Raw genomic sequence first — 57,671 nt, 5'->3', positions numbered from 1 at the left:
GACATCCGTCCTCCGCGCGCCCCGGCGCCCCTCGCCGACGCGGACGACGTCGACTTCCTCGATCACGACACTCGGGCATGGGGCGGTCCGCGATATGCGGAGCTCGAGGCGTACGTCGCAGGTCTCGGTGCGGACTTCGATCTCGCCGAAACGTTCCGTGCGGTGCCCGTCTCGGCTCGACGCCCCGTCGACCTGCTCGGTCTGCTCGAGATCGCGCACCGGAACGGTCTCACCGACGCAGACGGCATCTCGACGGTCGAAGCGCTGCGACCCGACGGGACGACTCGTCGATTCGCCTTCGGCACCGTGACCGCCCGCAGCACGAAAGAGGATGCAGATGAGTGACGACGACCTCACCACAGCCGTCGTGGACGAGGGGTTCATCGCCCCCACAGCGATGGAGGACGACCTCGAGGCGCATTTCCCGGGCGATCGCGGCACGCTCGACCCCGAGATCAGGCGAGTGCTCGTGCACCTGCTTCAGCGCCGCTTCCTCTCGATGGAGCGCAACCGTCGCGAGTGGACGCTTCTGCTCGAGCATCAGCAGGTGATCGAATCGCGTCTCAACGACATCTACCTGCGGCTGATCATCGATCACGCCCGTGGGTTCGCGTACAAGCAGCAGTTGCGCTCCGATGAGGTCGAGATGCCTGTGCTGCTGAAGGATTCTCCATATTCGCGAGCCGAGACGCTCGTACTCGTGCATCTGCGAACCGTCTATCAGCGCGAGTCCGCATCCGGCGAGGGCTCCGTGCGGATCGACATCGAGGACGTCGAGCAGACGGTCCTCAGCTACTTCGCCGATGTCGACGGCGGAACCGCGAAGCAGCAGCGGGCGATCCGCAGCGCGCTGGACCGGTTGGATCGAGAGGGCATCGTGCAGGAGGAGACCAGCGGACGGTATCGGATCACCGCCCTCGTCGAGGTGGTGCTCAGCGCCGAAACCCTCAAAGAGCTGCGGGAGTGGCTGCGAGCCCAGGCGGTGGTGGCGCGATGACGATGATGGACACGCTCTTCGGGATGATCCCCGCGAGCTCCCGTGGCCAGCAGTGGGTCGCCGAAGAGCTGCAGCTCATCAACTGGGGCGGCTACGACGGCGGGCCGCACAGGGTGCGGTTCTCGCCGGATGCGACCCTGCTGTGTGGCGGTTCGGGGTCAGGCAAGTCCACGCTCATGGACGGCTACATCGCCCTCATGATGCCGCACACGACACCGTTCAACGGTGCCTCCAACGGCGGGGTGACGGGGCGCCCGCGAGGCGAGGAGCAGCGGAACATCCTGTCGTACGGCCGGGGCAAGATCGACGAGTCCCGCACCGACGAGGGCACCAAGCTCCGCGTGCTGCGGGGTGACGGCGAGGACACATGGAGCGCCGTCTCGATGACCTGGCTGGATCACGACGGGTCGCGCTTCACGGCGGTGCGCGGCTGGTACATCCCCGCGGATGCCCGAACGCTCGAGGACACCACGAGGTTGCGCGCCACGATCGACGGAGCCTTCGATCTCACGCACCTCGAGCGGGCCGTGGCTCAGCGGCTCAATGACGCATCGGTGCGCGCCGTCGGGCTCGATCCTGTCGCGACCGATCGCGAGTTCTCGGCGCGCCTGCACGCGGTGCTCGGAATCGGTGCCGCAGGATCCGGCGCCAAGGCGATCAGCCTCCTCGCCCGGATCCAGGCCGGCCAGCAGATCACCACGGTCGACGACCTGTACAAGAAGCTCGTGCTCGAGGAACCCGAGACGATGGCGACCGCGGACGCGGTGGTCGCTCACTTCGACGAGCTCGAGAGCACGCGCACGAGGATGCTGGTCGCGAAGCAGCAGGTGGCGGCTCTCGAGCCGATCCGGGGGATCTCCGAGCGCATCGAGGCGGCTTCGGAGCGGATGCGGGTCGTGGACGAGGTGGGGGTCTTCTCCGAACCGACCTCGCTCGCGGCACTGTGGAGCGCAGAACGACGTCTCGACCTCCTGCGCGAAGTGGAGACCGACCTGCGCGACCGGACTCAGGCACTCCAGCTGGCGGTGAGAGAGAAGACCGCCCTCATCGCCGCTGCCGAGGTCGAGCGTGAAGGGCTTCTGGACGTGCTGCGGCAGTCAGGAGGCGATCGCCTGGAGACTGCTCAGCGTGAGCTGCGCGGCGTAGAGCGCCGGCTCGAGGACATCCAGCGCGAGCGGGCCCGTTTCGACGCCGTCGCAGCGGAGCTCGACGCCGAGGTGCATGACGCGGCCGGATTCGAGGACCTGCTCGCCCGTCTCGGTCGAGACCTCCCGCAGGCCGGTCTCCGTGCCGCGCGCGCCGCATTCGCCGATGCCGAGTCTGCGCGCAGGACGGCTGCGAGCGAGCTGGCCCGCGTGCAGGCCGAGCGGGAGCACGCCCGAGAACTCCGCGGGAGCATTCCTGCGCATCTGGACGAGTCGAGAGCCCTCCTCGCTCGGGCCGCCGGGCTCGCTCCGACGGATCTGCCGTTCGTCGGCGAGCTGATCGAGGTGCGCACCGAGTTCGAGCCCTGGCGGGAGGCGTTCAACCTCGCGCTCGGCGGATTCGCACGGACGCTGCTGATCGACGTCGCGAACCTCGGACGCTTCCGCGCCGCCATCGACTCCGTCCGCACCGCGGAGCGGATCAGCTACGAAGGTGTGCACACCGGTCTCGTCGAATCGCGGACGGCTGACCCGCGAACGCTTCCCGGTCGTCTCGACCATCGGTCCACCCCGTTCACCGGGTGGCTCCAGCAGCGACTCCGTGAGCGGTTCGAGTACGTGTGCGTCGACTCCTCGGCCGAGCTCGCCGAGCACCCTCGTGCGCTCACGCTCGCGGGGCAGGTGTCTCAGGGCGACCGCGGGTCGCATGGCGGTCACGGACGCGCGAACCTGCTCGGATTCTCGAACGCGCGCCGTCTGCGCGAGCTCGACGAACAGATCAGCGAGCTGGAGAGCCGACGGGATGCTGCGGCTTCCGCGGCTGCCGAGGCGGAGGCCGGTCTCGACCGGATCGAGGCCACAGCCAAGGCGCACGCGAAGATCGAGGACCTCACCTGGGATCAGCTCGATGTCGAGGCCGTGTCGGCGGAACGCGCGCGCTGGCTCGCGGTCGAGGCGGAAGTCACCGACGAGAACCCGAAGATCGCCGAGCTGCGTTCTCAGGCCGACGAGCTCCGCACGCGAGCGGGCCGTCTGCGGGATGAGAACTCCCGCCTGGGCGGCGAACTCACGGTCGCTCAGGATCGATGGGTCGAGGTGACCGACCAGGTCGACGCGTGTCAGCGGATCGTCGACGCGGCGGAGGCAGCCGAGATCGCTCTCGAGGAGAGGCACCGTTCCTTCCTCGATGCACGCTTCCTCGGTGCGGACTCGGCCGTCAGCGTCACCGCGTCGGAGCGACTCGCCCACCTCGACTCCGCGTTGCGCACCGCGGCGACCAGGCTGCTCGAGGATCGCACGTCGGCTGCTGCGGCGCACGCCGACCAGCGCGAGCAGATGCGACGCCTGATGACAGGGTTCCTCGAGCGTTGGGACACCCTGACGATCCTGGCCGACCCCGACGAGTCTGTCGCCGAGTTCGAGGGCATCCTCGAGGCGCTCGAGACCAAGGGGCTGCACGAGCTGGAGTCCGAGTGGCGAGACAGCCTGCTCAAGCTCTCCGGCAACGATCTGACGAGTCTCGATTCGACGCTCGGCCGCTCGCTGCGCGAGATCAAGAACCGCATCGACCCGATCAACAGGATCATGGAGGAACTGCCGTTCTACGACGACGAGCATCGCCTGCAGATCACGCCGCGCGAAAATCAGTCCGAGGCGCGCAGGCGATTCCGTCGCGAGCTGCGCGAGGTGCGGGGCCTCATCGAGGCAGCCGCGACGGATGCGGATCGCGAGAGCGTCTACCGGAGGATGAGTCGCCTGATCGGTCGGATGCGGCGGACCGCGCCGGACTTCGCGGAGCTCATCGATGTGCGCAACCACGTCAGGGTTAGTGCCGAACGGATCCACGCCACGACACGGGAGCACGTCGCGCTCTACGACCACATCGGCGAGAAATCGGGCGGAGAGTCGCAGGAGCTCGTCGCGTTCATCGTCGGGGCCGCGCTGCGATATCAGCTCGGCGACGCGGGGGCTGAGCGTCCGCGATATGCGCCGGTGTTCATGGACGAGGCACTCATCAAGGCGGACGCGCATTTCACGAAGCGTGCGATCGGTGCGTGGCGGGGTCTCGGCTTCCAGCTCGTGATCGGCGCGCCGAACGACAAGTACAGCGCGATCGAACCGCACGTCGACGTCGAGTACGACATCCTGAAGGACACCCGCGGTCGCTCGTGGGCCCGGCCCAAGGTCGGTCTGCCCGCCGGGGCCGAGTGATCCGACTCGACGCGGCTCACCCGGCCACGAGGTCCCGGATCGCGTCGACCGTGCGGTCGATGTCGTCTCGGGTCGTCGCCCAGGACGACATCGAGCAGCGTAGCGCTGCTCGGCCCCGCCATTCGGCGCCGGTCAGAGCGGCCGTTCCCTCGACGAGAACGGCCTCACCGAGGGCGCGGGTCGCATCGTCGTCGTCGAGCCGGAACATGACCTGGGTGTAACCGACCTCGTTGAGGATGCGGATCCCGTCGATCGTGGCGAGCCCCGCGGCCATCGCGACCGCGTTCTCATGAAGCCTGTCGATCAGGTGCGCGATGCCACCCTTCCCCAGACTGCGCATCGCCGCCCAGGCGGGTACGCCGCGCGCGCGACGCGAGAGCTCGGGTGTGACGTCCCACGGATCCAGGCTCGTGTAGACCAGATAGTCGCCGCCGGTGCGGAACGCGGCGATCGAGTCGGCCGGGTCCCGGACGATGGCCATCCCGCAGTCATAGGGCACGTTGAGAGTCTTGTGCGCATCGGTGGCCCAGGAGTCGGCGTCTGACATGCCCGCCGTGAGCGACCGTAGCGACTCGGATGCCGCGGCCCACAGGCCGAACGCACCGTCGACGTGCACCCAGGCGCCGCGCTCGTGGGCGATCGGCACGAGGGCTGCGAAGTCGTCGAACGCTCCGGTGTGCACCTCGCCGGCTTGAAGACAGACGATGGCCGGTCCTGAGCCGGCGTCGAGCACGCGGCTCAGTGCGTTGGGGCGCATGCGGCCTTCGTCGTCGGAGTCGACGACGGTGATCTCGGAGCGGCCGATGCCGAGGAAGCGGGCTGCTCGGTCGATCGATCCGTGACGATCGGCGCCCACGACGAAGCGGATCGGCGGAGACTCCCGCAGCCCCTGTTCGCTGAGGTTCCATCCGACTCGGGCGAGCACGGCGTTGCGGGCCGTCGAGAGGCAGGTGAAGTTCGCCATCTGGCCTCCCGTGGCGAATCCGACGCTCGCGGATTCGGGCAGACCGAGGATGTCGAGCATCCATCGCCCAGCCACGCGCTCCAACGCCACGGTCGTCGGCGTGAGCAGCGCCGACCCCGAATTCTGGTCCCAGGCCGAGACGAGCCAGTCGGCGGCGAGAGCGGCAGGATGCGTACCGCCGATCACGAATCCGAAGAAGCGTCCGCCGGGGATGGCGACGAGGCCGGGGTCTGCCCGTGACACGATCTGCTCGATGACGTCCTCCGCATCCAGTCCCTCAGCGGGCAGCGGTCCGCCGAAAGCGTCGAGCATCTCGGCGAGAGTCGCACGCGGCCACACCGGTCTGTCGTCGAGCGAACTGAGGAACTCGAGTGCCGCGCGGTGGGCGGCGTCCAGCCCGCGGATCCTGTCATCGTCGACGCTGTGGTCCATGAGTCAGGACTACACCCGTGATCCGTGTCACACCAGGGGGATGCTGTCCGTCAGCCCTTCGGTCACGCTCGCCAGCCATCGGAGGGCGGGTACGGCCTGCTGTCGCTGGAACGCGCGCAGCCCCGGCAGCTGGGGGATCTCCGGCTGAGCCTGGTTGAACCAGAGGAACGACGCGAAGCCCGAGATGACGGGGAGCAACGCGTGCTGCGTCGGTGCGCCGTGGGCCTCGAAGATCCGCCACGCATCCTCACATCGGGGGCCGCCCGATGCTTCGACGCTGGGGAGGAAGCAGGGGAGATCTACCCAGGCCGCGCCACGGCGCGCGTGCGGCCAGTCGAGAAGACGCGCCTCACCGTCGCTGATCAGGATGTTGTCGGCTCGCAGATCGTCGTGGACGATGGCATCGCCCTGCAGAGCGTCGCGGAACTCCTTCTCGACCTCCCTCAACTCCGGAATCCGTGCGCGCAGAGAAATCGGCAGGCCCGCGAGCAGGAGCGGATCCTCTGCGATCTGCGCCCATCGTGTGAAGCCCGGGATCATCCTGTCTTCCGCCCTCTCCATCCCCTCAGGCGCAGCAGTGGCCGACAGTCGGGCCATGCTCGCAGCGATGGTGTCGAGATCGCTCGGGGTCCAGGGCGCACCGGGATGCCGGCCGTCGATCGCTTCCAGCACGAGCGCGACACCGGCATCCGTATCGATCGTCGCGCGCACCGACGGCCCGAGATGCGGTGGGAGCATCGAGACGGCGCGGATCTCCTCGCGAAGGAAATGAAGGGAGTCCGCGTGCCAGTCGGCACCGCATGCCTTGACGAAGGCGCGCCCGACCGTCGTCACGACGACGCCGGCGTACGAGGCGCTGAAGCCGCCGTGTGCGGGGGAGTCGGAGACGAACCGACCGCCGATCGCTCCGATGACCCCCGATCGGATGGCAGGCGGCAGAGACGCCCACTCCGGGCGGAGGCGGTCGGCTCCTGGGATCATGATCGGGTGCGTCCTCTGCGGTCGGCTGATCGGATCGACGCTATCAGCGGTCGACCGCAGTCCTTCGACACGTGTGCAGCCGCATGGCGGGGGCATGGTTCGATAGAATGGACGATGCCCTGGGCCGAGCCCACGGGCGGATACGACGAGCGGAGACTTATGTCCGGGCATTCCAAGTGGGCCACCACGAAGCACAAGAAGGCCATCATCGACTCCAGGCGCGCCAAGTCCTGGGCCAAGCTCATCAAGAACATCGAGGTCGCCGCCAAGCTCGGCGGAGCCGACCTGCAGGGAAACCCGACACTGTTCGACGCCGTGCAGAAGGCGAAGAAGACGTCTGTCCCGAAGGACAACATCGACCGCGCGGTGAAGCGCGGAGCGGGCATCGGCGGCGAAGCCGTCGAGTACACCTCGATCATGTACGAAGGCTACGGACCCAACGGCGTCGCGATGATGATCGAGTGTCTGACCGACAACAAGAACCGCGCAGCGGCCGAGGTGCGCACGGCGCTCAGCCGCAACGGCGGCACTCTCGCCGATCCCGGCAGCGTCGCCTACAACTTCAGCCGCAAGGGTGTGATCGTCGTCGGCTCCGAGGGCACGACCGAGGATGACGTCATGATGGCCGCTCTCGAAGCGGGCGCCGAAGAGATCGAGCCCCACGCAGAGGGCTTCGAGATCATCACCGAGGCGACCGATCTCGTGGCCGTCCGCAGCGCTCTGCAGGAGGCCGGCATCGACTACGAGTCGGCCGACGTGGAGTTCGTGCCGAATCTCAAGGTCGAGATCGATGCCGACACCGCGCGCAAGATCTTCCGCCTCATCGACGCACTCGAGGACAGCGAGGACGTGCAGAACGTCTTCACCAACTTCGATCTTACGGCCGAGGTTCAGGCAGAGCTCGAGAACGACGACGCGTAGGCGCGGCGAGCGTGCGCAGGCGATGACGACGAATAGCCTGGGGGAGTGACCTCCTCGCTTCGCGTGCTCGGCATCGACCCAGGCCTCACCCGCTGCGGTGTCGGGGTCGTCGACGTCGACGGATCGCGACGCGGAACACTCGTGCACGTCGGCGTCATCCGGTCGGCGCCCGAGCTGCCGATCGGAGAGAGGCTCGCCCTCGTCGCCGCCGGCATCCGCGAGGTCATCGCGGCGCACAACCCGGATGCCGTGGCTGTGGAGCGTGTGTTCGCTCAGCAGAACACCCATACCGTGATGGGCACGGCGCAGGCGAGCGGTGTGGCACTGCTGCTCGCGGCCGAGGCGGGTCTTCCCGCTGCCACGCACACTCCGAGCGAGGTGAAGGCGGCCGTCACCGGGTACGGCTCGGCCGACAAGCGGCAGGTGCAATCGATGATCGCGCGCATCCTGCGTCTGGATGCTCCTCCTCAGCCGGCCGACGCCGCGGACGCCCTCGCCATCGCGCTGTGCCATGCCTGGCGTCGAGGGGCATCCGGTGCGCCGGGGCAGGGGGCCCTCACGCCCGCCCAGCGCGCCTGGGCCGACGCGGAGCGTGTCGCTCGAACATATATACGACCGGGTGCGTAGGCTGAGGGAATGATCTCCTCGCTGCACGGCGCCGTCCTCCATTCGACAGCCGATCAGGTCATCATCGATGTCGGCGGTGTCGGGTTCTCGGTCGCCGTTCCCGCAGACGTGGCCCACACGGCGACCGTCGGCGAGAAGCTGCTGCTGCACACGAGCCTGATCGTGCGCGAGGACTCCCTGTCGCTGTTCGGCTTCGCCGACCGCAGCGAACTCGAGATCTTCGGTCTGCTGATCAGCGTGACGGGGGTCGGGCCGAAGTCGGCACTCGGTGTGCTCTCGCATCTCACCGTCGATCAGATCGCCGACGCGGTCACGACCGAGGACGATGCCCCGTTCCGGCGCGTCTCCGGCATCGGACCCAAGACGGCAAAGCTCATCGTCCTCCAGCTCGCGGGCAAGGTGCACCCGGTGGGCCCGCCGGCGAAGCAGTCGGCGAGCGCGCCCGTCGACGTGGTCGATCAGGTGACTGCCGCTCTCGTCGGCCTCGGGTGGTCCGAGAAGGTCGCCGCCGAGGCCGCGACCCAGACCGCCGCGGAGGCCACCGACGCCGAGCGTGCGGCCGTCGCGCCGCTGCTGCGTCGCACCCTGGCGCTTCTGGGGCCTGCGCGTGTCTGACGCCCTCGACGCCACGGAGCCCTCCGACGACACCGAGCTCGCGATCGAGGGCGCACTGCGTCCGACGAGCCTCGGCGAGTTCGTCGGGCAGCAGAAGGTGCGCGGTCAGCTCCAGCTGCTTCTCGACGCGGCGCGCATCCAGAACCGCCCTCCCGACCACATCCTGCTCGCGGGTCCTCCCGGACTCGGCAAGACCACGCTCGCGATGATCGTCGCTCACGAGAGCGAGCGCCCTCTCCGACTCTCGAGCGGTCCCGCGATCCAGCACGCCGGCGATCTTGCGGCGCTGCTGTCGAGCCTCGTGCCCGGCGAGGTGCTGTTCATCGACGAGATCCACCGCATGGCGCGCTCTGCCGAAGAGATGCTGTACCTCGCGATGGAGGACTTCCGCATCGACATCATGGTGGGCAAGGGTGCGGGAGCGACGAGCATCCCGCTCGACCTCGCGCCGTTCACGCTGGTCGGCGCGACGACCCGTTCCGGCCTGCTGCCCAATCCGTTGCGTGACCGCTTCGGTTTCACGGGTCACCTGGAGTTCTACGATGAGTCCGAGCTCGAGCGGGTGATCGCCCGTTCGGCACAGATGCTGGGAGTCGACGTCCCCCGTGACTCGCTCTCCGAGATCGCCCGTCGATCGCGGGGAACGCCCCGCATCGCGAACCGCCTGCTGCGGCGCGTGCGCGACTACGCCCTCGTGCACGGGGGAGGAGCGGCCTCTCTCGATGGCGTTCAGGCGGCCCTGGAACTCTACGACGTCGATCCCATCGGGCTCGACAGGCTCGACAGAGCCGTTCTCGAAGCTCTCGTACGACGATTCCGCGGAGGCCCCGTGGGCCTGAGCACGCTCGCGGTCGCGGTCGGTGAAGAGGCCGAGACCGTCGAGAGCGTCGTCGAGCCGTATCTCGTGCGAATCGGTTTCCTCGGGCGCACGCCCCGTGGCCGCGTCGCCATGCCAGAGGCCTATGCGCACCTCGGCGTGGTGCATCCGGACGGGGCGCTTCGCCTTGATGACCTATAATCACTGAAGACTTCCCCCGATAGAACTGCGCGCCCTTTCTCTGGTGCGCGCACCTGAGAAAGGCCCCCTGTCACCATGCCCATGGAAATCCTCCTCTTCGGCCTTCTCGCCGTGCTCGTCGTCTTCATGTTCGTCAACGGACGCAAGCGCCAGAAGCAGATGAAGGCGGAACAGGAAGAGAAGGCCACCAAGACGGTCCCCGGTGTCAAGGTCCTGATGCAGGGCGGCATCTACGGCACGATCGTCGCCTACGACCACGATGACCTCGACTCGCCCGCACTCGTGGAGATCGCTCCCGGCACGGTCATCGAGGTGCACAGCCAGGCCATCCTCCGCATCGTGGAGCCCAAGGACGCGATCGTCGCCGAGGCCGACGACTCGGTCGTCGTGGTCGACGACGCACCGCTCGACGACGCTCCGGCGATCGAGACCACCGAGGAGACCCGTCGTCGTCTCGAGCGCGACGCCGACGACAAGTAGTCTTCACCGCTGCACCACCTCGGCACTCCGGCATCTAAGAAAGCTGATCACACGTGGCCACTTCTTCCCCGGTCCGTCACGCCTGGCGAGTCCTTCTCGGTCTCGTCCTGGTGACGGGCCTCCTCTTCGGCATCAACGCACTGGGTGTCTACGTCTTCAAGCAGAGCTCATGGGCTCCCGAGCTCGCGCTCGACCTGCAGGGCGGAACGCAGATCGTACTCAGCGCCGAGACCGAGGACGGAGCAGCGCCCTCGTCGGAGCAGCTCGACCAGGCGGCGGCGATCATCCGGCAGCGCGTCGACGCCTCGGGTGTGGCCGAGGCCGACATCACCACCGAGGGCGGCCGCAACATCGTCGTCCAGATCCCGGGTGTCGCAGACCAGCAGACCCGTGAGCGGATCCAGTCCAGCGCCCAGCTGCAGTTCCGCCCGGTGCTCGCGACCACCGCCGGCACCAACACGTTCGTGGGCGAGGACGGCAACGAGACGGCGTTCCCGGCGCCGGATGATTCGGTCAGCGACACTCCGACCGCTGAGCCGACCGATGCGAGCGACCTGTCATGGGTCACCGACAGGCTCGCTGCCGAGTTCCAGGCCTACGACTGCGCGAATCCCGAGAACGACCCGTCCCGCGCTCCGCAGGATGAGCCGCTCATCGCCTGCGACCCGACGGGGCAGGCGAAGTACCTCCTGGGTCCGACCGAGCTCACCGGTACTGCGATCACGGACGCCACGGCAGGCCGCGACCCGCAGTCCGGCGCTTGGCTCGTGCAGCTGACGATGAACGCCGACGGCACAGAGGCATTCGGCGAGGTGAGCACGCGTCTCAATCAGAACCGCCTCGAGAACCTGACCCCCCGTGATCAGTTCGCATTCGTCCTCGATGGCTCCGTGATCAGCGCGCCGCGGATGAACGGGCAGATCCTCGACGGTCGCCCCAGCATCTCCGGCGACTTCGATCAGGACTCGGCGACCGCCCTGGCAGACCAGCTCAAGTTCGGTGCTCTTCCGCTGAGCTTCACCGTGCAGAGCTCCGACACCATCTCAGCGACCCTCGGCACCCAGCAGCTGCAGATCGGCCTGATCGCCGGACTCATCGGTCTCGCACTCGTCGCGATCTACTCGCTCATCGTCTATCGAGCACTCGGGTCGGTGATCATCGCATCGATCGCGGTGATGGCCGTGCTCACGTACGTCATCATCTGCATCCTGGCGTGGCGACTCGGCTTCCGCCTCTCGCTGGCGGGGGTCGCGGGTCTGATCGTGTCGATCGGATTCACGGCCGACTCGTTCATCGTGTACTTCGAGCGAATCCGAGACGAGCTCCGAGACGGCAAATCGATCACCTCGGCGGTCGAAGACGGCTGGGGCAGAGCCAAACGAACGATCTACATCTCGAAGTCGATCAACATCCTCGCGGCCGTCGTGCTGTACATCCTCGCGGACGCCACAGTGAAGGGTTTCGCGTTCACCCTGGGTCTCACCACTCTCATCGACGTGTTCATCTTCGTGATCTTCACGCACCCGGTCATGCAGCTGCTCGCGAGGACGAAGTTCTTCGGCGGTGGCCACAAGCTCTCGGGCCTCGATCCTGAGTCGCTCGGTGCCGTGTACCGCAGCCGTTCGCAGTTCCGCGCGGTCTCGACGGCCACAGCCGGTCGGGGAGCGAAGAACGCCCGTTCGCGCGGCGAGGCAGATCGCCGCCAGACCATCGCAGAGCGCAAGCGCGCCGAAGCACTCGCCGGTGACAGATCCACCAGCACCGGAAGTGAGGGGGACGCGTGATGGCTTCCATGAACGAATTCGGAAACAACCTCTACACGGGCAAGACGTCCTTCCCGTTCGTCGCGAAGCGTCGACTGTGGTTCATCATCGCGATCATCCTCGTGGTGGGCTCTGCTCTCGTTCCGCTGATCCGGCCGATCCAGTTCTCGATCGAGTTCACCGGCGGATCGCAGTTCACGGTCCAGGCACCTGACTCCACAGAGCAGCAGACCGCGACGGATGCCGTGCAGTCCGTGGTGCCGGGTGCAGCGACCAAGGTGGTCGTCATCAGCGGCAGCGACATTCGCGTGCAGACCGACCAGATGAGCGCGGACGAGACCCAGCAGGTCTCCGAAGCGCTGGCCGAGGCCTATGGCGTCGAGCCCGAGAGCGTCACGTCGTCGTTCATCGGCCCGGCCTGGGGTGAGAACGTCACGAAGCAGTCGCTGTGGGGGCTCGCGATCTTCCTCGCGTTGACCTTCCTGATCCTCGCGATCTACTTCCGCACCTGGAAGATGTCGGCCGCCGCGATCATCGGCCTGCTCGACGTGCTCGTCATCACGGTGGGCGTCTATGCGCTGGCCGGCTTCGAGATCTCGCCCGCCGCCGTGATCGGCTTCCTGACGATCCTCGCGTACTCGCTGTACGACACCACGGTCGTGTTCGACAAGATCCGCGAGAACACCACGGAAGACGGTGAGAACTCGTCCAGGACGTTCGGCGAATCGGTCAACCTCGCGGTGAACCAGACGCTCATCCGATCGATCAACACCTCGGTCGTGGCCGCGCTGCCCGTCGGCGCGGTGCTCTTCATCGGTGCCTTCTGGCTCGGTGCCGAGTCGCTGACCGACATCTCGCTGTCGATCTTCGTCGGCATCCTGGTGGCCACCTATTCGACCCTGTTCGTCGCCGCGCCGCTGTACTCGCTCTTCCGCGAGAACGAGCCGCAGATCAAGGCCCGTGACGAGAAGGTGCGCGAGTCCCGCGAGAAGGCCGCCGTAGAGGTCTGATCGTCCCCGCTTCGCGGGGCCGCACCCCGCAGAGCACGCGTAAGCTGTTGTGATTCGGAGGTGAGCGGATGGCGGAACCGCAGACGGCGTCGCAGGGATCGAGCCTGAGACGACTGGTTCCCCGCATCTTCTCGCGCGCGCCCAGGGTCAACGACCTCGACAACCTCATCCGCACGGTGCGGGCGAACCATCCGAAGGGCGACCTCGCGGTCATCGAGCGCGCCTACACCGTGGCGAAAGACAAGCACACGGGTCAGCAGCGCCAGAGCGGTGAGCCGTACATCACGCACCCGCTCGCCGTCGCCCAGATCCTCGCCGAGATGGGACTCGGCCCTCGCGCGATCGCCGCGGCACTCCTGCACGACACGGTGGAGGACACCGGCTACGCGCTGACCGACCTCACGGCCGAGTTCGGCGACGAGGTCGCGATGCTCGTCGACGGTGTGACCAAGCTCGACAAGGTCAAGTACGGCGAGAGCGCTCAGGCCGAGACGGTTCGCAAGATGATCGTCGCGATGTCGAAGGATATCCGCGTCCTGCTCATCAAGCTCGCCGACCGACTGCACAACGCGCGGACCTGGGGTTTCGTGCCGCCTGAGAAGGCTGCCAAGAAGGCCAAGGAGACGCTCGAGATCTACGCGCCGCTGGCCAACCGCCTCGGCATCCAGGCGATCAAGTCGGAGCTCGAAGATCTCTCGTTCGCGGTGCTGCACCCGAAGATCTACAACGAGATCCACAACCTGATCGCGCAGCGCACCCCGCAACGCGAGAAGTATCTCGCCCAGGTCGTCGAGGAGATCGACGAAGACCTTCGCGACCTGCGCATACGCGGCAAGGTCGTCGGCCGTCCGAAGCAGCTCTACTCGGTCTATCAGAAGATGGTGGTGCGAGGTCGCGAGTTCGACGACATCTACGACCTCATCGGCATCCGTGTTCTCGTCGCATCGGTGCGCGACTGCTACGCCGTTCTCGGCGCGATCCACGCGCGGTGGACGCCGCTTCCCGGTCGCTTCAAGGACTACATCGCGACCCCGAAGTTCAACCTCTACCAGTCCCTGCACACCACGGTGATCGGTCCGTCGGGACGCACGGTCGAGATCCAGATCCGCACGCACGAGATGCACCAGCAGGCGGAGTACGGCGTCGCCGCGCACTGGATGTACAAGGAGCGGATGAACGGCGGCAAGGCCGAGGTCCGTGCGTCGGACAGCGACATGGCCTGGCTCGCGCACATCTCCGACTGGCAGGCCGAGACCGCCGATCCCGGTGAGTTCCTGGACTCGCTCCGCTTCGAGATCGGGGCGAAGGAGGTCTACGTCTTCACGCCCAAGGGGCGTGTGGTCGGCCTCCCCGCCGGAGCGACTCCGGTCGACTTCGCCTATGCCGTGCACACCGAGATCGGCCACCGCACGATGGGCTCGAAGGTCAATGGCCGCCTCGTCCCGCTCGAGTCCGAGCTCAAGAGCGGTGACGTCGTCGAGGTCTTCACGTCGAAGAACCCCGACGCCGGTCCGAGCCAGGACTGGCTCGGCTTCGTCAAGAGCACGCGGGCCAGGAACAAGATCCGCGGGTGGTTCACGAAAGAGCGCCGCGAAGAGGCGATCGAGCAGGGCAAGGAGGCCATCGCCCGCGCGATGCGCCGCCAGAACATGCCCCTGCAGCGCCTGATGAGCCAGGACTCGTTCGCCGAGGTCGCTCATCAGCTCCGCTACGAAGACGTCTCGGCGCTCTACGCCGCGGTCGGCGAAGGACACGTGTCGACGCAGTCGGTGCTCGAGAAGGTCACGGCGCTCGTCGCGGCGACCGACCCGGCGACCGGGCCGATCGACCTCCCGGGCAGCATGCCGTCGCGCGAGCCGCGTGCCGGAGATTCGGGTGTGCTGGTGCGAGGCGCCTCCGACATCCTCGTGAAGGTCGCCAAATGCTGCACCCCCGTTCCCGGCGACGAGATCGTGGGCTTCGTGACGCGCGGAAGCGGCGTCTCGGTGCACCGCACGGACTGCCCGAACGTCAAGGCCCTCGCGGGCGAAGAGGATCGGTTCGTCGAGGTGTGGTGGGCGCCCACGACCAAGAGCGTCTTCCGCGTGCAGATCCAGGTCGAAGCGCTCGACAGGTCGGGCCTGCTCTCGGATGTCACACGGGTGCTCAGCGAGCACCACGTCAACATCCTCTCGGCGACGGTCAGCACCACAGACGAGCGCCTCGCGATCAGCCGTTTCGTGTTCGAGATGGGTGACGCCGTGCACCTCGATCGGGTGCTGAACGCCGTGCGACGCATCGACGCGGTCTACGACGTGTACCGAGTCACATCGTCCTGACGAGCAGCCTCTCGAGGGCTCCGCGGCCGGCGCGCTTTCCCGGTACCCGCGACAGCGCGTCCAGATCGGTGAGCGCTTCGGAGACCAGCTGCGGATCGACGTGCGACAGCAGCACCATCCAGCGCCGCAGCGACTCGTCGCGGTAGAGGCCGAGAGCCAGATCGATCATGGTTCGCGCGGGCGTCATGACCGGCACTCCACCGATCCAGACGAGATCGGATGACGGCAGTGCGGTGTCGTGCAGGGTGACACGCGCGGGGACGGCGGGACGGATCCGCCTCTGCACCGCTCGTCTGACGTGGTGACGCGCCGGGGGAGCGTCACCGGCACCGTGGATCCATGCGGCCGTCGGTCCCGACGCCGCGGTGTCCGCGGGGATGAGAGTCGCGACGGCGGCCGCGCGCGCGCTCGCGCTCTCGACCAGATCGGCCGGGATGTACCCCTCACCGAGTTCGACGAGATGACCGTCGAGCCGTGCAGCGCTGAGCTCGGGGGCGGTCAGTCGGCCACCAGGCAGATACAGGAACGCGGGATGCATCCCGCCAGTCTGGCGCGTTGCATCCCGCGTTCCGGGTCGATCCGTGGATCTGTGGAGAGGGTCAGCCTCCGAGGGCGCTGAGCCAGGTGCGGCGTGCCTCGAGAGCATCCGCTGCGGTCTTGGCCGCCTTCTTGTCACCCGACTTCTCGGCAGCGGCGAGCTCGGCCTCGAGCTTCTCGATGGCCTCGAGCAGCTGCGAGCTCATGTCGTTGGCACGAGCCTTGGTCTCGGGGTTGTTCTTCTTCCAGTCGACCTCTTCGCGAGCCTTGAGCGCCTGTTCGATCGTCCGCAGGCGATCATCGAGTGCACGCTCCTTCTCACGCGGGAAGATGCGACCGAGCTCGTCCCACTGACGCTGGATGCCGGTGAGCAGCGCGCGGGCGCGCTTGATGTTCGGCTCGTCGGCAACCGCCTTGGCCTCTTCGAGGAGTGCCTGGCGTGCCTCGATCTTCGGACCGGATTCGGCCTCTTCCGCGGCGGACTGCTCGGCGCGTGCCGCGTACAGCGCGTCACCGGCGGCCTTGAACCGTGCCCAGAGAGCGTCGTCGGCCTTGCGACCTGCGCGGCCTGCGGCCTTCCACTCGTCGAGGAGGTTCCGGTACGACGGGATGCCGTCGACGCCGCGCGGAGCGAGGGCCTCGGCGCGTTCGACCAGACGGGTCTTCGCGTCGCGGGCGCTCTTGTGCGTGTCGTCCAGCTCCGAGTAGAAGGCACGGCGCGCCTTGTCGACGGTGCCGCGCGCGTCACGGAATCGCTTCCAGAGCTGCTGCGACACGCTCTTCGACAGACGAGGACCGTTCTGCTGATGCGCCTGCCAGGCGTCGAAGAGCTCGCCGAGCTCGGCCGTGACCTGCTTCCACTGCACCTTCGACAGATCGCGCGCGGCGATCGCCTCGGCGCGCTCGACCAGGGCCGTGCGCTCGGCGACGGCCTGGTCGACGAGTTCCTTGGCCTGCTGGGCCTCCTGCGCGGTCGCCTCCGACAGCGACGCGGTCAGCGTGTTCAGCCGCTCGCGGAGTCCGGCGAGGTCACCCACCGCCGCGGCATCCGTCGCCTCGTCGAGCAGATGACCTGCCTGCTTCACGAGATCACCGGCGGACGCGCCGCCCGACTGATGACGCTGCTCGAGGGCGTGGACCTTGAAGGCGATGTCGTCGTACTTGCGCACGAAGTAGGCGAGAGCCTCGTCGGGGGTGCCGTCGGGGTACTGCCCGACGACGCGCCAGTCCTCACCCTCGCGGACCTCGACCGTGCCGTCTTCGGACACGCGACCCCACTCGGCCGCGTCTGCGGAGGACGACGCGCTGACGGGCGCGGCGGTGGCAGCCGGAGCGGCAGCGGCGGGCTTGGACAGCTTCCGCGGCAGCGGAGCGGCCGGGCGAGTGGGAACGGGGGGAGTCGGCTTCGACGGCTCTGTGGCAGACACGGTGATTCTCCTTGCGCGGTAGGGCCCGCGGGAGGCGGAAAGGACGACCTTCAGCCTAGTACGCCAGGGAGCCTGCGATGTGGTGGTCGTTTCTCACAATGGTCGTTATCGATCTGTGAGCAGAACGTTCGACGCAGGAAACACTGCGCGTCACATGCGGGAAACACCGTGCTCCTATCGTCGCCTTCACGACGTCCCCCGGCGAATGGAGCAGCATGAACGAGGCCATCCTCACCACGGAGGAGATCGTGGTCGTCGGAGCAGGCATGGTGGCGCACCGATTCGTGGAGAGCCTCATCAGCAGGGCTGAGAAGCCGATGCATGTCACGGTGATCGGCGACGAGGGACTCCACCCGTACGACCGAGTGGGGTTGACCGGCTTCTTCGCCGGTGTGACGCCTGAAGGGCTGGAGCTCGACCGCTCCGTGTTCGATGACTTCCGCGTGCGCTTCATGGCGGATGACCGTGTTCTGCGCATCGATCGATCCGCGCGGACGGTCACCACTCGTTCGCGCCAGACGATCGCCTACGACACGCTTGTGCTCGCGACGGGTTCGTACGCCGCGAAGGTCGCCGTCGACGGTGCCGACCTCCCGGGATGCTTCGTCTACCGCACCCTCGACGACGTGCAGCGTCTCAAGGAGTTCGTCGAGCGGCGAGGCCGCGCGCTCGGACGCCCGCTTCGCGGCGCCGTGATCGGCGGAGGGCTTCTCGGTCTGGAGGCCGCGGGAGCGCTCCAGGGGATGGACGTCGATTCGACGGTCGTCCAGTATTCCGACCGTCTGATGTCGGCTCAGCTCGACTCGGCGGGTGGGGGGATGCTCAAGCGCCTGCTCGAGGCGCGTGGCATCTCAGTGCGCACGCAGTCGCGCACGACGCGACTGGATCCGGATGCCACGGGCGCCGTCACCGCGCTGGAGTTCCAGGACGGTTCGGTCGCGCGCGCAGACGTCGTCGTGTTCACCGTCGGCGTGCGCCCTCGTGACGAGCTGGCCCGCAATGCCGAGATGCACGTGGACCCGCGCGGCGGCGTCATCATCGACGAGCGGTGCTCGACCTCCGACCCGCACATCCTGGCGATCGGCGAGGTCGCCAGCTTCGGCGGCCGGTGCGTCGGACTGGTGGCACCGGGATACGCCATGGCCGAGGTCGCTGCGACGCGACTGCTCGGTGGCGACGCCGCATTCCCCGGCTACGACGACTCGTCGAAGCTGAAGCTCTCCGGCGTCGACGTCGCGAGTTTCGGTGACGCGATGGCGACGACCCCGAATGCTCTCGACGTCGTCTACGCGGATCCGGTGGCCGGCGTCTACAAGAAACTCGTCCTCTCGGATGACGCGCAGACCCTGCTCGGTGGCATCCTCGTCGGAGACGCGACCGCCTACGGTGCGCTGCGCCCGCTGGTCGGTTCGAGGCTCGGTGCCGATCCCGCCGCCTATCTCCTGCCCGAGGGAGGCAATGAGGCGCCCGGCGGCGAGCTGCCGGACGAGGCCGTCGTGTGCTCGTGCTCGAACGTGACAGCCGGTCGCATCCGTCAGGCGGTTCACGAGGAGGGCTGCACGGACGCGGCAGGGGTGAAGGGATGCACCAAGGCCGGCGCCACTTGCGGATCCTGCGTGCTGATGGTCAAGAAGGTCGTGGGACAGGAGCTCACCAAGCTCGGCCAGACCGTCTCGCACGCGCTGTGCGAGCACTTCGATCTCTCGAGACGGCAGCTGTTCGACGCTGTCCGGGTCGCGCAGCTGACCACGTTCAGCGGAATCGTCGAGCGGTTCGGACGAGGACGCGGCTGCGACATCTGCAAGCCGGCGATCGCGAGCATCCTCTCGGTGCTGGTCGGCGCGCATGTGCTCGACGGAGAGAACGCCACGCTGCAGGACACCAACGACCATGTGATGGCGAACATGCAGAAGGACGGCACCTATTCGGTCGTGCCGAGGATGGCCGGAGGCGAGGTCACCCCGGAAGGGCTCATCGCCATCGGCCAGATCGCGAAGGACTTCGCCCTCTACACGAAGATCACCGGCGGCCAGCGGATCGACATGTTCGGTGCACGGTTGGAGCAGCTGCCGGTCATCTGGCAGCGGCTGGTCGACGCCGGCTTCGAGTCGGGACAGGCCTACGGCAAGTCGCTGCGCACGGTGAAGTCCTGCGTCGGGTCGACCTGGTGCCGATACGGGGTCCTCGACGCCGTGGGGATGGCGGTCAAGCTGGAGCTGCGGTATCGGGGTCTGCGCGCGCCGCACAAGCTCAAGCTCGGGGTGTCGGGGTGCGCCAGGGAGTGCGCGGAGGCACGGGGCAAGGATGTGGGGGTCATCGCGACGGAGACCGGCTGGAACATGTACGTCGGGGGCAACGGAGGGTTCTCTCCCCGGCATGCCGAGCTTCTGGCCTCCGACCTCGACGACGACGGGCTGATCCGTGCGATCGACCGATTCTTCATGTACTACATCCGCACGGCAGATCGACTGCAGCGCACGGCGCCATGGTGCGAGGAGCTGGAAGGCGGTCTCGACGGCCTCCGGAGCGTGATCTTCGACGACAGCCTCGGCATCTGCGCCGACCTCGACGAGGCGATGGCGCAGCACGTCGACCGCTACGAGGACGAATGGGCGGCGACGCTCCGCGACCCGGTGAAGCTCGAGCGGTTCCGCTCGTTCGTGAACGCCGCGGACACGCCCGATCCGTCTCTCGCCTACGTGGCTGAGCGCGGACAGATCCGCCCGGCAACCCCGGAGGAACGACGTGGCGGCGGCGTCCTGATCGCCGGCACCGCACTGGAGGTTCGCAGATGACCATCACGACCGCTGCCGGACGCGGAGTACGGGTGTGCTCCCTCAGCGACCTGGAGACCGAGCGGGGTCGCGCCGCCCTCATCGAAGGGGAGCAGGTCGCGCTCTTCCTGCTGCCGGACGGAACCGTCCATGCCGTGGACAACCTCGATCCGTTCAGCGGCGCGCACGTGATGTCCCGAGGCATCGTCGGCAGCCGAGGTGAGGCGCCGACGGTCGCCTCGCCCCTGCACAAGCAGGTGTTCGACCTGCGCACCGGCGAGTGCCTCGAGACACAGGGCAAGGTCGGCGGTCCGTTGCGGGTCTGGCCCGTCGTGGTCGACGGTCAGGACGTCTACGTCGGCATGCCGGAGAGAGTCGCATCATGAGGCGCGCGCGGGTCGGCAGGGTCGACCTGATCGGCGGAGGCCCGGGTCCCGCCGACCTCATGACCGTCCGCGCGCATCGCCTGCTGATGGCCGCCGATGTGGTCGTCGCCGATCGTCTCGGCCCCTTCGAGGAGCTGCGCGACGAACTGGCACCGCACGTCGAGGTGATCGATGTCGGCAAGCGGCCGGGCAACCATCCGGTGCCGCAGCACGAGATCAACGCGCTGCTGGTCGATCGGGCGCTCTCCGGCCTCAGGGTGGTGCGTCTGAAGGGCGGCGACCCGTTCGTGCTCGGGCGCGGCGGCGAGGAGGTGCTCGCCTGCGAGGCCGCGGGAGTGCCGGTCACCGTCACGCCCGGTGTCAGCAGCGCGATCTCGGTGCCGCAGGCCGCGGGGATCCCGGTCACTCATCGGGGCGTCGCGTCGGCCGTGCACATCGTGAACGGGCACGGCGACCTCTCCTCGGGCGCGCTCGCCTCGATGGATGATCCCACCGTCACGACGGTCGTGCTGATGGGTGTGGCGTCGCTGCCGAGGCTGGTGGCCGCCGCCGCGGATCATCACGTCTCCGGTGAGACGCCCGTCGCGATCGTCGAGAACGGGCACACCGAGAGACAGCGCACGATCCGCAGCACGATCCGCGATGTGGTCGAGGACGCCGCCGCGGCGCAGGTCGTCAACCCGGCGGTGATCGTGATCGGCGAGGTAGCCCGCGCGGGGCTGCTGCTGCCGACGACGGCCATGATCGCCGAGAGCATGACATGACCGCAGCGCGAACCCTCGACTCCGCACTGGCCGGCTGCACGATCATCGTCGCAGCCGATCGGCGTTCCGCGGATCTCGCCACCGCACTCGAGCGTCGGGGTGCCGTCGTCCACCGAGCGCCGGCGTTGAGCATCGTCACCAACGCCGACGATGCCGAGCTGCTGGCACGCACCGAGCGCGTGATCGCCGCACCGCCCGACATCGTGATCGCCACCACGGGCGTCGGATTCCGGGGGTGGATGGACGCCGCCCACGAGCACGGGTTGGATGCGCAGCTCGACGACGCCCTGCAGGGTGCCCATTTCGTCGCCCGCGGGCCGAAAGCGCACGGCGCGATCCAGCAGGCGGGATTCACGGCAGACTGGGTCGCCGAATCCGAGACGTCCGCAGAGGTCGGCGAGTACCTGCTCGCGTCCGGGGTGGCGGGCAAACGCATCCTCGTCCAGCATCACGGCGCAGGCTCCGACGGACTCGACGAACTGCTCGAGGCGGCCGGGGCGGACGTGCTGAGCATCACCGTCTACCGGTGGGGCCCGCCTCCGAACCCCGAGGTCGTGAGACGGTCGGCGCTGCAGGCTGCTGAGGGTGAAGCCGATGCGGTGCTTTTCACCTCGGCCCCCGGGGCGGCGTCGTGGATCGCTGTGGCCGAGCAGGCCGGCGCGCTCGACGCCATCAGACGGCGCGCGGAATCGGGCCGGTTGCTGCTGGCATCGGTCGGACCCATCACCGCCGCTCCACTGCATGCGGCGAACCTTCGCACCACCATCGCCGACCGAGGGCGTCTCGGATCGCTCGCACGAACCGTCATCGCGCACTTCGGCGGCGGACGGGCACCCTCCCTGCCCACGGATGCCGGACGGGTGGAGGTCCGGAGCGGAGGAGTGCTCGTCGGCGGTGAGTTCATTCCGCTCTCGCGGTCTGCGGCCGCACTGATCGAAGCCCTTGCCTCCGCCGGCGGACGCGTGCTGTCACGAGCCGAACTCGGGAGCGTGCTGCCCGGCGCCGAGCGCAATGCTCACGCCGTCGAGGTGGCCGTCGCGAGACTCCGGGAGGCGCTCGGCGGAAACGAGCTCGTCCACACCGTCGTCAAACGGGGCTATCGCCTCGCTGTCACCGAGGACTGAACGAGAAGCATGGAACGGGCCGCCAGGGCCCCTCTGCTACTCGACGGGTGCGTCGGTGGGGACGGGCTCGGGGACGGTCGTATCCGTCGGGAGCGGAGCCTCGGTCGGCTCTACGGTGGGCGTCGGCTCGGGGGCCGGCGGATTCGCCTGTGCATAGGCCACCTGGCTGCCGATGGCGGCCACGACGATCAGCGACCCGACGATGCTCGCGATCGTGTTGTCGCGCACGCGGCGTCGGATCTGCCCGTCATGCCAGGCCCTGCGGGCGGTATGGAGACGCACGCGCTCCGCTTCGGTGCGCGACTGCGCGCTCTTCGACCCGCGTCCGGCCATTACGTGCTCCCTTACTGGACGTGAATGTGCACCGTCGCCTGAGAGCCTACCGTCGCGATCGGCGCACCCTGATCCTGCCCGCAGTGTCGGTGCGCCGCGTTAGCCTGGACGGATGACCTCCGCCGCCGCACTGCTCTCCGGGCAGACGCCCCTCGCGGTGCGCATGCGCCCCGTCTCCCTCGACGAGGTGGCCGGGCAGAAGCATCTGCTGCGGGCGGGTTCACCGATCGTGGCGCTCGCAGATCCGGAGGCGACGTCGCCCGGGGCTGTGTCGATCATCCTCTGGGGGCCGCCGGGCACCGGCAAGACCACCCTCGCCCAGGCCATCGCACGGTCGTCGGGTCGTCGGTTCGTCGAGCTCTCCGCGATCACCGCCGGTGTGAAGGACGTGCGCGAGGTGATGCAGGAGGCGATCACGCAGCGCGACCTGTACGGGCAGACGACGATCCTGTTCCTCGACGAGATCCACCGCTTCACCAAGGCGCAGCAGGACGCACTGCTGCCGGGGGTCGAGAACGGCTGGGTGCTGCTGATCGCGGCGACCACCGAGAACCCCTCGTTCTCGGTGATCTCCCCGCTGCTGTCCCGTTCGCTGCTGCTGACCCTGCAGCCGCTCACCGACGACGACATCGGGATCCTCGTCGACCGGGCCGTCACCGACGCACGCGGGCTCAACGGCGCGGTCACCCTCGCAGACGACGCGCGCGCCGCGCTGATCAGGCTCGCTTCCGGTGATGCCCGACGGGCGCTCACCGGGCTCGAGGCCGCGGCTGCCGTCGCCCTGTCCAACGGCGAGGACGACGCGGTGCCGGCCACGACGGCCGACGACGTGGCACAGGCCGTCGACAAGGCGCTGCTCCGATACGACCGCCAGGGCGACGAGCACTACGACGTCATCAGCGCGTTCATCAAGTCGATCAGGGGATCCGACCCCGACGCGGCGCTGCACTATCTCGCTCGCATGATCGAGGCGGGGGAGGACCCGCGCTTCATCGCGAGGCGTCTGGTGATCTCGGCCTCCGAGGATGTGGGGCTCGCCGACCCGCAGGCGCTCACGATCGCGGTCGCGGCCGCCGATGCGGTCGCCTTCATCGGCATGCCCGAGGGAAGGATCCCGCTCGCCGAGGCCACCGTCTATCTGGCGACCACCGCGAAGTCGAACGCCGCGTACACGGGCATCGACGCGGCGATCGCCGACATCCGCTCCGGTGGGTTCGGCCGGGTCCCACTGCATCTGCGCGACGCCCACTACCCGGGGGCGAAGCGACTCGGTCACGGACGCGGGTACGTCTATCCCCACGACAGCGAGTTCGGCATCCTCCCGCAGCAGTATCTGCCCGACGAACTGCAGGGCAGGCGCTACTACGAACCCAAGAACCTCGGAGCGGAGCGGGACATCTCGGCGCGTCTCGAACGCATCCGCCGCATCCTCGACGGGCGCTGAGCCAGGATCTGTTAGACTGGATCGGCTCGAAACCGAGTTTTCGGGCATCTCCTCGTTCACACCACACCTTGCTGGCGCCCCGGCGTGCGCTCCAAGGCAGAACGCGGACGATACGTCCGTGAGTCGTGAAAGACGCGACCACGTCATCGGAAGGAACACTTCGTGACCACGAAGTCCCAGGACCGCCGCAAGGTTCGTCTGAGCCGTGCCCTCGGCATCCCGCTCACCCCGAAGGCCGCCCGCTACCTCGAGAAGCGTCCCTACGCTCCGGGTGAGCACGGCCGCACCAAGCGCAAGGCTGACAGCGACTACGCCGTCCGTCTGCGTGAGAAGCAGCGTCTGCGCGAGCAGTACGGCATCCGCGAGAAGCAGATGCGCAACACGTTCAACGAGGCTCGTCGCCAGGATGGCCTGACCGGTGAGAACCTGGTCGAGCTCCTCGAGATGCGTCTCGACGCTCTCGTCGTGCGTTCGGGCTTCGCCCGCACCACCGCACAGGCTCGTCAGCTCGTCGTGCACCGTCACATCCTCGTCGACGGCCAGCTCGTCGACCGCCCGTCCTTCCGCGTGAAGCCGGGTCAGCTCATCCACGTCAAGGCCAAGAGCGAGGGCACCGAGCCCTTCCAGGTCGCAGCGGCCGGCGGTCACGCCGAGGTCCTGCCTCCCGTTCCCGGCTACCTCGAGGTCGAGCTCGACAAGCTCCAGGCTCGCCTGGTTCGTCGTCCGAAGCGTGCCGAGGTCCCCGTGACCTGTGAAGTGCAGCTCGTCGTCGAGTACTACGCAGCTCGCTGAGTTCAGCTTTTCCGCAGAAGGCGTCGGGGTTCACCCGACGCCTTCTGTCGTTTCCGCATACGATGGAGGCACCGCGCCTTCGCGGGTCAAGGGCAAGGATGGCGACATGAAGAACGTGCTGTGGTTCCTGATCGGAGTGATCGGCGGCTTCGTCGCGGCTCATTTCATGAACAAGGACCCGCGCGGTCACGACATCCTCGCCGAGGTCGACGCGCGGATCAACGAGTTCACCGCGATCATCGGCGACTCCTACCGCGACGAGAAGGCACGTCTCACCGACCCCGCTGACGACTGACCACCGCTCCTCCTCGGACGCGGTTCCGTCGTCTCTTTCACACTCAGCACGCAAGGACACCTGGCACCCCTATGAAAACTGCGGAGATCGCGCAGCGCTACCTCGATTACTTCGAGAAGAACGACCACGTCATCGTCCCCTCGGCCTCCCTGGTCAGCGACGACCCGTCCCTGCTGTTCACGGTTGCCGGAATGGTGCCGATGATCCCGTATCTCACGGGCGTCGTTCCCGCACCGCATCCGCGCATCGCGGATCTGCAGAAGTGCATCCGCACCAACGACATCGAAGAGGTCGGCAAGACCGCGCGTCACGGCACCTTCTTCCAGATGATGGGCAACTGGTCGTTCGGCGACTACTTCAAAGAGGGCGCGATCCGCTACGCGTGGGAGCTGCTGACGAGCGCCGAGGCCGACGGCGGCATGGGCTTCGACGAGAAGGACCTGTGGGTCACCGTCTACGAGACCGATGACGAGGCCGAGTCCATCTGGCGCGACATCATCGGCCTGAAGCCCGAGCGCATCCAGCGCCTCGGGCGTGCCGACAACTACTGGAACACCGGCCAGCCCGGCCCCGGCGGCCCGGACTCCGAGATCTTCTTCGACCGCGGCCCCGCCTACGGCAAAGACGGCGGCCCCGCCGCCGACGACTCGCGGTTCCTGGAGATCTGGAACCTCGTGTTCATGCAGGACTTCATCGAGAACATCCGCGGCAAGACGGAGTTCGACATCGTGGGGGAGCTGCCCCAGAAGAACATCGACACCGGCATGGGACTCGAGCGCGTCGCGTTCCTCAAGCAGGGCGTCGAGAACATGTACGAGACCGACCAGGTGCGCCCGGTGCTCGATCGGGCCGTCGAGCTCTCCGGTCGCCGCTACGGGGCCGTGCACGAAGACGACGTCCGCTTCCGCGTCGTCGCCGACCACGTCCGCTCCTCGCTGATGCTGCTGTCCGACGGAGTCCGGCCGTCCAACGAGGGCCGCGGGTACATCCTGCGACGCCTGATGCGCCGCACGGTGCGCTCGATGCGTCTGCTCGGCGTCGACGAGCCGGTCTTCCCCGAGCTCTTCGCCACCTCGCGTGACGCCATGAAGTCGGCGTACCCCGAGCTCGAGAAGGACTGGTCGACGCTGTCGGTCGCGGCCTTCGCCGAGGAGGAGACCTTCCGGCGCACACTCGCTTCCGGGTCGACGATCCTCGACCTCGCGCTCGACGAGACGAAGAAGGGCGGCGCGACGACGCTCAGCGGCCCCGAGGCGTTCCTGCTCCACGACACCTACGGCTTCCCGATCGACCTCACCCTCGAGGTCGCGGAAGAGGCCGGACTCGACGTCGACCGCGCGGCATTCGACACTCTGATGCAGGAGCAGCGCTCCCGTGCCAAGGCCGATGCGCGCAACCGCAAGCGCCAGCTCGCCGATGTCTCGGTCTACCGCGACCTGCGCGCACTCGGCGAGACCGGCTTCGACGGCTACTCCGAGCTCGAGGTCGACTCGCGCATCCTCGGGATCCTCGTCGACGGCCAGCCGGCACGCAGCGCGGCCGAGGGGCAGATCGCCGAGGTCGTGCTCGCCGAGACGACGCTCTACGCGGAGTCGGGTGGACAGGTCGCCGATAAGGGCGTGATCGTCGGACCCGGGTTCGAACTCGAGGTGCTCGACGTGCAGCGCCCGGTTCCCGGTCTCATCAGCCACACCGTCGAGGTCACGCGTGGCATCGTCGCGGTCGATGACGCCGCCACCACGGTCGTCGACGCGGCCAACCGCCGCGCCGCTCGGCAGGCGCACTCCGCGACGCACCTCGTGCATGCCGCGCTGCGCGACACGCTCGGCCCTACCGCCACGCAGGCGGGCTCGCTCAACCGCGCCGGCTACATGCGCTTCGACTTCTCGTGGTCGCAGGCGCTGTCTGCCGACACACGCACCGAGATCGAGGAGATCACCAATCGCGCGGTCAACGACGCCCTCGAGGTCTCGACCCGCATCCTGACCCTCGACGAGGCGAAGGAGGCGGGCGCCATGGCGCTGTTCGGCGAAAAGTACGGCGATGTCGTGCGCATGGTCGACATCGGCGGTCCCTGGTCGCGTGAGCTCTGCGCCGGAACCCATGTGAGCTCGAGCGCCGAGATCGGTCTCGTCAGCGTCGTCGGCGAGTCGTCGGTCGGCGCCTCGAACCGACGCATCGAGGCTCTGGTCGGGCAGGACGCGTTCCGCGAGCTGGCCGCCGAGCGCGCTCTCGTCTCGCAGCTGACCACCTCGCTCAAGACCCCGCGCGATCAGCTCGCCGAGCGCATCGCGGATCTCTCGGCGAGTCTGAAGTCGGCCGAGAAGCGCATCGCGCAGTTCGAGTCCAAGGAGCGCGCAGGCCGGGTCCCGGCCATCGCGGAGTCCGCGGGTCGTATCGGTGCCTTCCGGGTCGCGACACAGTCTCTCGGTGAGGTCGCCTCGGCCGACGACGTGCGTGAACTGGTGCTCGGAGTGCGCGATCGCCTCGGATCGGACGCGGCGGTCGTCGCTCTCGGCGCCGTCGTGAACGGTCGCCCCGTGGTGGTGGTCGCGACGAACGACGCCGCCCGCGCTGCAGGCGCGAAGGCGGGTGCGCTGGCGAAGCGCGCGGCTTCCGTGCTCGGCGGCGGCGGCGGTGGACGTGACGACGTCGCCCAGGGCGGCGGCACGGATGCGGCGGCGCTTCCGGCTGCTCTCGAGGCCGTGTCTCAGGAGCTGCAGTCAGCGTGAGCGGGTTCCGCCGCGGCGTGCGGCTCGGCATCGACGTCGGACGTGCACGTGTCGGGGTCGCTCGCTGCGACCCCGACGGCATGCTCGCCGTCCCTGTGGAGACCGTCCAGCGCAACGATTCGGCGATCGACCGCATCGCGGAGATCGCACAGGACTTCGACCTGCTCGAGTTCGTGGTCGGGCTTCCGGTCAATCTGCAGGGTGCGGACACGGCATCGACCACTGATGCGCGGGAGTTCGCGGCGGCGCTGCAGTCGCGGACCGGCACGCTCGTGCGCCTCGTGGACGAGCGTCTGAGCACGGTCACCGCACACGCCGCACTGCGTTCTTCGGGCAGATCCCAGAAGAATTCTCGTAGCATTGTGGATCAGATCGCCGCAGTGATCCTGCTGCAGCAGGCGATCGACACGGAGAAGAGCACCGGAAACCCGCCCGGTGACACGATTCCGCTCGACGAGGAGTCCCCACGCTAATGCCCGAACGTGAGAGTTCTTCACCTCAGCACGATCCGGACGCCCGCCTCGGCGACCTGTTCGAGAACCTCCCCGATCCGTCGCAGCAGAGCCCGACGGTCGACAACACGCCGCCGGCTCCCGGTTCGCGCAGAGCGGCTCGCGAGGCTGCCTCGGCGCAGACGCCCGGTGGCGAGGCGGCTGTGCCAGCGACCGAACCGCAGCAGCCTCGCGCGGACGCCGACCCGGCGACCCGCGCGCTCCCTGTGACCGGTCCCGCTCAGCGGTCAGACGCGCACACCGCCGACCCGGTGACGCCCCAGGGCGACCAGGACTCGACAGCTCGCATGAGCGTTCCTGCGCCGGCGTCCGACGCAGATCATGACGCCGCTCCCGGGCCCACACCCGCCGATGCTGGGGCAGCCGTTCCCGCGACCGGAGCCGCCGCAGGCGCTGCGGGTTCCGGTGGACGGCTCGAGGATCTCTTCCATGCACACACCGATGACGATTCCGGCAGCAGGCCCCCGAAGAAGAAGAAGCGCCGCACCGGATGCCTCGTCGCGCTCATCATCGTGCTCGCCGTCATCGGCGGCATCGTCGGCACCGGAATCTGGGCCTGGAACACGTACGGCGACAAGATCAGCGATGCCCTCGGTTGGGGCGAGCCGGCCGACTGGGAGCCCGGCATCGCGTCCGGCGAGGTGCTCGTCACCGTCCAGGAAGGCGACACCGGTTCACCCGTGTCGACCGCGCTGTACGAAGCGGGCGTGACCCGCACCGACGAGGTCTTCTACGACTACCTCGTCCAGGAGAACATCGCGATCACGTTCTACCCGGGCATCTACCGGCTTCAGGAGAAGATGACGGCCGAGGCCGCGCTCGAGGCTCTCCAGGACCCCGCGAACAAGCTCGAGAACTCGGCGAGCGTCGGAGAGGGCGCGACGATCGAGTCGTCGCTTCCCGGCATGGCGGAGTCGCTCGGGATGCCGATCGAAGACCTCCAGGCCGCTGTCGACGCCGACCCTGCGACCTACGGCGTGACCGCGCAGACGCTCGAGGGGTGGCTCTTCCCGGCGGTCTACACGTTCGACCCCGGCGTCACCGCGACCCAGGTGATCCAGCGCATGGTCGATCGCACCAAGGAGTCGCTGGATGCTGCCGGCGTCCCCGCCGAAGACGCGCAGCGTGTGCTGACGATCGCGTCGATCATCCAGCGCGAGGGACTCACGGCGGACTTCCCGAAGGTGTCGCGGGTGATCCAGAACCGCCTGGACATCGACATGAAGCTGCAGATGGACTCGACCGCGCAGTACGGCTACGGCTCGCTGCACGAAGGAGTCGTCTCGAGTTCAGCAGAGGCGCTCGAGGATCCCAACGACTGGAACACCTACGTGCACACCGGGTTGCCGATCACACCGATCGCCAGCCCGAGCGACGCCGCGATCGATGCGGCGATGCACCCGGCTGACGGTCCGTGGCTGTACTTCGTCACCATCAACCTCGCCACGGGCGAGACCCAGTTCTCGGTGACGTACGAGGAGCACCTCCAGGGCGTCGAGAAGTGGGAGAAGTGGTGCCAGGAGAACCCCGACGGGGGATGCTCGGCCGGATGACGCCTCGGCATCTCGCGGTGTGGGGCGACCCGATCGCACACTCGAAGTCGCCGCGGCTGCATGCCGCCGCGTACGGCGTGCTCGGCCTCGACTGGGAGTACACACGACGGCAAGTCGGCGAGGGCGGTTTCGCCGATGCCCTCGCGTCGCTCGACGGCTCCTGGCTCGGCCTCTCGCTCACGATGCCGCTGAAGGAGCAGGCGCATCGGGCCGCAGCCACTCGGGACAGGCACGCCGAGCTCACGGGCGCGGTCAACACGCTGCTCCTGACGGATGTCGTGCAGGGTTTCAACACCGATGTCGGCGGGATCATCGACGCCCTCGGCGAGCACGGCCTCGTCGACGTGGATCGGGTGCGTGTCCTCGGGGCCGGTGCGACCGCGGCATCCGCAGTCGTCGCGTGCGTCGAACTCGGCGCCCGGTCGATCGAGGTACGTGCGCGTCGCCCCGAGCGTGCCGCGTCGCTCATGGCGCTCGGCGAGCGGTTGGGCGTCGATGTGACCGCTGATGCGTTCGACGCGGACGCCGACCACGTGGATCTCACCGTGGCGACCCTTCCGAGCGGAACGGCCCTCGACGACGGCACCGCCGCGCGTCTCGCCGAGCGCGGGGGAGCCCTGTTCGACGTCGCCTACTCGCCATGGCCCTCTGCACTCGCCACCGCTTGGACGGGCGGCCGGGCGATCTCCGGCGAGGGGATGCTGCTCTGGCAGGCGGTCCGACAGATCCGGATCTTCCGGCACGGGGATCCGACCGCCGCGCTGCCCGGCGAAGACGCCGTGGTCGCCGCGATGAGAGCGGTTCTGTAACCGTCGACGACATGCGGCACGAGTCGGGTCGAAACGCGTGGGAGACTAGAGCAATGCTCCGCGTGCTCACGGCCGGCGAATCGCACGGCCCAGAACTCATTGCCGTCATGGAGGGTCTGCCCTCGGGCGTCCCCGTGTCCTCCGAGGCGATCCAGGCCGATCTCGCACGTCGCAAGCTCGGCTACGGCCGCGGCTCGCGCATGAAGTTCGAGCAGGACGAGCTCACCATCTCCGGCGGTGTCCGCCACGGCAAGACTCTCGGCAGCCCGATCGCCCTGCGCATCGGGAACACCGAGTGGCCGAAGTGGATCGAGGTCATGAACCCCGAACCGGTCGAGCTCACCGACAAGTCGAGGGGTCGTAGCGCGCCGCTCACCCGACCACGCCCCGGGCATGCCGACCTCGTGGGCATGCAGAAGTACGACTTCGACGAGGCGCGCCCGATCCTCGAGCGTGCCAGCGCGCGCGAGACCGCCGCCCGTGTCGCACTCGGTGCGATCGCGCGGTCGTTCCTGGGCGAGCTCGGCATCCGTCTCGTGAGCCACACGCTGTCGATCGGTCCCGTGCAGGTGCCGGCAGGTTCCGCGCTTCCGACGCCCGATGACGTCGAGACGCTCGACGCCGACCCGCTGCGCTGCTTCGATCCGGCCACGTCCGCCCTCATGGTGGCCGAGGTCGACGACGCCAAGAAGGATGGCGACACCCTCGGCGGCATCGTCGAGGTCCTCGCCTACGGCCTGCCGCCGGGGCTCGGCTCGCACGTGCACTGGGACCGCCGTCTCGACGCGCGTCTCGCGCAGGCGCTGATGAGCATCCAGGCGATCAAGGGCGTCGAGGTCGGTGACGGCTTCGAGACGACCCGTCGCCGTGGTTCCGCAGCTCACGACGAGCTATTCGCCACGGCCGACGGCATCTCGCGCGGCTCGGATCGTGCGGGTGGTACCGAGGGCGGGATGTCCACCGGCACCGTGCTGCGCGTCCGCGCCGGTATGAAGCCCATCGCGACCGTTCCTCACGCCCTCCGGACGATCGACATCGCCTCCGGCGAGGATGCCACGGCCCACCACCAGCGCTCGGACGTGTGCGCTGTGCCCGCTGCCGGCGTCGTGGCCGAGGCCATGGTCGCCGTCGAGCTGGCAAACGCCGTGCTCGAGAAGTTCGGCGGCGACAGCATCCGTGAGACGCGCCGCAACCTCGACGGGTACCTGGCCGGCATCCCGGCCGAGTTGCGGACGACCCCGGCGTCCGAGGCGGCGCTCATCGCGCATGACGAGCGAGGCTGAGCAGCTGACGCTGGTGCTCGTCGGTCCGATGGCGGCGGGCAAGACCAGCGTCGGTCGCCGCGTCGCCAAGAAGCTCGGTGTGCCGTTCATCGACACCGACAAGCGCGTCGTGGCCGCCCACGGCCCGATCCCCGCGATCTTCGCCGATCACGGCGAGGCGCACTTCCGCGCGCTCGAACGGGCGGAGGTCGCCAGCGCATTGGGCGCGGGCGGGGTGATCTCGCTCGGAGGCGGCGCGGTGACGGATCCCGAAACGCGGGCGCTGCTGCGCGAGCACCCCGTGGTCTTCCTGACCGTGTCGCCGGAGGTGGTCGTGCACCGCATCAACGCGGGTGGCCGACCGCTGCTCGCGGGTGACGATCCGGTCGGGCGCTGGACGCAGATCTTCGAAGAACGTCGAGGCTGGTACGACGAGGTGGCATCAGTGACATTCGACACGTCGCGCCGCCCGATGCAGCGCATCGCCGACGACATCGTGGCATGGAGGAGAGAACGAGCATGAGCACCACCACCATCAGTGTGACGGGGGAGACCCCCTACGACATCGCCATCGGACGGGGGATCCTCGATCAGGTCTCCGCAGCCCTCGATCCTGGCGTGCGCAAGATCCTCGTCGTGCACCCGCCCACGCTCGCGGCCCGCGCCGCGGAGCTGCGCGATCGGCTGCTCGCAGACGTCGAGAACGGCCCGCGCGAGGTGCTTCTGGCCGAGGTGCCGGATGCCGAGCAGGGCAAGCGCATCGAGGTCGCGGCGTTCTGCTGGCAGGTGATGGGCCAGGCCGACTTCACCCGCACGGATGCGGTCGTGGGATACGGCGGCGGCGCGGTCACCGACCTCGCCGGCTTCGTCGCGGCGACGTGGCTGCGCGGCGTTCAGGTCGTCCAGGTGCCGACGACCGTGCTCGGACTGGTCGACGCATCGGTCGGCGGCAAGACGGGGATCAACACCGCCGAGGGCAAGAACCTCGTCGGCGCGTTCTGGGCTCCGCGCGCGGTGATCGGAGACCTCGACGAGCTCTCGAGCCTCAGCCCCAACGAGGCGACGGCCGGATTCGCCGAGGTCGCCAAGGCCGGTTTCATCTGGGCGCCCGAGATCCTCGACATCATCGAAGCCGACCCCGCACGCGCCGTAGACACCACGACCCCGGAGTTCCGGCGCGCGGTCGAACTCGCGATCGACATGAAGGCGAAGGTCGTCTCCGACGACTTCCGCGAGGCGGGGCAGCGCGAGATCCTCAACTACGGTCACACCCTCGGTCATGCGATCGAGCACGCGGAGCGCTACCGCTGGCGCCATGGCGCAGCGGTCTCGATCGGGATGCTGTACGCGGCCGAGCTGTCACGACTCGCCGGGCGCCTCTCCGATGACGCTGCTGAGCGCCACCGCACGATCCTCGAGTCGCTGGGTCTTCCGACCGGCTACCGCGCCGGTGCCTGGCCGCAGCTCCTGGCCACGATGCAGCGCGACAAGAAGAGCCGCGGCGGCATGCTGCGATTCATCCTGCTCGACGACATCGCGAAGCCCACCGTTCTGCAGGCACCGGACGAATCGCTGCTGTTCGCCGCGTACCAGGAGATCGGCGAATGACGCGCCGCATCCTCCTCGTCAACGGACCGAACCTCAATCTGCTCGGCAGCCGTGAACCCGAGGTCTACGGCACGGCGACGCTCGCCGATGTGGAGCGCCTGACCGCCGAGGCCGCCGCAGCCGTGGGCTTCGAGGTGCGCGCCGTCCAGAGCAACCACGAGGGTGTGCTGATCGACGCGATCCATGCCGCCCGGGAGGACTGCGCGGCGATCATCATCAATCCGGGGGGCCTCACCCACACCTCGGTGTCGCTGCGCGACGCGCTCACCGGGGTCGCGCTGCCGTTCGCCGAAGTGCACATCTCAGACGTGTACGCCCGCGAGGAGTTTCGGCATCATTCCTACCTCCACGACGTCGCCGCCGTGCGAGTGATCGGCGAGGGCGTCGACGGGTACGCGAGCGCTGTGCGGCAGCTCGCAGCGCTCATCCCGTAGAATCGACTGTCGGCCCACCCAGTCCACCGGGACGAGAACGGCCCCCAGACTCTAGAAACGGAAAGTCCAGCGCATGGCATCTACCGCAGACATCAAGAACGGCGTCGTCCTCAACATCGAGCGCCAGCTCTGGAGCGTTGTCGAGTTCCAGCACGTCAAGCCCGGCAAGGGCGGCGCATTCGTCCGCACCAAGCTCAAGAACGTGATGAGCGGCAAGGTCGTCGACAAGACGTTCAACGCCGGGGCGAAGATCGAGATCGAGAACGTCGACCGTCGCGATTACACCTACCTGTACACCGACGGCGACGGCTACGTGTTCATGGACCAGACCGACTTCGACCAGATCACCGTGAGCGCGGCGACGGTCGGTGACGCGAAGAACTTCCTGCTCGAGAACCAGCAGGTCACGATCGCCCTCAACAACGGCAACCCGCTCTACATCGACCTGCCGGCATCCGTGATCCTCGAGATCACGTACACCGAGCCGGGTCTGCAGGGCGACCGCTCGTCGGCGGGCACGAAGCCGGCGACACTCGAGACCGGCTACGAGATCCAGGTTCCGCTGTTCGTCGAGACCAACACCAAGGTCAAGGTCGACACGCGCACGGGCGACTACCTCGGTCGCGAGAAGTAAGGCGTGAGCGCCCGTACGAAGGCGCGCAAGCGCGCACTCGACATCCTGTTCTCCGCCGACGTCCGTGGCGACGAGGTCGCGGTGACTCTGGCCGCCGAAGCCCAGCGCGCCGCGAGCGAGCCTGCCCGTGAGGCCTCCTGGCTGTACGCCCGCGAGGTCGTCGACGGCATCATCGACCATCGTGACGAGATCGACGAGCAGATCACCACGCACAGCCGCGACTGGAAGATCGAGCGCATGCCGGCCGTCGATCGCGCTCTGCTGCGCATCGGCGTCTGGGAGATCCTCTTCAACGACGCGGTGCCCACCGCGGTCGCCATCGATGAGGCGGTCGAGCTCGCGAAGGAGTTCTCGACCGACGATTCGGGTGCGTTCGTGCACGGCGTGCTCGCACGCGTCTCTCGCGCAGCCTGAGCGAGTCTTCGGGCCGCGGCGACCTCGATGTCCGGGGCCGCGGGAAGGATGGGGTCATGCCTGCGCCGCACGTCGACCTCCGTGACCTCATGCAGATCACGGACGTGGGCGGGTATCAGCGCGGTCTGGCGTACTTCCGCGAGGGCAATGTGCTCGACGTCGTCTGGCATGAGGATCTCCTCGAACTCGAAGGCCACGTCAGCGGCAGCGGCGACGCCCAGTACCAGACCGAGATCGTCTTCCTGTCGTCGAACGGCACGCGGCGCGTCCGGACGACGCGCTGCTCGTGCCCGGTGCGCAGCGGATGCAAGCACGTCGTCGCGACGCTGCTCGCATCGAACGTCCACGAGTACACCGAGCAGGCCGCTGCGCTGAAGAGGCCCGCCGACCCGATCGATGTTCCCGCACCGACGCAGGCCGCGGCGACGCCGTCGTGGCGCAGCCTGCTCGACCCGGCCGTCTCCCGGCATCCGCAGTCGCTGGCGCTCGGGGTCGAGTTGCGTCATCGGGAGTCCAGGTCCGAGAACCACTGGGGTCCGCGCCCGGTGCGCGCGGCGACCGCGCGGGACCTCGCCCGGCCGACCGGCGAGCTGCTGCTCGCGATCCGGCCGCTGATGCGCAGCGCGCAGACAGGATCCTGGATTCAGGGCGGTGCGGGGTGGGATGCCGTGCGTCGGGATGCCGCTCAGTTCGGACGCATGCAGAATCGCTGGTTCGGCGACCTGTTGAGCATCTCCCGCGATTCGCTGCTCTCGGGCAACGCCGGCGACTGGCTCGTGCTCGATCAGGTCGAGTCGCCGCTGCTGTGGGGCCAGCTCCGCTCGGGTGCGGAGCTCGGCATACCGCTGGTCGCGAGTCAGAAGAGCGCATCCGTGCGGCTCGCCACGTCCGCCGAGGCGTCGGCGCGAATCACGCGGGTCGACGATGGTTCGTTGACCGTCGCAGCCGAGGTGCAGATCGACGGCGCCCCTGTCGCCGCATCCGTGGTGCATCCGATCGGCCGCACCGGCGTGTACTCGGCGGGCCTGATCGGCGCACGCATCGAGATCGTGCTCGCGGAGGCGCCACTGAGTGAGCAGATCCGCGCGCTGCTGGCCGCCCCCGAAGAGATCGTCGTCCCGGCGTCGGACGAGCAGGCGTTCATCTCCGACGCCTACCCGTTGCTCGCGAGGCGCGGTGTGGTGCGCACGGTCGGCGCCGTCTCGCTGCCCGAGGTGCCCGATCCGAAGCCCGTCCTGACGATCACCTACGAGCGCGGCGATGTCGTCAGCTACTCGTTCGAATGGTCCTACGGCCGTTTCGGGCGGGTGCCGTTCGCCTGGACTGAAGCCGCAGTGCGCGACGCCGCCGCCGAGACCACCTCGCGAGCACGGATCGAGGAGGCCTGGCAGGAGTTCAGGGCGACGAACTTCCGGCCGGCCGGCTCGTTCCACGACATCGACGCCGCGGCGTTCGTCGCCGAAGGCGTCCCCGCCCTCGAGGCGGTGGGCGTGCGCGTCGAATCGATCGGCGCGCCCAAGGAGTACCGCGAGCTGACCGGCGCACCCGAGGTGAAGGTCACGACGGTCGAGACGACCGACTCGGACTGGTTCGATCTCGGCATCCTCGTGACCATCGACGGAAGGCGGATCCCGTTCGGTCCGCTGTTCACCGCGCTGAGCAGGGGCCGCAAGAAGCTGCTGCTCGCCGACGGCGGGTACTTCTCGCTCAACCACCCGGCACTGGATCGCCTGCGCGACCTGATCGAAGAGGCCGGTGAGCTGCAGGAATGGGAGACGGGGCCCCGGATCAGCCGGTACCAGACCGATCTCTGGGAGGAGTTCGAAGACCTCGCAGACGAGGCCGAGCCTGCGGTCAACTGGCGTGCCACGGCCGAGGGGCTCCGTCAGGCCACGGGTGTTCCCGAGACCCCTGTGCCCGCGGGCGTTCAGGCCGAGCTGCGGCCCTATCAGAAGACCGGTTTCGACTGGCTCGCTTTCCTGTGGCGGCACCGGATGGGCGGAATCCTCGCCGACGACATGGGCCTCGGCAAGACGCTGCAGCTGTTGACCTTCATCCAGCACGCGAAAGACCAGGGCGAGACGCGTCCGTTCCTGGTGCTCGCCCCGACTTCGGTGCTGAGCACCTGGCGGTCGGAGGCAGCGCGGTTCACGCCGGGGCTGCGGGTGTCGATCGTCGACAGCACCAGCGGCAGGCGCGCGGACGCGCTCCGCACCGCGGCGAAGACGGCCGATCTCGTCGTGAGCTCCTACACCGTCGCGCGGCTCGACGAGGAGGAGTTCCGCACCGTCGAATGGGCGGCGCTGATCCTCGACGAGGCCCAGTTCGTCAAGAACCCGAAGACGCGTCTGCACCGGGCCATCGCGACGTTCCGATCCGACGTGACGTACGCGGTGACCGGCACTCCCATGGAGAACAGCCTGTCGGAGCTCTGGTCGCTGCTGTCTCTCGCCGCTCCCGGACTGTTCCCGTCTGCACGCAAGTTCCGCGACCGGTACATCCAGCCGATCGAGAAGGGCAAGGTCCCCGAGAACGAGGAGGGCGGCGACTACCGCGCCGGGCGCCTCGCTCAGCTCCGTCGGCGCGTCCGGCCCCTCATGCTGCGCCGCACCAAGGAGCTCGTCGCCTCGGATCTGCCGGCGAAGCAGGAGCAGCTGCTCGAGGTGGAGCTGAGCCCCGAGCATCGGGCGCTTTACGACGTGGTGCTGCAACGGGAGCGTCAGAAGGTGCTGGGCCTGCTCGACGACCTCGACCGCAACAGATTCATCGTCTTCCGTTCGCTGACTCTGCTGAGGATGCTGAGCCTCGCTCCCGGTCTGGTCGACGAGGCGGACGCGGAGATCGGCTCGAGCAAGCTCGACACGCTGCTCGAGAGGGTGATCGAGCTGCAGGCGGAGGGCCACCGGGCACTCGTCTTCAGCCAGTTCACCTCGTTCCTCGATCTCGCGGCTGCGCGCCTCGAGGCTGCGGGCATCCCGTACGCGCACCTCGACGGATCGACACGGCATCGGGAGCAGGTCATCGACGCGTTCAAGGCGGGGGAGCAGCCGGTGTTCCTGATCAGTCTGAAGGCCGGAGGATTCGGTCTGACGCTCACGGAGGCCGACTACGTCTTCCTGCTCGATCCGTGGTGGAACCCGGCCGCTGAAGAGCAGGCGATCGACCGCACGCACCGGATCGGGCAGACCAGTCAGGTGTTCGTCTACCGGATGATCTCGACCGGCACGATCGAGGAGAAGGTCCTGCAGTTGCAGCAGCGCAAGGCCCGCCTCTTCACCGCCGTCATGGACGACGACGAGCTGTTCGCGCAGTCGATCACGGCCGATGACATCAAGGGCCTCTTCGAGGATCGGTGATTTGTTCCGGCCCGGTCACCGCGTCCGCTCAGGGGCCCATCGGTAGAATCGAACGGTTCACTTCAGGAGGAATGCATGCGGATCACGGGACTCGGCCACGCCGGGATGTTCATCGAGACGGTCGGCGGGAACATCATCTGCGATCCCGTTCTCGGACCCTCCTTCTTCGGCTCGTGGTTCCCGTTCCCCGACAACCGGGGCCTCGACTGGGAGCGATTCGGCCGTGAGGCGGACTTCCTCTACATCTCGCACCGCCACCGCGACCACTTCGACCCGAAGCTGCTCGAGCGGTACATCCGCAAGGACATCGAGGTGCTCCTGCCCGAGTACCCGATCGACGACCTCGAGCAGGACATCAGGGCGCTCGGCTACACGAACATCACCTATGCCCCCGCCGGAGAGATCATCCAGCGCGGCGAGCTGAAGATCATGATCACGCCGCTGCGCGCCCCGAGCGACGGCCCGATCGGCGATTCGTCGCTGAGCGTCGACGACGGAACGGCGTCGATCCTCAATCAGAACGACTCGCACCCTCTCGACCTCGACACGCTTCTGCACTTCGGCAAGCCCGACGCCTACTTCACGCAGGTCTCCGGGGCCATCTGGTGGCCCATGGTCTACGACCTGCCGATGGACGCGAAGCAGAACTTCGCGAAGCTCAAGCGCGACGCTCAGAACAAGCGAGCGATGTACTACATCGACAAGGTGGACGCCCGGCACGTGTTCCCGATGGCAGGGCCGCCCATGTTCCTGCGCGACGATCTCTTCGACTTCAACGGGATCGGCCGCAACGGCGAGTCGATCTTCACGGATCAGAAGCAGTTCCTCGCGCACATGAACGAGCTGTCGCCGCAGTACGACGGTCACCTGTTCGTCCCCGGCACGGTCGTCACTGTCGCCGGGGGAGACGTGGCCACGGAGCAGTCGCTCTACACCGAGGCGGAGCTCGCCCACATCTTCGACGAGAAGTGGGACTACCTCGAGGAGCAGCGGTCGTCGCGGCAGCAGGAGATCCAGGACGAGGAGGCATCGCGCGCCGAGGTCCTTCCCGCCGCCGAGATCCTCGAAGCCCTCAAGGGCTGGTGGGAGCCGCTGCTGAAGAAGTCGCGCACCATCCGCCTCGGCGTCGGCGGGTGCGTCCGGTTCAAGATCGGCGACCTCGACATGGTCGTCGACTTCCCCCGCGCCAAGGTGCGGGAGTATGCCGGTGAGGAGTGCATCTACTGGTACACGATCCCCGCCGATCTCGTCTCGACGAACATCCGCGACCACGAGATCGACTGGTCGAACTCGATCTTCCTGTCGATGCAGTTCCAGGTCGGACGCAGCGGCAAGTTCAACGAGTTCCTCACGACGTTCCTCAAGTGCCTCTCGGTCGACCGCATCGAGTACGTCGAGAACTGGTATCAGGAGCAGACCGACCAGACCGAGGACGCCGAAGTCGGCGACTGGGTCGTGCAGCGTCGCTGCCCGCATCTGCGCGCCGACCTCACGAAGACCGGGAAAGTCGACGAGGACGGCATCCTGACGTGCAGCATGCACGACTGGAAATGGGACCTCAAGACCGGTCGCTGCCTCTCGACGAGCGGCCATCCGATCCGCTCGACCAAGATCGACGAGGTCACCGACGCCGTGCTCAGCGAGGCAAGCTGACGTGCCGCGTTCCCCGCACCCGCAGGGTTCCGGCCGTGACGCACGCACGTCGCGGCTCGAGTACAAGGGACCATGGCTGGGTGCTCGGTGGATCGTGCGCTCGGATTCTGAGCGCCTCGTGCGCATAGCCGCCGACTTTCTCACCGAGGAGGGATTCGAGGCGCGTTCCGACGGATTCGCCGACAGTCTGCGCGAGCGCGGCTCGGAGTGGACGGCGACAGCCCTCGAGATCGGCGATGAGAAGCGTTCGCATCGCAGCTGGTGGCGCGGGCTTCTGACCGACGAGCTGCCGTTCCCGATGCCGCATGCACTCCAGCATGTGCTTCCGCCGACCCTGGTCGTCGCCTCCGCGCGCCCGGTGGCCGCGGGCGTCGCAGAGCTCGTCGTCTTCCCTCACACGTCCGCACGCGGCGACGCCACCCATGCGCGAGCTGCGGCGCCACGGGTTGCCGCAGCTCTCGAGCAGATCACCGCGGCGGCGGGGGCTGAGGGTGCGATGCTCTCGCACGAATCCCTGCGCGGCATCGCGAACGACGGATCGCCCGCCTCCCAGGCGGTCGTCCGTGAGGTTCTCGGCTGGCGCTGACCGCGCGCTAGACTGGACGCATCAAGCAACCTTTAACACCGTCCTGTGAGGCGGAGAAGGGAGCGGCTGATGAGTGCACGCACCGTTCTGCACGAAGCCGATATCTCGCGGGCTCTGACCCGCATCGCACACGAGATCCTCGAATCCAACCGAGGGGCTGAGAACCTCGTCCTGCTGGGCATTCCGACCCGCGGCGTCACTCTCGCCCGTCGCCTCGCCGCCGTCATCGGCGAGATCGCACAGACCTCGGTGCCGGTGGGAGCGCTCGACGTCACGATGTTCCGTGACGATCTCGCCAAGCACCCGACCCGATCGCCGCGTCCCACAGATATCCCTGCCGGTGGCATCGACGGACGCACCGTCGTCCTCGTCGACGACGTGCTCTTCTCCGGTCGGAGCATCCGCGCAGCCCTCGACGCGCTGCAGTCGATCGGTCGGCCTGCGATCGTGCGCCTGGCGATCCTCGTGGACCGGGGCCACCGCGAGCTGCCGATCCGCCCTGATTTCGTCGGCAAGAACATCCCCTCGTCCCGGCAGGAGCGCGTCAACGTGCGGCTCGCCGAAGACGACGGCGCCGAAGAGGTGACGATCGAAGCATGAGACATCTCCTCGACACCCGCACCCTCGACCGCGAGACCGCTCTGCGCATCCTCGACGTCGCCGAGGACATGTCCGACACGCAGTCGCGCGAGATCAAGAAGCTCCCGACGCTGCGCGGCAAGACCGTCGTCAACCTCTTCTTCGAGGACTCGACGCGCACCCGCATCTCGTTCGAGGCGGCGGCGAAGCGCCTCTCGGCCGATGTGATCAACTTCGCGGCCAAGGGCTCCAGCGTCTCCAAGGGCGAGAGCCTCAAAGACACCGCCCAGACGCTTCAGGCGATGGGGGCGGATGCCGTCGTCATCCGTCATCCCGCCTCGGGCGCCCCGCAGACGCTCGCCACGAGCGGCTGGATCTCAGCCGGTGTCGTGAACGCCGGCGACGGCACGCACGAGCATCCGACGCAGGCTCTTCTCGACGCGTTCACGATCCGCAAGCGCCGCTTCGGCGTCGACAGCCGGGGCCGTGATCTGGCCGGCGTCCGTGTCGTCATCGTCGGGGACGTGCTGCACTCGCGGGTCGCGCGCTCCAACGTCTGGCTGCTCGCGACCCTCGGCGCCGAGGTCACCCTGGTGTCCCCGCCGACCCTTGTGCCGCAGAACGTCTCGCTCTGGCCTGCGAAGGTCGTCTACGACCTCGATCAGGCGCTGGCGGAGGGCCCGGACGCCGTGATGATGCTGCGCATCCAGCTCGAGCGGATGAACGCCGCGTATTTCCCCACTGAGCGGGAGTATTCCAGGAGGTGGGGTCTTGACGCACTGCGAGTCGCCGGCCTTCCGGACGGTAGCATTGTGATGCACCCCGGACCCATGAACCGTGGGTTGGAGATCTCCTCCGAAGCCGCCGATTCCCCGCGCTCGACCGTGCTGGAACAGGTGACCAACGGGGTGTCCATCCGGATGGCAGTGCTGTACCTGCTTCTTGCAGGAGAACGAGACGACGAACGAGGGGGAGACCAGTGAGCGAGACCCTCGTCATCACCGGCGCACAGCTTCTCGGTGCGAAGAGCGCCGACATCATCGTCGAGAACGGGGTGATCTCCGAGATCGGCGCAGGACTCAGTCGCTCGGGCGCCCGCGTCATCGACGCGGCGGGGCTGGTCGCGCTTCCGGGGCTGGTCGATCTGCACACGCATCTGCGCGAGCCCGGATACGAGGCGTCCGAGACCATCCTCACGGGAACCCGCGCGGCGGCAGCCGGTGGCTTCACCGCCGTGTTCGCGATGCCGAACACCTCGCCGGTCGCCGACACCGCCGGTGTCGTCGAGCAGGAGCTCGCTCTCGGAGAGGCCGCGGGCTACGCCACGGTCCAGCCGATCGGCGCGGTCACCGTCGGGCAGAAGGGCGAGCGGCTCGCCGAGCTGGGCGCGATGGCGACGTCGCGCGCCCAGGTGCGCGTCTTCAGCGACGACGGCTTCTGCGTCTTCGATCCGCTGATCATGCGCCGCGCGCTCGAGTACGTGAAGTCCTTCGACGGCGTCATCGCGCAGCACGCGCAGGATCCTCGCCTCACCGAGGGCGCCCAGATGAACGAGGGCACCGTCTCGGCGGAGCTCGGACTCGCCGGATGGCCCGCCGTGGCGGAGGAGTCGATCATCGCGCGCGATGTGCTCCTCGCCGAGCACGTCGGCTCGCGCCTGCACGTCTGCCACCTCTCGACCGCGGGTTCGGTGGACATCATCCGCTGGGCCAAGAAGCGCGGCATCAACGTGACCGCCGAGGTCACCCCTCACCACCTGCTGCTGACCGACGAGCTCGTGCGCGGCTACGACGCCCGGTTCAAGGTCAACCCGCCCCTGCGCCGCGAAGAAGATGTGCTCGCCGTGCGCGAGGGCCTCGCTGACGGCACGATCGACATCGTCGCGACCGACCACGCACCGCACCCGAGCGAGCACAAGGCATGCGAGTGGCAGGCCGCCGCGAACGGAATGGTGGGCCTCGAGAGTGCCCTGCGCGTCGTGCACCAGTCGATGGTCCAGACCGGACTCATCGGCTGGGAGGATGTGGCACGGGTGATGAGTGCGGCACCCGCGCGGATCGGTCGCCTCTCAGGCCACGGCGCGCCGCTCGAGGTCGGCGCTCCCGCGCAGATCGCGCTCTACGACGCCTCGGTCGCCGGAGTGTTCACGGAGTCGGATCTGCATGGCCGCAGCGTGAACTCGCCCTACCTCGGGCGTGACCTGCCCGGACGCGTCGAGTACACCGTGCACCGCGGAGTCGTGACGGTCGCCGGCGGCGCCGTCGTCGAGGAGCTGAACGCATGAGCACCAGGGACATAGCGATCGCGATCACGATCGCCGTGGCCGCGCTCGTCCTGCTCGCGATGTTCGCCGCATGGCGACGACGACTCCGACGCGACTCCGGCCTCGCAGCCCCCCTCGGGGTTCCCGAGCACGCCGAGGTCCTCGACCGCCACGAGGTGCTGTACGTGTCGACCACGAAGCACGACCAGCCGCTCGAGCGGCTGACGCTCTCTCCTCTCGCGTACCGCGCCCGAGGAGAGGTCGCGGTCACCGATCGCGGTCTCGCACTGTGCCTCGACGGCGCGCCGACGGTCTTCCTGGCCTCGTCCCGTCTCGAGAGCGTCGACCGTGCGACGGTCACGATCGATCGGGTGGTCGAGCCCGGCGGCCTCGTCCGCGTGGCCTGGAGCACCGACGACGACACGATCGTCGACTCCTACCTCCGTCTGACCGACGGAGACCCCCAGAACTTCATCTCAGAACTGCAGCGACTCGTCCCCGCCTCCGGCGCCTCGGACGAAACCGCCGCCCCCGACACAGGAGCAACGTCATGACAGCCCTCCCCGAACCCGCCGTCCTCGTCCTCGAAGACGGGACCCGCCACACCGGCCGCGCATACGGCGCGCTGGGAACGACGATCGGCGAGGTCGTCTTCGCCACCGGCATGTCCGGCTACCAGGAGACGCTCACCGATCCGTCCTATGCCGGACAGATCGTGCTGCAGACCGCACCGCACATCGGCAACACCGGGATGAATGACGAGGACCCCGAGTCCCGACGCATCTGGGTGGCCGGCTACATCGTGCGCGACCCCTCGCGCGTCGTCTCGAACTGGCGCGCGAACGCCTCGCTCGACGAGGTGCTCGTGCAGGACGGCATCGTCGGCATCAGCGGCATCGACACCCGGTCGATCACGCGCCACATCCGGTCGGCCGGCTCCATGCGCGGCGGCATCTTCTCGGGAGAGGCCGCACGGCTCGACGCCGAGGAGCAGCTGCGCATCGTGCGCGAAGCGCCCCAGATGGCCGGTCAGAACCTCTCGGCGCAGGTGTCCGTCGACGTCGCCACGGTGACGACGGCCATGGGTGAGAGGGTCGGCAACCTCGCTGTCCTCGATCTCGGCGTCAAGCAGGCCACGATCGACAACCTCGCGGCCCGTGGCTTCGAGGTGCACGTACTGCCGCAGAACGTCACGATCGACGACATCCGCTCGATCGATCCGGTCGCTGTCTTCTACTCGAACGGACCCGGCGACCCCGCAGCGTCCGGCGACCACGTCGAGCTGCTCCGTGCGGTCCTCGACGACGGCCTGCCGTTCTTCGGCATCTGCTTCGGCAACCAGCTGCTCGGTCGCGCGCTGGGCCTCGGCACCTACAAGCTGCCGTTCGGTCACCGCGGCATCAACCAGCCCGTGCTCGACAAGTCGACCGGTCGGGTCGAGATCACCGCGCACAACCACGGCTTCGCGGTGGACGCCCCGCTCGAGGGCTCCTTCGACAGCCCGAACGGCTACGGCAAGGTCGAGGTCAGCCACGTCGGTCTGAACGACAACGTGGTGGAGGGCCTCCGCGCCCTCGACATCCCCGCGTTCTCGGTGCAGTACCACCCGGAGGCGGCCGCAGGCCCCCACGACGCCAACTACCTCTTCGACCGGTTCCGCGACATGGTCATCGCCAGCAAGAAGGACGCCAAGTAATGCCCAAGCGCGACGACATCAACTCCGTTCTCGTCATCGGCTCCGGCCCGATCGTCATCGGTCAGGCCTGCGAGTTCGATTACTCCGGCACCCAGGCGTGCCGCGTCCTCCGCGAGGAGGGCGTGCGGGTCATCCTGGTCAACTCCAACCCGGCGACGATCATGACCGACCCCGACTTCGCCGATGCGACGTACATCGAGCCGATCACCTGGCAGGTCATCGAGACCATCATCGCCAAGGAGCGTCCTGACGCGATTCTCCCGACCCTCGGCGGTCAGACCGCGCTGAACGCCGCGATCGAGCTGCACAACCATGGCATCCTCGAGAAGTACGACGTCGAGCTGATCGGTGCGAGTTTCGAGGCGATCAACAAGGGCGAGGACCGTCAGATCTTCAAGCAGCTGGTGCTGGATGCCGGCGCAGACGTGGCGCGCAGCATCATCGCGCATACGATGGACGACCTGCTCGAGGGCGCCGCTGAGCTCGGCTACCCGCTCGTCGTCCGTCCCTCGTTCACCATGGGCGGCCTGGGCTCCGGCTTCGCGTACGACGAAGAAGACCTGCGTCGCATCGGTGGCGCCGGGCTCCGGGACTCGCCGACCACCGAGGTGCTCCTGGAGGAATCCATCCTCGGCTGGAAGGAATATGAGCTCGAGCTCATGCGCGACACCGCCGACAACACGGTGGTCGTCTGCTCGATCGAGAACGTCGACCCGGTCGGCGTGCACACGGGCGACTCGATCACGGTCGCGCCGGCGCTGACGCTGACCGACCGCGAGTACCAGAAGCTCCGTGACATCGGCATCGACATCATCCGCGCCGTCGGCGTCGACACCGGTGGCTGCAACATCCAGTTCGCCGTCGACCCCAGCAACGGCCGCATCATCGTGATCGAGATGAACCCGCGAGTCTCGCGTTCGAGCGCCCTCGCCTCGAAGGCGACCGGGTTCCCGATCGCCAAGCTCGCCGCCAAACTCGCGCTCGGCTACCGCCTCGACGAGATTCCGAACGACATCACGGGTGTCACCCCGGCGAGCTTCGAGCCCACGCTCGACTACGTCGTCGTCAAGGTGCCGCGGTTCGCGTTCGAGAAGTTCCCGGCCGCGGACGCCACGCTCACCACGACCATGAAGTCCGTCGGCGAGGCCATGGCGATCGGACGCAACTACGCGACCGCGCTGCAGAAGGCGCTCCGCTCGCTCGAGAAGCGCGGCTCCAGCTTCCACTGGGGCGCCGAGGAGCGCTCGGTCGAAGAACTGCTCGAGATCTCGAAGGTGCCCACCGACGGCCGCATCGTCACGCTGCAGCAGGCGCTGCGCAAGGGCGCGACCGTCGAGCAGGCATTCGACGCCACGGCGATCGACCCGTGGTTCATCGACCAGATCGTGCTGATCAACGAGGTCGCCGAGATCGTGGCCGCAGCGCCGGAACTCGATGCCGCGACGCTCCGCTACGCCAAGCAGCACGGCTTCTCCGACGCGCAGATCGCCGAGCTGCGAGGCGAGAAGGAGGCCGAGATCCGCGGTGTGCGTCACGGGCTCGGCATCCGCCCGGTGTTCAAGACCGTCGACACCTGCGCGGGCGAGTTCCCGGCTCTCACGCCGTACCACTACTCGAGCTACGACTTCGAGACGGAGGTCACGCCGTCTGATCGCACCAAGGTCGTGATCATCGGATCGGGTCCGAACCGCATCGGCCAGGGCGTCGAGTTCGACTACTCGTGTGTCCACGCGTCGTTCGCCCTCTCGGATGCCGGTTTCGAGACCATCATGGTCAACTGCAACCCCGAGACGGTGTCCACCGACTACGACACGTCGGACCGGCTCTACTTCGAGCCGCTCACGCTCGAGGACGTGCTGGAGGTGCTCGATGCGGAAGCCGCCAGCGGCACCATCCTGGGCGTCGTCTGCCAGCTCGGCGGTCAGACACCGCTGGGGCTCGCGAAGGGCATAGAGGCAGCCGGCTACCAGGTGCTGGGCACCAGCCCCGAGGCCATCGACATCGCGGAAGAGCGCGAGCTGTTCTCGCAGCTCCTCGGCACCGCAGGCCTCATCGCCCCGCGCCACGGCACCGCTGTGGACGCGGACGGCGCGGTGGCAGTCGCCGAGGAGATCGGATACCCGGTGCTCGTGCGCCCGAGCTTCGTGCTCGGCGGACGCGGCATGGAGATCGTCTACAGCTCGGAGTCGCTGCGCGAGTACTTCGTGCGGACGGCCGGCGAGGTCATCATCGAGGAGGGCAAGCCCCTGCTCGTCGACCGATTCCTCGACGACGCGATCGAGCTCGATGTCGACGCCCTCTACGACGGCACCGAATTGTTCATCGGCGGCGTGATGGAGCACCTCGAAGAGGCCGGCATCCACTCAGGCGACTCGAGCTGCACCCTTCCTCCCGTATCGCTCGGGCGCACCGACATCGACCGCGTCCGCGAGGCGACGCTGGCGATCGCGAAGGGCGTGGGCGTCCGTGGCCTGCTGAACGTGCAGTTCGCGATCAGTGCCGGCGTGCTCTACGTGATCGAGGCGAACCCGCGCGCGAGCCGCACGGTGCCCTTCGTCTCGAAGGCGCTGGGCATCCCGATGGCCAAGGCCGCGAGCCGTGTGATGGTCGGATCGACGATCGCGGAGCTGCGCGCCGAGGGCATGCTGCCCGAGCAGGACGGTTCGCGCGTGCCGCTCGATGCTCCTGTGTCGGTCAAGGAGGCCGTGCTGCCCTTCAAGCGCTTCCGCACCGCAGACGGCAAGACGGTCGACTCGATCCTCGGACCGGAGATGCGTTCGACCGGCGAGGTCATGGGCATCGACCGCGACTTCCCGACGGCATTCGCGAAGAGCCAGGCGGCCGCCTACGGCGGGATGCCGACCTCCGGCACGGTGTTCATCTCGGTCGCCGACTCCGACAAGCGCGCGGTCATCCTTCCGGCGCACCGTCTGCAGCAGCTCGGCTTCACGATCGTGGCTACAGAGGGCACGGCCGAGATCCTGTCGCGCAACGGCATCGCCGTGACCGTCGTCGAGAAGTACAGCGAGACCCAGGAGTCGGGCGCGACGAACATCGTCGACCTGATCAACGAGGGTGCGATCGACATCGTCGTGAACACCCCCTCGGGTGGAGCGGCGCGTGCGGACGGCTACGAGATCCGCGCGGCAGCCGTCGCTGCCGACAAGGCGCTGTTCACCACGATGGCAGTTCTCGGCGCAGCGGTGAGCGGTATGGATGCGGCGCACGAGGGCTTCCAGGTCAAGAGCCTGCAGGAGTACGCCCTCGACCGGAAGGCCGCTTTGTGAGCGCACGCTTCGGTGAGCGGGTCCGTGCCGCCGTATCGGCGCACGGCCCGCTCTGCGTGGGCATCGACCCGCATTCGTCGCTCCTGCAGTCGTGGGGGCTCACGGATGACGCTCGCGGAGTCCGCGACTTCGGGCTGCGGACGGTCGAGGCCGCCGCAGGCCGCGTGGGCGTCGTGAAGCCGCAGGCGTCGTTCTTCGAGCGGTTCGGTTCCACAGGAATCGCCGCCCTCGAAGATGTCCTCTCCGCGGCACGGGCCGCCGGTCTGATCGTGATCGCCGACGCGAAGCGCGGCGACATCGGATCCACCATGGATGCGTACGCCGAAGCCTGGCTCACGCCGGGGTCTCCGCTGGAGGCCGACGCGCTCACGGTGAACCCGTTCCTCGGCGTGGGAGCGCTGGACGGCGCCTTCGCCCTCGCGCAGCAGCACGACAAGGGGCTGTTCGTCCTCGCGGCGACCAGCAACCCCGAGGCGGAGGGCCTGCAGCGCGCGGTCTCCGAGACGGGGCGCGCGGTGTCGGCCGACATCATCGCCGTGGTCTCGTCCCGCAACGCGGAGCAGTCGGACACGGGGGAGTGGGGGAGCTTCGGCTTCGTCATCGGCGCCACGGTCGACTGGGCGGATGCCGGCATCGCCGCTTTCGCGCCGACGGCGCCCATCCTCGCGCCCGGGTTCGGGACGCAGGGTGCGACCCCCGCAGACCTGCACCGACGATTCGGCCCGATGAGCGGTGCGGTCATCGCCAGCGAGAGCCGCAGCATCCTCTCGGCGGGGCCCGCCGGCCTCGTCGCCGCCATCGACGCTCGCGTCGCAGAGTACAGGGAGGCCGACCGTGGCTGAGTCTCGTCGGGTCCCAGAGGTCGATCGCGCCGCCGCCGCCCGCAAGGCCGTCGAGCGACGACGTGCACGTGCCTCGCTCAAGCGCGATCTGACCATGCGCGTCGTGACCCCGCAGGCCGTGCTCGAACGCGCGACGGCAGACCCGGACTCGGTCGAGGGCTCGATGCGGATCACCGACTTCCTGCTCGCCCTCCCGGCGATCGGCGCGGGCAAGCGCGACCGCATCCTCGACGAGCTGCACATCTCGCCGGTCAAGCGACTCGGTGGTCTGGGAGTGCGTCAGCGCGTCGCCCTCTCGCAGTGGCTCGACTCGCGCTTCCCTGTGCTGGAACCGCGCGGAGCCCGCAGCCGCCTGCTCGTCCTGGCGGGGCCGACCGCGGTGGGCAAGGGCACGGTCGCCGCCCACATCCGCGAGCACAATCCCGAGATCCACCTGTCGGTCTCGGCCACCACCCGACCCGCTCGCCCGGGCGAGGTCGACGGGGTGCACTACTACTTCGTCGACGACGCCGAGTTCGACCGGCTGATAGCCGAAGACGAACTCCTCGAGTACGCCGTCGTGCACAACCGCTCGCGTTACGGCACTCCCCGGGCGCCGATCGATGCCGCACTGGCCGAGGGCAAGACGGTTCTGCTCGAGATCGATCTGCAGGGCGCCCGTCAGGTGCGCAAGGCCGAGCCCGCCGCGACCCTGATCTTCCTGCTGCCGCCGACGTGGGACGAACTCGTCCAGCGACTGGTCGGACGAGGCACCGAAGGCGCCGAGGAACGGGCTCGCCGGCTGCGCACCGCGAAGGTCGAACTGGCCGCGCAGAACGAGTTCGACCACCTGATCGTGAACGAGGACGTCGCCACCGCGGCCGCAGAGGTCGTAGAATTGTCTTCGAGCTCTGCGCGCTGAGCGTCTTCGCGCGCCCGCTGCACCGTCTTCGCGACGATCCCGTCGCCTGATCAGGAGGTCCCACCATGGCCGGACACCACACCAACGGAATCATCGATCCCCCCATCGACAACCTGCTCGACCGTGTCGACTCGAAGTACGAGCTCGTGATCTACGCCGCCAAGCGCGCGCGCCAGATCAACGACTACTACTCCGACCTGCACGAGGGAAACCTCTTCGACAACGTCGGTCCGCTGGTCGACTCCTCGGTCGAGGACAAGCCGCTGACGATCGCTCTGCACGAGATCAACGAGGACAAGCTCCGCCTCCGTCACGCCGAGTGACGTCCGATGACCGCACCGCCGGCTGATGTCGGCGGTGCGGTCCATCATGGGAGCCACCCCCTTCTTTTCGTCCGACCCCGTTCTGGAGCCCTGATGAGCGCCCTGCGTCTGTTCACGTCCGAGTCCGTCACCGAAGGGCACCCGGACAAGATCTGCGACCAGATCTCGGACAGCATCCTCGACGGGCTCATCGCGAAGGACCGGGATTCCCGGGTCGCGGTCGAGACACTCGTCACCACGGGACTCGTGCACGTCGCCGGTGAGATCCGCACCGAGGCCTACGTCGACATCCCGACCATCGTCCGCCAGGTCGTGAACCGCATCGGCTACACGTCGAGTGAGACCGGCTTCGACGGAGACTCGTGCGGCGTCAGCATCTCGGTCGGCGAGCAGTCGACGGACATCGCTCACGGCGTCGACAGCGCGCAGGAGCACCGCGACGGCGGATCGATCGATCCCCTCGACGGCCTCGGAGCAGGCGACCAGGGCATCATGTTCGGGTTCGCCACCAACGAGACGCCGCAGCTCATGCCGATGGCGGCGTGGACGGCACATCGCATCGCCGAGCGCCTGACCGAGGTCCGTCGCTCAGGAGTGCTGCCGTTCCTGCGCCCTGACGGCAAGACGCAGGTCACGCTCGGGTACGACGGCTTCACTCCGAAGACCGTCGACGCGGTCGTGCTCTCGACGCAGCACCACCCCGACATCTCGCAGGACGAACTCAAGGCGCAGGTGCGTGAGCATGTGATCGCCCCGGTCCTCGAATCCACGGGGCTCGACCTCGACGACATCACCTACTACATCAACCCCGCGGGGCCGTTCGTCACCGGCGGCCCGAAGGGAGACGCCGGTCTCACCGGACGCAAGATCATCATCGACACGTACGGCGGCGCAGCCCGTCACGGTGGTGGCGCGTTCAGCGGCAAGGACCCGTCCAAGGTCGACCGCTCGGGTGCCTATGCGACCCGGTGGGTGGCGAAGAACGCGGTCGCCGCCGGTCTCGCCGACCGTCTCGAGGTGCAGGTCGCGTACGCGATCGGCGTCGCACGCCCCGTCGGCCTCTACGTCGAGACTTTCGGCACCGGCAAGGTCTCGGACGAGGTCATCACGCGGGCTATCAGCGAGGTCTTCGATCTGCGCCCGCAGGCGATCATCGAGCAGCTCGACCTGCTCCGCCCGATCTACGCGCAGACCGCTGCTTACGGACACTTCGGGCGCGAACTGCCGGAGTTCACGTGGGAGCGCACCGACCGCGCTGAAGAGCTGCGACGCGCTGCCGGCCTCTGACAGGTGGCCTGATGCCATCTGACGGGCCGATGCCATCTGACGGACCGCTGCCATCTGACGGACCGATGCCTTCCGACGGGCCGGAACCGCTGCCTTCCGACGGGCAGGTGCCAGATGACAGCGCTCCGCCCATGACGACGCAGAGCCGACGCATCGCGCGGGTGCTCCTGGATTCGCCGCTCCCGCAGCTCGACCGACTGTTCGACTACGCGCTGCCGGACGAGCTCGGCGACGTTGCGCCGGGGGTCCGCGTGCGCGTGCCCCTGCGCACGGCAGGTCGGGTGATCGACGGCTACGTCATCGAGGTCGACACCGAAGACGACGCCGATCGACCGCTGTCCGAAATCGACGGCATCGTGTCGCAGGTGCCGGTGCTGCCCGACCGCCTGTACCGTCTCGCGCGCCGTGCCGCAGACCGAGCGGCGGGTTCGGCATCCGACGTGCTCCGACTCGTCATCCCGAAGAGACAGGTGCGCGTCGAGAAGGCCTGGAAGGCGGACTCGCCGCCGGTCGTTCCGACCGACGAGGCACTCTCGGGAGCGGTCGGACTGATCGCGTCATACGACGGTCTCGAAGAGGTGCTGCAATCGGGCGGGCGCGCCGCCGTCGAGGCGATCCCGGTGCACCACGACGGCGCGCCTGGCTGGGCGGCGCTGCTCGCATCATCGGCAGCACGCATGCTCGCTGCCGGCAAGTCGAGCATCCTGGTCGTTCCGGATCACCGCGATCTCGATCAGCTCCTCGCCGTGCTCGCCACGACCGTCCCCGCCGAAGCCGTCGCTCGCTACGACTCGCGGCAGACCAATCCCGATCGCTATCGTTCTTTCCTCCGCTCGCTGGAAGACGCACCGAGCATCGTCGTCGGCAACCGCTCCGCCGTGTACGCACCCGTGCGTGCCGGGCTCGTCGCGGTGTGGGATGACGGAGATCCGCTGCTCGGAGAGCCGCTCGCGCCCTACATCAACGCCAGGGACTCGGCGCTTCTCCGTCAGGAGCAGGAGGACTCAGCGCTGCTCTTCGTCGGGCACACGCGCACCACAGACGTCGAACGTCTGGTCGTGCACGGCTGGCTGCAGGATGTCCGGGCCGCGCGCCGGGTCCTCCCGAGAGTGGTGCTGAGCACGCCTCAGGAGATGGATGCGCCTACAGCGCAGCGGATGCCGTCGTCCGCGTTCCTCTCGGCTCGCAACGCCGCCGCAGAGGGGCCAGTGCTGGTGCAGGTCTCCCGACCCGGGTTCGCGCCCTCGCTGGTCTGCGCCGAGTGCAGGGCTCCTGCCCGCTGCGCCCACTGCGGCGGTCCTCTGGGTGCGAAGCATCGCGGTGCCGTCCCCGTCTGCGCCTGGTGCGGGCGCGGCGCACGGGCGTGGGCCTGCCCTGCGTGCTCGTCGACGAAGCTGCGCCTCGCTTCGTCGGGCAGTGAGCGCACGGCCGACGAGCTGGGCAAGGCGTTCCCCGGCATCCGCGTGATCGTGGCCGACAGCGCGCACCCCGTGGAACACGTCGCGGACAAGCCGTCGCTCGTGGTCGCGACGCGTGGAGCGGAGCCGCTGGCTGACGGCGGGTACCGGGCGGTCGTCCTGCTCGACGGTCCGCGGATGCTTCAGGCACCCGATCTCCGCATCGGAGAGGCCTGCCTGCGCTGGTGGTCCAATGCCGCAGCCCTCGCGGCTCCCGGTGCCCCGATCCACCTCGTCGGAGTCGACGGCTCGATCGCTCGGGCACTCGCCACCTGGAACCAGTCCGGATACGCGCGGTCCGAGCTCGCCGAGCGCGCACCGCTGCACATGCCGCCCGCGACTCGCGTGGCGCTCGTCGAAGGCACCACGGCAGCCGTCGCCCGCGCACTGGCGTCGCTGCAGGAACTCACGCTCCCGGCCGATGCGGTTCTCGGCCCCGTGCCGATCGAGTCCGACGACCATCCGCCCCGTGTCCGTGCGCTCGTGCGCTTCGAATACGGCGCAGGGGCGAAGGTCGCGACGACACTTCGCGCCTCCGTCGTCGACGAAGCCGTGAGCGCCCGTCGGGGCAAGGGCAAGTCGACTCGGAGCGCGCTCTCGGTTCGGCTCGATATCCTCGACCCAGAGCTCTGATCGAGAACAACCCCGTCAGTCCTCACCCGATCCGCCCCCGCATCCCTCCGGAGCACCTTCATGCGTCTCGTCTTCGCCGGCACACCGTCGGCAGCCGTCCCCACCCTCCGTCGCCTCGCGACGGAGCACGACATCGCCGCGGTCGTCACGCGGCCCGACGCGCCGCTGGGTCGCAAGCGGGTGCTGACGCCGTCGCCGGTCGCCCAGGTCGCCGCCGAGCTCGGTCTGCCGATCATCAAGGCTGCGCGCCTGGATGCCGAAGCCACGGATGCCATCGCTGCCCTCGCCGTCGACCTCGGCGTCATCGTCGCCTATGGCGGACTCGTCCGCGAGCCGCTGCTCTCGACCCCCGCCAAGGGCTGGATCAATCTGCACTTCTCTCTCCTGCCGCAGTGGCGAGGAGCAGCCCCGGTGCAGCGAGCCCTGATCGCCGGGGACGAACAGCTCGGCGCCAGCGTCTTCCAGCTGGTCCCCGCGCTCGATGCAGGTGACGTCTTCGCCACCCGCATCGTCGACGTCCCCTCGGAGGCCACGGCCGATGCGGCGCTCGAGACCCTCGCGATCGACGGCGCGAAGCTCACGTCCGATGTCGTCGCCGCGATCGCCGACGGCACGGCTCGATCGGTGCCGCAGCAGGGTGAGCCGACGGTGGCGCCGAAGCTCAGCCTCGACGACGGACAGCTCGAGTGGAATGAGCCGCTCGCCCGTGTCTTCGCGCGCTTCCGCGGAGTCACTCCCGAACCCGGTGCCCACACGACCGTCGACGGTCTGCGGCTGAAGATCCTCGAGGCGGTGCCTGCCGGGGACGGTCTGGCGCTGGAGCCGGGCGAGATCGTCGCGACCAAGGCGGCTCTGCTCATCGGAACGGCATCAGCACCCCTGTCGGTGACGCGGGTGCAGCCCGCAGGAAAGGGCGCCATGAATGCGGTCGACTGGTGGCGTGGTCAGCGCGACACCGATAACGTGCGGGCCGGAGCATGAGCGGCGAGCAGAGCGACCGTCCGCGTCGCCCCGGACGCACCGGAGACCCCCGAGGTCGTTCGCAGGGACGCCGTGGTTCGTCGCAAGGCCAGCGCGGTCAGTCCTCCTCAGGAACCCCGCAGCCGCGTGATGCCCAGCAGCGAGGCCCGCAAGGCACAGGCCCGCAGCGCACGGGCCCGCAGCGCACGGTGCAGCCGGCCCGTCGGGTCGCCTACGACGTGCTCCGCGCGGTGTCGGAGTCGGATGCGTACGCCAATCTGATCCTGCCCCCCGCGATCGCCGAGGCGGGTCTCAACCCGCAGGATGCGGCGCTGGCCACCGAACTCGCCTACGGCACGCTCCGCCGTCGCGGCACCTACGACGCGATCATCTCGTCCGCGGCCGACCGTCCTGCCGAGGAGATCGATCCGGCGGTGCTGGATGCTCTCCGGCTGGCGACCCATCAGCTGCTCGCGACCCGGGTCGCCTCGCACGCCGCCGTGAACGAGTCCGTGAACCTGGTCGCCGAGGCGCACGGCCGAGGCGCCTCGAGTTTCGCGAACGCCGTTCTTCGCCGGATCTCGCGCGAGACTCAGGGGGAGTGGGAGCAACGCATCGAGGGCTCCGCCCGCTCGGACGACGAGCGGCTCGCTCTGCGGACGGCCCATCCTGTGTGGGTCATCCGTGCCCTGCGCCGTGCGCTGGCAGCCGAGGACAGAGCCGATGAGCTCGATGACCTCCTCGACGCGGACAACGCCTCGCCCGAGGTGACGCTCGTGGCGCTGCCGGGTCTCGCCGCGCCTGGCGAGCCGCGGCGGCCGTATGCGCCGACGGCGTACGGCTCGCCGGGCGGAGACCCGTATCGGGTGATCTCCGAGTCCGGGGGCACCGTGCGCGTGCAGGACGAGGGGTCCCAGCTGGTCGCTCTCGCACTGGCCGGGGCCACGCCGATCGCGGCGGGCGAGCGATGGCTCGACCTCTGCGCGGGCCCCGGAGGCAAGACCGCGCTGCTCGCGTCGATCGCCCGCGAGCACGATGTGACACTCGAGGCCAACGAGATCGTCCCGACGCGCGCCCGGCTCGTGCGCAACGCGCTGAGGGCCGTGCCCGGTGAGGTCGTGGTGCACGAGGAGGACGGCCGATCGTTCGGCGACTCGCACGCCGGGACGTTCGATCGCATCCTCGTCGATGCCCCCTGCACCGGTCTCGGGGCCCTGAGGAGGCGCCCTGAGGCGCGGTGGCGCAAGAGCCCGGCCGACGTCGCCGAGCTGGTGCCGCTGCAGGTCGAGCTCCTGAGTTCCGCGCTCGACGCGCTCGCCCCTGGTGGCATCGTCGCCTACGCCACCTGCTCTCCGCATCTCGCCGAGACCACCGGCGTGGTGCAGGAAGTCCTGCGAGGGCGCAGCGACATCACGGAACTCGACGCGCGGGCCGTGGTCGCGGGCGTCTCCGAATCGCCGATCGACCTCGCGAGCGACGGGTCGGGTCGCGTGCAGCTGTGGCCGCACCGTCACGGCACCGACGCCATGTTCCTCGCGCTCCTTCAGCGCACAGCTACACCGTCGAGCGGCGCGAACGCCGAAGAAGGAGACTAGAGACGTGGATCTTCCTCGCGCACCGCGCATCAACCCCAGCATCCTCGCCGCCGACTTCGTGAACATGCAGCGTGATCTCGCGAAGATCGCCACGGCCGACTTCGCGCACGTCGACGTCATGGACAACCACTTCGTTCCGAACCTCACCTTCGGGCCGCAGATGGTCGAGAGGATCCAGGCGACCAGCCCGATCCCTCTCGACGTGCACCTGATGATCACCGACCCCGAGCGATGGGCCCCCGGCTATGCCGAGCTGGGAGCGGCGAGTGTCACGTTCCACCTCGAGGCGGCCGCCGACCCGATCTCACTCGCCCGCACGCTTCGCGGCATGGGCGCTCGCGCGGGCGTCGCGATCAAGCCCGACACTCCCGCAGAGGGCCTCTACAGCGTTCTCGAGGAGTTCGATCAGATCCTCGTCATGACCGTCGAGCCCGGCTTCGGCGGCCAGGGATTCATGCCCGAGACGATGCCGAAGCTCCGCGCCCTCGCGGACGAGGCGAAGCGGCGAGGTTCGAACGTCTGGCTGCAGGTCGACGGCGGCATCTCGGATGCGACGATCGAGGCCGCTGCGGCTGCCGGAGCCGACACTTTCGTCGCCGGGTCCGCCGTGTACGGCGCGGATGACGTCGAAGCTGCCGTCACTCGGCTCAGGGACCGCGCCAGAGCCGCTAGCCTGGAATCGTGAAGACTTTCGACGAGCTGTTCGCCGAGCTCAGCCTCAAGGCCGAGACCCGACCCGAGGGATCGGGGACGGTCGCAGAGCTCGACGGCGGTGTGCACACGATCGGCAAGAAGATCGTGGAAGAGGCCGCTGAGGTCTGGATGGCCTCCGAGTACGAATCCGATGAGGCCGCGGCCGAGGAGATCTCCCAGCTGCTCTACCACGTGCAGGTGATGATGATCGCGAAGGGCCTGAGCCTTCAGGACGTCTACCGAC

The 57,671-nt window shown here is 68.4% G+C and carries 51 protein-coding genes (2 of these 51 cut by a window edge); 46 read left to right on the top strand and 5 right to left on the bottom strand.

The features are described 5' to 3' along the window. The 3 genes in view from RQG77_RS13615 to RQG77_RS13605 are tightly spaced (each overlapping or abutting the next) and all read left to right on the top strand, a layout consistent with a single transcriptional unit that may run on beyond the window. On the top strand, positions 1 to 345 hold the 3' portion of the coding sequence (locus tag RQG77_RS13615) for a DUF3375 domain-containing protein (protein ID WP_311245168.1). It extends 1,119 nt beyond the left edge of the window; the window shows 345 of its 1,464 coding nt (coding positions 1,120-1,464); its start codon lies beyond the left edge, outside the window; it ends in the stop codon at positions 343 to 345. Continuing rightward, complete coding sequence (locus tag RQG77_RS13610) at positions 338 to 997, top strand: DUF4194 domain-containing protein (RefSeq protein WP_056510267.1); 660 nt, start codon at positions 338 to 340, stop codon at positions 995 to 997. The genes RQG77_RS13615 and RQG77_RS13610 overlap by 8 nt, the downstream gene beginning before the upstream one ends. Beyond that, a complete protein-coding gene (locus RQG77_RS13605) occupies positions 994 to 4,353 on the top strand; it encodes an SbcC/MukB-like Walker B domain-containing protein (protein WP_311245167.1) in 3,360 nt (1,119 codons plus the stop codon). Before RQG77_RS13610 ends, RQG77_RS13605 begins: the two co-directional genes overlap by 4 nt. A 16-nt stretch (positions 4,354 to 4,369) precedes the next feature. On the opposite strand, the gene RQG77_RS13600 is transcribed toward RQG77_RS13605, so the two are convergent. Continuing rightward, on the bottom strand, positions 4,370 to 5,749 hold the full coding sequence (locus RQG77_RS13600; RefSeq protein ID WP_311245166.1) for an aminotransferase class V-fold PLP-dependent enzyme: 1,380 nt from the start codon (positions 5,747 to 5,749) through the stop codon (positions 4,370 to 4,372). Positions 5,750 to 5,776: 27 nt separating this feature from the next. Next, positions 5,777 to 6,730, bottom strand: coding sequence for an aminoglycoside phosphotransferase family protein (locus tag RQG77_RS13595; RefSeq protein ID WP_311245165.1), 954 nt, complete (start codon positions 6,728 to 6,730; stop codon positions 5,777 to 5,779). Positions 6,731 to 6,889: 159 nt separating this feature from the next. Here RQG77_RS13595 and RQG77_RS13590 point away from each other — a divergent pair, with 159 nt between their 5' ends. The 8 genes from RQG77_RS13590 (at position 6,890) to RQG77_RS13555 (ending at position 15,482) form a co-directional block, all read left to right on the top strand. Beyond that, complete coding sequence (locus RQG77_RS13590; protein WP_311245233.1) at positions 6,890 to 7,651, top strand: YebC/PmpR family DNA-binding transcriptional regulator; 762 nt, start codon at positions 6,890 to 6,892, stop codon at positions 7,649 to 7,651. Between the two features lie 45 nt (positions 7,652 to 7,696). Further along, a complete protein-coding gene (gene ruvC, locus RQG77_RS13585) occupies positions 7,697 to 8,278 on the top strand; it encodes a crossover junction endodeoxyribonuclease RuvC (protein WP_311245164.1) in 582 nt (193 codons plus the stop codon). 9 nt (positions 8,279 to 8,287) lie between these two features. Continuing rightward, on the top strand, positions 8,288 to 8,893 hold the full coding sequence (gene ruvA, locus RQG77_RS13580; protein ID WP_311245163.1) for a Holliday junction branch migration protein RuvA: 606 nt from the start codon (positions 8,288 to 8,290) through the stop codon (positions 8,891 to 8,893). After that, complete coding sequence (ruvB, locus tag RQG77_RS13575) at positions 8,886 to 9,911, top strand: Holliday junction branch migration DNA helicase RuvB (RefSeq protein ID WP_311245162.1); 1,026 nt, start codon at positions 8,886 to 8,888, stop codon at positions 9,909 to 9,911. Before ruvA ends, ruvB begins: the two co-directional genes overlap by 8 nt. Positions 9,912 to 9,986: 75 nt before the next feature. Next, positions 9,987 to 10,391 carry a preprotein translocase subunit YajC gene (gene yajC, locus RQG77_RS13570; RefSeq protein WP_311245161.1) on the top strand — a complete coding sequence of 135 codons (405 nt, stop codon included), beginning with the start codon at positions 9,987 to 9,989 and terminating at the stop codon, positions 10,389 to 10,391. Positions 10,392 to 10,444: 53 nt separating this feature from the next. Then, positions 10,445 to 12,175 carry a protein translocase subunit SecD gene (gene secD / locus RQG77_RS13565; RefSeq protein ID WP_311245160.1) on the top strand — a complete coding sequence of 577 codons (1,731 nt, stop codon included), beginning with the start codon at positions 10,445 to 10,447 and terminating at the stop codon, positions 12,173 to 12,175. Next, entirely contained in the window at positions 12,175 to 13,164 is a 990-nt protein-coding gene (gene secF / locus RQG77_RS13560) for a protein translocase subunit SecF (protein ID WP_311245159.1), read from the top strand. The genes secD and secF overlap by 1 nt, the downstream gene beginning before the upstream one ends. A 68-nt stretch (positions 13,165 to 13,232) precedes the next feature. Beyond that, complete coding sequence (locus RQG77_RS13555) at positions 13,233 to 15,482, top strand: bifunctional (p)ppGpp synthetase/guanosine-3',5'-bis(diphosphate) 3'-pyrophosphohydrolase (protein ID WP_311245158.1); 2,250 nt, start codon at positions 13,233 to 13,235, stop codon at positions 15,480 to 15,482. Here RQG77_RS13555 and RQG77_RS13550 read toward each other — a convergent pair. Both RQG77_RS13550 and RQG77_RS13545 read right to left on the bottom strand, forming a co-directional pair. Continuing rightward, positions 15,469 to 16,020, bottom strand: coding sequence for a type IV toxin-antitoxin system AbiEi family antitoxin (locus RQG77_RS13550; protein ID WP_311245157.1), 552 nt, complete (start codon positions 16,018 to 16,020; stop codon positions 15,469 to 15,471). The two genes, RQG77_RS13555 and RQG77_RS13550, sit on opposite strands and share 14 nt — an antisense overlap. Positions 16,021 to 16,081: 61 nt before the next feature. Then, positions 16,082 to 17,446 carry a DUF349 domain-containing protein gene (locus RQG77_RS13545; protein WP_311245156.1) on the bottom strand — a complete coding sequence of 455 codons (1,365 nt, stop codon included), beginning with the start codon at positions 17,444 to 17,446 and terminating at the stop codon, positions 16,082 to 16,084. A 215-nt stretch (positions 17,447 to 17,661) separates the two neighbouring features. On the opposite strand from RQG77_RS13545, the gene nirB reads away from it, so the two are divergent. Genes nirB through RQG77_RS13525 form a run of 4 tightly spaced genes read left to right on the top strand, consistent with a single transcriptional unit; the run spans position 17,662 to position 22,494 of the window. Beyond that, positions 17,662 to 20,241 carry a nitrite reductase large subunit NirB gene (gene nirB / locus RQG77_RS13540; RefSeq protein WP_311245155.1) on the top strand — a complete coding sequence of 860 codons (2,580 nt, stop codon included), beginning with the start codon at positions 17,662 to 17,664 and terminating at the stop codon, positions 20,239 to 20,241. Then, the gene (gene nirD / locus RQG77_RS13535) at positions 20,238 to 20,606 is read left to right on the top strand and encodes a nitrite reductase small subunit NirD (protein WP_311245154.1); all 369 of its coding nucleotides are present in this window, start codon (positions 20,238 to 20,240) and stop codon (positions 20,604 to 20,606) included. Before nirB ends, nirD begins: the two co-directional genes overlap by 4 nt. Then, the gene (gene cobA, locus RQG77_RS13530; RefSeq protein ID WP_056307633.1) at positions 20,603 to 21,370 is read left to right on the top strand and encodes a uroporphyrinogen-III C-methyltransferase; all 768 of its coding nucleotides are present in this window, start codon (positions 20,603 to 20,605) and stop codon (positions 21,368 to 21,370) included. The genes nirD and cobA overlap by 4 nt, the downstream gene beginning before the upstream one ends. After that, complete coding sequence (locus RQG77_RS13525; protein WP_311245153.1) at positions 21,367 to 22,494, top strand: uroporphyrinogen-III synthase; 1,128 nt, start codon at positions 21,367 to 21,369, stop codon at positions 22,492 to 22,494. The genes cobA and RQG77_RS13525 overlap by 4 nt, the downstream gene beginning before the upstream one ends. A 36-nt stretch (positions 22,495 to 22,530) precedes the next feature. On the opposite strand, the gene RQG77_RS13520 is transcribed toward RQG77_RS13525, so the two are convergent. Then, positions 22,531 to 22,827 (bottom strand): hypothetical protein, encoded by a 297-nt coding sequence (locus RQG77_RS13520; protein WP_311245152.1) that lies wholly within the window; start codon positions 22,825 to 22,827, stop codon positions 22,531 to 22,533. 112 nt (positions 22,828 to 22,939) lie between these two features. Here RQG77_RS13520 and RQG77_RS13515 point away from each other — a divergent pair, with 112 nt between their 5' ends. From RQG77_RS13515 to RQG77_RS13365, 31 genes are all read left to right on the top strand, one after another. Further along, positions 22,940 to 24,271 carry a replication-associated recombination protein A gene (locus tag RQG77_RS13515; RefSeq protein ID WP_311245151.1) on the top strand — a complete coding sequence of 444 codons (1,332 nt, stop codon included), beginning with the start codon at positions 22,940 to 22,942 and terminating at the stop codon, positions 24,269 to 24,271. Positions 24,272 to 24,433: 162 nt separating this feature from the next. Next, positions 24,434 to 25,063, top strand: coding sequence for a 30S ribosomal protein S4 (gene rpsD, locus RQG77_RS13510; protein WP_052677824.1), 630 nt, complete (start codon positions 24,434 to 24,436; stop codon positions 25,061 to 25,063). Between the two features lie 106 nt (positions 25,064 to 25,169). Continuing rightward, entirely contained in the window at positions 25,170 to 25,358 is a 189-nt protein-coding gene (locus RQG77_RS13505; protein WP_056307637.1) for a hypothetical protein, read from the top strand. A gap of 71 nt (positions 25,359 to 25,429) precedes the next feature. Then, complete coding sequence (gene alaS, locus RQG77_RS13500; protein WP_311245150.1) at positions 25,430 to 28,090, top strand: alanine--tRNA ligase; 2,661 nt, start codon at positions 25,430 to 25,432, stop codon at positions 28,088 to 28,090. Beyond that, positions 28,087 to 28,563 (top strand): Holliday junction resolvase RuvX, encoded by a 477-nt coding sequence (gene ruvX / locus RQG77_RS13495; RefSeq protein ID WP_056307641.1) that lies wholly within the window; start codon positions 28,087 to 28,089, stop codon positions 28,561 to 28,563. Before alaS ends, ruvX begins: the two co-directional genes overlap by 4 nt. Next, on the top strand, positions 28,563 to 30,155 hold the full coding sequence (gene mltG / locus RQG77_RS13490; RefSeq protein ID WP_311245149.1) for an endolytic transglycosylase MltG: 1,593 nt from the start codon (positions 28,563 to 28,565) through the stop codon (positions 30,153 to 30,155). The genes ruvX and mltG overlap by 1 nt, the downstream gene beginning before the upstream one ends. After that, the gene (locus RQG77_RS13485) at positions 30,152 to 30,964 is read left to right on the top strand and encodes a shikimate dehydrogenase (RefSeq protein WP_311245148.1); all 813 of its coding nucleotides are present in this window, start codon (positions 30,152 to 30,154) and stop codon (positions 30,962 to 30,964) included. Before mltG ends, RQG77_RS13485 begins: the two co-directional genes overlap by 4 nt. A gap of 53 nt (positions 30,965 to 31,017) precedes the next feature. Continuing rightward, positions 31,018 to 32,247 (top strand): chorismate synthase, encoded by a 1,230-nt coding sequence (aroC, locus tag RQG77_RS13480; protein ID WP_056307646.1) that lies wholly within the window; start codon positions 31,018 to 31,020, stop codon positions 32,245 to 32,247. Next, on the top strand, positions 32,231 to 32,749 hold the full coding sequence (locus RQG77_RS13475; RefSeq protein ID WP_311245147.1) for a shikimate kinase: 519 nt from the start codon (positions 32,231 to 32,233) through the stop codon (positions 32,747 to 32,749). The genes aroC and RQG77_RS13475 overlap by 17 nt, the downstream gene beginning before the upstream one ends. Continuing rightward, entirely contained in the window at positions 32,746 to 33,834 is a 1,089-nt protein-coding gene (aroB, locus tag RQG77_RS13470) for a 3-dehydroquinate synthase (protein ID WP_311245146.1), read from the top strand. Before RQG77_RS13475 ends, aroB begins: the two co-directional genes overlap by 4 nt. Next, complete coding sequence (gene aroQ, locus RQG77_RS13465) at positions 33,831 to 34,268, top strand: type II 3-dehydroquinate dehydratase (RefSeq protein WP_311245145.1); 438 nt, start codon at positions 33,831 to 33,833, stop codon at positions 34,266 to 34,268. The genes aroB and aroQ overlap by 4 nt, the downstream gene beginning before the upstream one ends. Positions 34,269 to 34,341: 73 nt before the next feature. Continuing rightward, positions 34,342 to 34,902 carry an elongation factor P gene (efp, locus tag RQG77_RS13460; RefSeq protein ID WP_311245144.1) on the top strand — a complete coding sequence of 187 codons (561 nt, stop codon included), beginning with the start codon at positions 34,342 to 34,344 and terminating at the stop codon, positions 34,900 to 34,902. A 3-nt stretch (positions 34,903 to 34,905) separates the two neighbouring features. Further along, positions 34,906 to 35,316: a transcription antitermination factor NusB gene (gene nusB / locus RQG77_RS13455; RefSeq protein WP_311245143.1), complete on the top strand. Its 411-nt coding sequence runs from the start codon at positions 34,906 to 34,908 to the stop codon at positions 35,314 to 35,316. A gap of 56 nt (positions 35,317 to 35,372) precedes the next feature. Next, the gene (locus tag RQG77_RS13450) at positions 35,373 to 38,672 is read left to right on the top strand and encodes an SNF2-related protein (RefSeq protein ID WP_311245142.1); all 3,300 of its coding nucleotides are present in this window, start codon (positions 35,373 to 35,375) and stop codon (positions 38,670 to 38,672) included. Positions 38,673 to 38,747: 75 nt separating this feature from the next. Next, the gene (locus RQG77_RS13445) at positions 38,748 to 40,325 is read left to right on the top strand and encodes a Rieske 2Fe-2S domain-containing protein (protein ID WP_311245141.1); all 1,578 of its coding nucleotides are present in this window, start codon (positions 38,748 to 38,750) and stop codon (positions 40,323 to 40,325) included. Between the two features lies 1 nt (position 40,326). Next, positions 40,327 to 40,911: a hypothetical protein gene (locus tag RQG77_RS13440; protein WP_311245140.1), complete on the top strand. Its 585-nt coding sequence runs from the start codon at positions 40,327 to 40,329 to the stop codon at positions 40,909 to 40,911. Positions 40,912 to 40,980: 69 nt separating this feature from the next. Further along, on the top strand, positions 40,981 to 41,511 hold the full coding sequence (gene pyrR, locus RQG77_RS13435; RefSeq protein ID WP_311245139.1) for a bifunctional pyr operon transcriptional regulator/uracil phosphoribosyltransferase PyrR: 531 nt from the start codon (positions 40,981 to 40,983) through the stop codon (positions 41,509 to 41,511). Beyond that, the gene (locus tag RQG77_RS13430; protein WP_311245138.1) at positions 41,508 to 42,473 is read left to right on the top strand and encodes an aspartate carbamoyltransferase catalytic subunit; all 966 of its coding nucleotides are present in this window, start codon (positions 41,508 to 41,510) and stop codon (positions 42,471 to 42,473) included. Before pyrR ends, RQG77_RS13430 begins: the two co-directional genes overlap by 4 nt. Next, positions 42,470 to 43,774, top strand: a complete 1,305-nt coding sequence (locus tag RQG77_RS13425) for a dihydroorotase (protein WP_311245137.1) — start codon at positions 42,470 to 42,472, stop codon at positions 43,772 to 43,774. The genes RQG77_RS13430 and RQG77_RS13425 overlap by 4 nt, the downstream gene beginning before the upstream one ends. Beyond that, positions 43,771 to 44,307, top strand: a complete 537-nt coding sequence (locus RQG77_RS13420; protein ID WP_311245136.1) for a hypothetical protein — start codon at positions 43,771 to 43,773, stop codon at positions 44,305 to 44,307. The genes RQG77_RS13425 and RQG77_RS13420 overlap by 4 nt, the downstream gene beginning before the upstream one ends. Then, on the top strand, positions 44,304 to 45,449 hold the full coding sequence (gene carA / locus RQG77_RS13415) for a glutamine-hydrolyzing carbamoyl-phosphate synthase small subunit (protein WP_120492934.1): 1,146 nt from the start codon (positions 44,304 to 44,306) through the stop codon (positions 45,447 to 45,449). Before RQG77_RS13420 ends, carA begins: the two co-directional genes overlap by 4 nt. Next, positions 45,449 to 48,736 (top strand): carbamoyl-phosphate synthase large subunit, encoded by a 3,288-nt coding sequence (gene carB / locus RQG77_RS13410; protein ID WP_311245135.1) that lies wholly within the window; start codon positions 45,449 to 45,451, stop codon positions 48,734 to 48,736. Before carA ends, carB begins: the two co-directional genes overlap by 1 nt. Beyond that, a complete protein-coding gene (pyrF, locus tag RQG77_RS13405; protein ID WP_311245134.1) occupies positions 48,733 to 49,578 on the top strand; it encodes an orotidine-5'-phosphate decarboxylase in 846 nt (281 codons plus the stop codon). The genes carB and pyrF overlap by 4 nt, the downstream gene beginning before the upstream one ends. Next, positions 49,571 to 50,479: a guanylate kinase gene (gmk, locus tag RQG77_RS13400; protein WP_311245133.1), complete on the top strand. Its 909-nt coding sequence runs from the start codon at positions 49,571 to 49,573 to the stop codon at positions 50,477 to 50,479. Before pyrF ends, gmk begins: the two co-directional genes overlap by 8 nt. Positions 50,480 to 50,544: 65 nt before the next feature. After that, positions 50,545 to 50,802 carry a DNA-directed RNA polymerase subunit omega gene (gene rpoZ / locus RQG77_RS13395; RefSeq protein WP_042536631.1) on the top strand — a complete coding sequence of 86 codons (258 nt, stop codon included), beginning with the start codon at positions 50,545 to 50,547 and terminating at the stop codon, positions 50,800 to 50,802. Between the two features lie 93 nt (positions 50,803 to 50,895). Beyond that, positions 50,896 to 52,089 (top strand): methionine adenosyltransferase, encoded by a 1,194-nt coding sequence (gene metK, locus RQG77_RS13390; protein WP_311245132.1) that lies wholly within the window; start codon positions 50,896 to 50,898, stop codon positions 52,087 to 52,089. A gap of 131 nt (positions 52,090 to 52,220) precedes the next feature. Then, entirely contained in the window at positions 52,221 to 54,179 is a 1,959-nt protein-coding gene (locus RQG77_RS13385) for a primosomal protein N' (protein ID WP_311245131.1), read from the top strand. Between the two features lie 60 nt (positions 54,180 to 54,239). Beyond that, on the top strand, positions 54,240 to 55,160 hold the full coding sequence (fmt, locus tag RQG77_RS13380) for a methionyl-tRNA formyltransferase (RefSeq protein WP_311245130.1): 921 nt from the start codon (positions 54,240 to 54,242) through the stop codon (positions 55,158 to 55,160). Then, positions 55,157 to 56,734 (top strand): transcription antitermination factor NusB, encoded by a 1,578-nt coding sequence (locus tag RQG77_RS13375; RefSeq protein ID WP_311245129.1) that lies wholly within the window; start codon positions 55,157 to 55,159, stop codon positions 56,732 to 56,734. Before fmt ends, RQG77_RS13375 begins: the two co-directional genes overlap by 4 nt. Positions 56,735 to 56,738: 4 nt before the next feature. Further along, complete coding sequence (rpe, locus tag RQG77_RS13370; protein WP_311245128.1) at positions 56,739 to 57,419, top strand: ribulose-phosphate 3-epimerase; 681 nt, start codon at positions 56,739 to 56,741, stop codon at positions 57,417 to 57,419. Continuing rightward, on the top strand, positions 57,416 to 57,671 hold the 5' portion of the coding sequence (locus RQG77_RS13365; protein ID WP_056307688.1) for a phosphoribosyl-ATP diphosphatase. 8 nt of this gene lie beyond the right edge of the window; the window shows 256 of its 264 coding nt (coding positions 1-256); the start codon lies at positions 57,416 to 57,418; the stop codon falls past the right edge of the window. The genes rpe and RQG77_RS13365 overlap by 4 nt, the downstream gene beginning before the upstream one ends.

The organism is Microbacterium sp. WCS2018Hpa-23 (assembly GCF_031843845.1).
Classification (GTDB): domain Bacteria; phylum Actinomycetota; class Actinomycetes; order Actinomycetales; family Microbacteriaceae; genus Microbacterium.
The sequence above is the reverse complement of the archived record's forward strand: the minus strand, read 5'-3'. Positions and strand labels throughout refer to the sequence as shown.

Coding starts and splice junctions, on each gene's coding strand:
- RQG77_RS13450 (WP_311245142.1), top strand. CDS start 35,373: ATGCCTGCGCCGCACGTCGACCTCCGTGACCTCATGCAGATCACGGAC.
- RQG77_RS13485 (WP_311245148.1), top strand. CDS start 30,152: ATGACGCCTCGGCATCTCGCGGTGTGGGGCGACCCGATCGCACACTCG.
- RQG77_RS13515 (WP_311245151.1), top strand. CDS start 22,940: ATGACCTCCGCCGCCGCACTGCTCTCCGGGCAGACGCCCCTCGCGGTG.
- nirD (WP_311245154.1), top strand. CDS start 20,238: ATGACCATCACGACCGCTGCCGGACGCGGAGTACGGGTGTGCTCCCTC.
- secF (WP_311245159.1), top strand. CDS start 12,175: ATGGCTTCCATGAACGAATTCGGAAACAACCTCTACACGGGCAAGACG.
- RQG77_RS13505 (WP_056307637.1), top strand. CDS start 25,170: ATGAAGAACGTGCTGTGGTTCCTGATCGGAGTGATCGGCGGCTTCGTC.
- RQG77_RS13385 (WP_311245131.1), top strand. CDS start 52,221: ATGACGACGCAGAGCCGACGCATCGCGCGGGTGCTCCTGGATTCGCCG.
- pyrR (WP_311245139.1), top strand. CDS start 40,981: ATGAGTGCACGCACCGTTCTGCACGAAGCCGATATCTCGCGGGCTCTG.
- RQG77_RS13375 (WP_311245129.1), top strand. CDS start 55,157: ATGAGCGGCGAGCAGAGCGACCGTCCGCGTCGCCCCGGACGCACCGGA.
- efp (WP_311245144.1), top strand. CDS start 34,342: ATGGCATCTACCGCAGACATCAAGAACGGCGTCGTCCTCAACATCGAG.
- RQG77_RS13445 (WP_311245141.1), top strand. CDS start 38,748: ATGCGGATCACGGGACTCGGCCACGCCGGGATGTTCATCGAGACGGTC.
- aroB (WP_311245146.1), top strand. CDS start 32,746: ATGAGCACCACCACCATCAGTGTGACGGGGGAGACCCCCTACGACATC.
- RQG77_RS13520 (WP_311245152.1), bottom strand. CDS start 22,827: ATGGCCGGACGCGGGTCGAAGAGCGCGCAGTCGCGCACCGAAGCGGAG.
- RQG77_RS13550 (WP_311245157.1), bottom strand. CDS start 16,020: ATGCATCCCGCGTTCCTGTATCTGCCTGGTGGCCGACTGACCGCCCCC.
- aroQ (WP_311245145.1), top strand. CDS start 33,831: ATGACGCGCCGCATCCTCCTCGTCAACGGACCGAACCTCAATCTGCTC.
- yajC (WP_311245161.1), top strand. CDS start 9,987: ATGCCCATGGAAATCCTCCTCTTCGGCCTTCTCGCCGTGCTCGTCGTC.
- carB (WP_311245135.1), top strand. CDS start 45,449: ATGCCCAAGCGCGACGACATCAACTCCGTTCTCGTCATCGGCTCCGGC.
- RQG77_RS13475 (WP_311245147.1), top strand. CDS start 32,231: ATGACGAGCGAGGCTGAGCAGCTGACGCTGGTGCTCGTCGGTCCGATG.
- aroC (WP_056307646.1), top strand. CDS start 31,018: ATGCTCCGCGTGCTCACGGCCGGCGAATCGCACGGCCCAGAACTCATT.
- carA (WP_120492934.1), top strand. CDS start 44,304: ATGACAGCCCTCCCCGAACCCGCCGTCCTCGTCCTCGAAGACGGGACC.
- RQG77_RS13610 (WP_056510267.1), top strand. CDS start 338: ATGAGTGACGACGACCTCACCACAGCCGTCGTGGACGAGGGGTTCATC.
- ruvA (WP_311245163.1), top strand. CDS start 8,288: ATGATCTCCTCGCTGCACGGCGCCGTCCTCCATTCGACAGCCGATCAG.
- alaS (WP_311245150.1), top strand. CDS start 25,430: ATGAAAACTGCGGAGATCGCGCAGCGCTACCTCGATTACTTCGAGAAG.
- nirB (WP_311245155.1), top strand. CDS start 17,662: ATGAACGAGGCCATCCTCACCACGGAGGAGATCGTGGTCGTCGGAGCA.
- RQG77_RS13600 (WP_311245166.1), bottom strand. CDS start 5,749: ATGGACCACAGCGTCGACGATGACAGGATCCGCGGGCTGGACGCCGCC.
- RQG77_RS13525 (WP_311245153.1), top strand. CDS start 21,367: ATGACCGCAGCGCGAACCCTCGACTCCGCACTGGCCGGCTGCACGATC.
- RQG77_RS13430 (WP_311245138.1), top strand. CDS start 41,508: ATGAGACATCTCCTCGACACCCGCACCCTCGACCGCGAGACCGCTCTG.
- mltG (WP_311245149.1), top strand. CDS start 28,563: ATGCCCGAACGTGAGAGTTCTTCACCTCAGCACGATCCGGACGCCCGC.
- RQG77_RS13555 (WP_311245158.1), top strand. CDS start 13,233: ATGGCGGAACCGCAGACGGCGTCGCAGGGATCGAGCCTGAGACGACTG.
- fmt (WP_311245130.1), top strand. CDS start 54,240: ATGCGTCTCGTCTTCGCCGGCACACCGTCGGCAGCCGTCCCCACCCTC.
- RQG77_RS13420 (WP_311245136.1), top strand. CDS start 43,771: ATGAGCACCAGGGACATAGCGATCGCGATCACGATCGCCGTGGCCGCG.
- rpoZ (WP_042536631.1), top strand. CDS start 50,545: ATGGCCGGACACCACACCAACGGAATCATCGATCCCCCCATCGACAAC.
- RQG77_RS13605 (WP_311245167.1), top strand. CDS start 994: ATGACGATGATGGACACGCTCTTCGGGATGATCCCCGCGAGCTCCCGT.
- cobA (WP_056307633.1), top strand. CDS start 20,603: ATGAGGCGCGCGCGGGTCGGCAGGGTCGACCTGATCGGCGGAGGCCCG.
- metK (WP_311245132.1), top strand. CDS start 50,896: ATGAGCGCCCTGCGTCTGTTCACGTCCGAGTCCGTCACCGAAGGGCAC.
- RQG77_RS13590 (WP_311245233.1), top strand. CDS start 6,890: ATGTCCGGGCATTCCAAGTGGGCCACCACGAAGCACAAGAAGGCCATC.
- RQG77_RS13595 (WP_311245165.1), bottom strand. CDS start 6,730: ATGATCCCAGGAGCCGACCGCCTCCGCCCGGAGTGGGCGTCTCTGCCG.